Annotated in this window: 47 protein-coding genes and 1 pseudogene (2 of these 48 running past the window's edge); 15 read left to right on the top strand and 33 right to left on the bottom strand. The window is 40.0% G+C overall.

Annotated features, from left to right (window positions below; all coding sequences use genetic code 11):
• The 4 genes from J1G40_RS12350 to J1G40_RS12365 form a co-directional block, all read right to left on the bottom strand.
• Positions 1-224, bottom strand: partial view of a DUF2268 domain-containing protein gene (locus J1G40_RS12350; protein ID WP_265242952.1) — the beginning only. It extends 1,084 nt beyond the left edge of the window; the window shows 224 of its 1,308 coding nt (coding positions 1-224); the start codon lies at positions 222-224; the stop codon falls past the left edge of the window.
• An 11-nt stretch (positions 225-235) separates the two neighbouring features.
• Positions 236-1,570, bottom strand: coding sequence for a M28 family metallopeptidase (locus tag J1G40_RS12355; RefSeq protein WP_265242953.1), 1,335 nt, complete (start codon positions 1,568-1,570; stop codon positions 236-238).
• A 221-nt stretch (positions 1,571-1,791) separates the two neighbouring features.
• Positions 1,792-3,309 (bottom strand): nuclear transport factor 2 family protein, encoded by a 1,518-nt coding sequence (locus J1G40_RS12360; RefSeq protein WP_265242954.1) that lies wholly within the window; start codon positions 3,307-3,309, stop codon positions 1,792-1,794.
• 19 nt (positions 3,310-3,328) lie between these two features.
• The gene (locus tag J1G40_RS12365; RefSeq protein WP_265242955.1) at positions 3,329-5,536 is read right to left on the bottom strand and encodes a bifunctional alpha,alpha-trehalose-phosphate synthase (UDP-forming)/trehalose-phosphatase; all 2,208 of its coding nucleotides are present in this window, start codon (positions 5,534-5,536) and stop codon (positions 3,329-3,331) included.
• A gap of 101 nt (positions 5,537-5,637) precedes the next feature.
• On the opposite strand from J1G40_RS12365, the gene J1G40_RS12370 reads away from it, so the two are divergent.
• The 3 genes from J1G40_RS12370 to J1G40_RS12380 all read left to right on the top strand — a co-directional run bounded on the left by J1G40_RS12370 (position 5,638) and on the right by J1G40_RS12380 (position 9,027).
• Entirely contained in the window at positions 5,638-7,437 is a 1,800-nt protein-coding gene (locus J1G40_RS12370) for a glycoside hydrolase family 15 protein (RefSeq protein ID WP_265242956.1), read from the top strand.
• Between the two features lie 62 nt (positions 7,438-7,499).
• A complete protein-coding gene (locus J1G40_RS12375; RefSeq protein ID WP_265242957.1) occupies positions 7,500-8,015 on the top strand; it encodes a hypothetical protein in 516 nt (171 codons plus the stop codon).
• Positions 7,966-9,027 (top strand): hypothetical protein, encoded by a 1,062-nt coding sequence (locus J1G40_RS12380; RefSeq protein WP_265242958.1) that lies wholly within the window; start codon positions 7,966-7,968, stop codon positions 9,025-9,027. Before J1G40_RS12375 ends, J1G40_RS12380 begins: the two co-directional genes overlap by 50 nt.
• 15 nt (positions 9,028-9,042) lie before the next feature.
• Here the strand turns inward: J1G40_RS12380 and J1G40_RS12385 are convergent, their stop codons facing one another.
• The 9 genes from J1G40_RS12385 to J1G40_RS12425 all read right to left on the bottom strand — a co-directional run bounded on the left by J1G40_RS12385 (position 9,043) and on the right by J1G40_RS12425 (position 25,298).
• Positions 9,043-10,467 carry a pyridoxal phosphate-dependent decarboxylase family protein gene (locus J1G40_RS12385; RefSeq protein WP_265242959.1) on the bottom strand — a complete coding sequence of 475 codons (1,425 nt, stop codon included), beginning with the start codon at positions 10,465-10,467 and terminating at the stop codon, positions 9,043-9,045.
• 101 nt (positions 10,468-10,568) lie between these two features.
• Complete coding sequence (locus J1G40_RS12390) at positions 10,569-12,380, bottom strand: acyl-CoA dehydrogenase family protein (protein ID WP_265242960.1); 1,812 nt, start codon at positions 12,378-12,380, stop codon at positions 10,569-10,571.
• Between the two features lie 79 nt (positions 12,381-12,459).
• On the bottom strand, positions 12,460-13,650 hold the full coding sequence (locus tag J1G40_RS12395) for an acetyl-CoA C-acyltransferase (RefSeq protein ID WP_265242961.1): 1,191 nt from the start codon (positions 13,648-13,650) through the stop codon (positions 12,460-12,462).
• 5 nt (positions 13,651-13,655) lie between these two features.
• Positions 13,656-16,061 (bottom strand): 3-hydroxyacyl-CoA dehydrogenase/enoyl-CoA hydratase family protein, encoded by a 2,406-nt coding sequence (locus J1G40_RS12400; RefSeq protein ID WP_265242962.1) that lies wholly within the window; start codon positions 16,059-16,061, stop codon positions 13,656-13,658.
• A gap of 4 nt (positions 16,062-16,065) precedes the next feature.
• Positions 16,066-16,518, bottom strand: a complete 453-nt coding sequence (locus J1G40_RS12405) for a MarR family winged helix-turn-helix transcriptional regulator (protein ID WP_265242963.1) — start codon at positions 16,516-16,518, stop codon at positions 16,066-16,068.
• Positions 16,519-16,626: 108 nt separating this feature from the next.
• Entirely contained in the window at positions 16,627-18,399 is a 1,773-nt protein-coding gene (locus tag J1G40_RS12410) for an AMP-dependent synthetase/ligase (protein WP_265242964.1), read from the bottom strand.
• A 148-nt stretch (positions 18,400-18,547) separates the two neighbouring features.
• Positions 18,548-20,185 carry a beta-N-acetylhexosaminidase gene (locus J1G40_RS12415; RefSeq protein WP_321160199.1) on the bottom strand — a complete coding sequence of 546 codons (1,638 nt, stop codon included), beginning with the start codon at positions 20,183-20,185 and terminating at the stop codon, positions 18,548-18,550.
• Between the two features lie 145 nt (positions 20,186-20,330).
• A complete protein-coding gene (gene purL, locus J1G40_RS12420) occupies positions 20,331-23,987 on the bottom strand; it encodes a phosphoribosylformylglycinamidine synthase (RefSeq protein WP_265242965.1) in 3,657 nt (1,218 codons plus the stop codon).
• 99 nt (positions 23,988-24,086) lie between these two features.
• Positions 24,087-25,298 carry an RsmB/NOP family class I SAM-dependent RNA methyltransferase gene (locus J1G40_RS12425; RefSeq protein WP_265242966.1) on the bottom strand — a complete coding sequence of 404 codons (1,212 nt, stop codon included), beginning with the start codon at positions 25,296-25,298 and terminating at the stop codon, positions 24,087-24,089.
• 68 nt (positions 25,299-25,366) lie between these two features.
• Here J1G40_RS12425 and J1G40_RS12430 point away from each other — a divergent pair, with 68 nt between their 5' ends.
• The gene (locus J1G40_RS12430) at positions 25,367-26,392 is read left to right on the top strand and encodes a WD40/YVTN/BNR-like repeat-containing protein (RefSeq protein WP_265242967.1); all 1,026 of its coding nucleotides are present in this window, start codon (positions 25,367-25,369) and stop codon (positions 26,390-26,392) included.
• Positions 26,393-26,621: 229 nt separating this feature from the next.
• Here the strand turns inward: J1G40_RS12430 and J1G40_RS12435 are convergent, their stop codons facing one another.
• The 7 genes from J1G40_RS12435 to J1G40_RS12465 form a co-directional block, all read right to left on the bottom strand.
• Positions 26,622-27,074: a hypothetical protein gene (locus J1G40_RS12435; protein ID WP_265242968.1), complete on the bottom strand. Its 453-nt coding sequence runs from the start codon at positions 27,072-27,074 to the stop codon at positions 26,622-26,624.
• The gene (locus tag J1G40_RS12440; RefSeq protein WP_265242969.1) at positions 27,067-27,582 is read right to left on the bottom strand and encodes a hypothetical protein; all 516 of its coding nucleotides are present in this window, start codon (positions 27,580-27,582) and stop codon (positions 27,067-27,069) included. Before J1G40_RS12440 ends, J1G40_RS12435 begins: the two co-directional genes overlap by 8 nt.
• Before the next feature lie 104 nt (positions 27,583-27,686).
• On the bottom strand, positions 27,687-28,232 hold the full coding sequence (locus J1G40_RS12445) for an RNA polymerase sigma factor (protein ID WP_265242970.1): 546 nt from the start codon (positions 28,230-28,232) through the stop codon (positions 27,687-27,689).
• 77 nt (positions 28,233-28,309) lie between these two features.
• Positions 28,310-30,136, bottom strand: coding sequence for an ABC transporter ATP-binding protein (locus J1G40_RS12450; protein ID WP_265242971.1), 1,827 nt, complete (start codon positions 30,134-30,136; stop codon positions 28,310-28,312).
• Positions 30,136-31,845 carry a phospho-sugar mutase gene (locus tag J1G40_RS12455; RefSeq protein WP_265242972.1) on the bottom strand — a complete coding sequence of 570 codons (1,710 nt, stop codon included), beginning with the start codon at positions 31,843-31,845 and terminating at the stop codon, positions 30,136-30,138. Before J1G40_RS12455 ends, J1G40_RS12450 begins: the two co-directional genes overlap by 1 nt.
• A gap of 27 nt (positions 31,846-31,872) precedes the next feature.
• Entirely contained in the window at positions 31,873-32,862 is a 990-nt protein-coding gene (locus J1G40_RS12460; protein ID WP_265242973.1) for a glycosyltransferase family 2 protein, read from the bottom strand.
• Between the two features lie 40 nt (positions 32,863-32,902).
• Complete coding sequence (locus J1G40_RS12465) at positions 32,903-33,424, bottom strand: DUF4199 domain-containing protein (RefSeq protein ID WP_265242974.1); 522 nt, start codon at positions 33,422-33,424, stop codon at positions 32,903-32,905.
• Positions 33,425-33,593: 169 nt separating this feature from the next.
• On the opposite strand from J1G40_RS12465, the pseudogene J1G40_RS12470 reads away from it, so the two are divergent.
• The 3 genes and pseudogenes from J1G40_RS12470 to mtaB form a co-directional block, all read left to right on the top strand.
• A pseudogene (locus J1G40_RS12470) lies at positions 33,594-33,842 on the top strand (type B 50S ribosomal protein L31); the annotation flags it as partial.
• 175 nt (positions 33,843-34,017) lie between these two features.
• Positions 34,018-35,193: a GlmU family protein gene (locus J1G40_RS12475; RefSeq protein WP_265242975.1), complete on the top strand. Its 1,176-nt coding sequence runs from the start codon at positions 34,018-34,020 to the stop codon at positions 35,191-35,193.
• A gap of 207 nt (positions 35,194-35,400) precedes the next feature.
• A complete protein-coding gene (gene mtaB / locus J1G40_RS12480) occupies positions 35,401-36,747 on the top strand; it encodes a tRNA (N(6)-L-threonylcarbamoyladenosine(37)-C(2))-methylthiotransferase MtaB (protein WP_265242976.1) in 1,347 nt (448 codons plus the stop codon).
• A gap of 69 nt (positions 36,748-36,816) precedes the next feature.
• Here mtaB and J1G40_RS12485 read toward each other — a convergent pair whose 3' ends face one another.
• Positions 36,817-37,110, bottom strand: coding sequence for a GNAT family N-acetyltransferase (locus tag J1G40_RS12485; RefSeq protein WP_265242977.1), 294 nt, complete (start codon positions 37,108-37,110; stop codon positions 36,817-36,819).
• Positions 37,111-37,286: 176 nt separating this feature from the next.
• Here J1G40_RS12485 and J1G40_RS12490 point away from each other — a divergent pair, with 176 nt between their 5' ends.
• Together J1G40_RS12490 and J1G40_RS12495 are read left to right on the top strand one after the other, a co-directional pair.
• The gene (locus J1G40_RS12490) at positions 37,287-37,949 is read left to right on the top strand and encodes an alpha/beta hydrolase (protein WP_265242978.1); all 663 of its coding nucleotides are present in this window, start codon (positions 37,287-37,289) and stop codon (positions 37,947-37,949) included.
• A gap of 44 nt (positions 37,950-37,993) precedes the next feature.
• Complete coding sequence (locus J1G40_RS12495) at positions 37,994-38,953, top strand: lytic transglycosylase domain-containing protein (protein WP_265242979.1); 960 nt, start codon at positions 37,994-37,996, stop codon at positions 38,951-38,953.
• Between the two features lie 53 nt (positions 38,954-39,006).
• Here the strand turns inward: J1G40_RS12495 and J1G40_RS12500 are convergent, their stop codons facing one another.
• Together J1G40_RS12500 and J1G40_RS12505 are read right to left on the bottom strand one after the other, a co-directional pair.
• Complete coding sequence (locus tag J1G40_RS12500) at positions 39,007-39,522, bottom strand: DUF2892 domain-containing protein (RefSeq protein ID WP_265242980.1); 516 nt, start codon at positions 39,520-39,522, stop codon at positions 39,007-39,009.
• Between the two features lie 2 nt (positions 39,523-39,524).
• Positions 39,525-40,433, bottom strand: coding sequence for a DUF6263 family protein (locus tag J1G40_RS12505; RefSeq protein WP_265242981.1), 909 nt, complete (start codon positions 40,431-40,433; stop codon positions 39,525-39,527).
• Between the two features lie 153 nt (positions 40,434-40,586).
• Here J1G40_RS12505 and rpmH point away from each other — a divergent pair, with 153 nt between their 5' ends.
• Together rpmH and carB are read left to right on the top strand one after the other, a co-directional pair.
• Complete coding sequence (gene rpmH, locus J1G40_RS12510; RefSeq protein ID WP_265242982.1) at positions 40,587-40,745, top strand: 50S ribosomal protein L34; 159 nt, start codon at positions 40,587-40,589, stop codon at positions 40,743-40,745.
• Positions 40,746-40,861: 116 nt separating this feature from the next.
• Positions 40,862-43,714 (top strand): carbamoyl-phosphate synthase large subunit, encoded by a 2,853-nt coding sequence (carB, locus tag J1G40_RS12515; RefSeq protein ID WP_265242983.1) that lies wholly within the window; start codon positions 40,862-40,864, stop codon positions 43,712-43,714.
• Between the two features lie 45 nt (positions 43,715-43,759).
• Here carB and J1G40_RS12520 read toward each other — a convergent pair whose 3' ends face one another.
• Both J1G40_RS12520 and J1G40_RS12525 read right to left on the bottom strand, forming a co-directional pair.
• Entirely contained in the window at positions 43,760-44,305 is a 546-nt protein-coding gene (locus tag J1G40_RS12520; RefSeq protein WP_265242984.1) for a YceI family protein, read from the bottom strand.
• A gap of 6 nt (positions 44,306-44,311) precedes the next feature.
• Entirely contained in the window at positions 44,312-44,689 is a 378-nt protein-coding gene (locus J1G40_RS12525; protein WP_265242985.1) for a hypothetical protein, read from the bottom strand.
• Positions 44,690-44,837: 148 nt separating this feature from the next.
• Here J1G40_RS12525 and J1G40_RS12530 point away from each other — a divergent pair, with 148 nt between their 5' ends.
• Positions 44,838-45,506, top strand: coding sequence for an RNA polymerase sigma factor (locus J1G40_RS12530; RefSeq protein ID WP_265242986.1), 669 nt, complete (start codon positions 44,838-44,840; stop codon positions 45,504-45,506).
• Positions 45,507-45,594: 88 nt separating this feature from the next.
• Positions 45,595-46,458 carry a DUF5777 family beta-barrel protein gene (locus tag J1G40_RS12535; RefSeq protein ID WP_265242987.1) on the top strand — a complete coding sequence of 288 codons (864 nt, stop codon included), beginning with the start codon at positions 45,595-45,597 and terminating at the stop codon, positions 46,456-46,458.
• Here J1G40_RS12535 and J1G40_RS12540 read toward each other — a convergent pair.
• The 4 genes from J1G40_RS12540 to gndA form a co-directional block, all read right to left on the bottom strand.
• Positions 46,455-46,817, bottom strand: a complete 363-nt coding sequence (locus J1G40_RS12540; RefSeq protein WP_265242988.1) for a hypothetical protein — start codon at positions 46,815-46,817, stop codon at positions 46,455-46,457. The two genes, J1G40_RS12535 and J1G40_RS12540, sit on opposite strands and share 4 nt — an antisense overlap.
• Before the next feature lie 82 nt (positions 46,818-46,899).
• The gene (locus J1G40_RS12545) at positions 46,900-48,942 is read right to left on the bottom strand and encodes a S9 family peptidase (RefSeq protein WP_265242989.1); all 2,043 of its coding nucleotides are present in this window, start codon (positions 48,940-48,942) and stop codon (positions 46,900-46,902) included.
• 40 nt (positions 48,943-48,982) lie between these two features.
• On the bottom strand, positions 48,983-49,354 hold the full coding sequence (locus tag J1G40_RS12550) for a VOC family protein (RefSeq protein WP_265242990.1): 372 nt from the start codon (positions 49,352-49,354) through the stop codon (positions 48,983-48,985).
• Between the two features lie 25 nt (positions 49,355-49,379).
• Positions 49,380-50,792, bottom strand: a complete 1,413-nt coding sequence (gene gndA / locus J1G40_RS12555) for an NADP-dependent phosphogluconate dehydrogenase (RefSeq protein ID WP_265242991.1) — start codon at positions 50,790-50,792, stop codon at positions 49,380-49,382.
• Positions 50,793-51,028: 236 nt separating this feature from the next.
• On the opposite strand from gndA, the gene zwf reads away from it, so the two are divergent.
• Together zwf and pgl are read left to right on the top strand one after the other, a co-directional pair.
• A complete protein-coding gene (zwf, locus tag J1G40_RS12560; RefSeq protein ID WP_265242992.1) occupies positions 51,029-52,561 on the top strand; it encodes a glucose-6-phosphate dehydrogenase in 1,533 nt (510 codons plus the stop codon).
• 50 nt (positions 52,562-52,611) lie between these two features.
• Complete coding sequence (pgl, locus tag J1G40_RS12565) at positions 52,612-53,298, top strand: 6-phosphogluconolactonase (RefSeq protein ID WP_265242993.1); 687 nt, start codon at positions 52,612-52,614, stop codon at positions 53,296-53,298.
• Between the two features lie 18 nt (positions 53,299-53,316).
• Here the strand turns inward: pgl and rmuC are convergent, their stop codons facing one another.
• The 4 genes from rmuC to J1G40_RS12585 all read right to left on the bottom strand — a co-directional run.
• A complete protein-coding gene (gene rmuC, locus J1G40_RS12570) occupies positions 53,317-54,660 on the bottom strand; it encodes a DNA recombination protein RmuC (protein ID WP_265242994.1) in 1,344 nt (447 codons plus the stop codon).
• Positions 54,661-54,721: 61 nt separating this feature from the next.
• Positions 54,722-55,522 carry an ABC transporter ATP-binding protein gene (locus J1G40_RS12575; RefSeq protein WP_321160200.1) on the bottom strand — a complete coding sequence of 267 codons (801 nt, stop codon included), beginning with the start codon at positions 55,520-55,522 and terminating at the stop codon, positions 54,722-54,724.
• 18 nt (positions 55,523-55,540) lie between these two features.
• A complete protein-coding gene (locus J1G40_RS12580; RefSeq protein WP_265243035.1) occupies positions 55,541-56,518 on the bottom strand; it encodes a FecCD family ABC transporter permease in 978 nt (325 codons plus the stop codon).
• 53 nt (positions 56,519-56,571) lie between these two features.
• Positions 56,572-57,671, bottom strand: partial view of an ABC transporter substrate-binding protein gene (locus J1G40_RS12585; protein WP_265242995.1) — the 3' portion only. The gene runs 46 nt beyond the window's last position; only the last 1,100 of its 1,146 coding nucleotides appear in the window; its start codon lies off the right edge, out of view; the stop codon is at positions 56,572-56,574.

Raw genomic sequence — 57,671 nt, forward strand, 5'->3', positions numbered from 1 at the left:
CTTATTTCTGAAGATTTTAAGTCCCTATTGGCCGCTACCAATTTTTCAGCAAAACTGGCATAAGCTTCTGTTTGTTCTAATTGCTCATAGCCTTCAAAAAGCGTATTTAAATCTGGTAAATAAAGATCTTCAACGGCAGTTTCTTCTTCTTTGCACGAAAATATTAATAAAGTTAGTGCAAAGACTAAAATTATGGCTGCAAGGGATCTTCTGTTATTAAACATGTTCTGCTGATTTAATCTCTGAATATTCCATTGGGAAAAACAACTAAACTTTCGTGCCCATCAGGGCCAACAGCGGCTATTCCAAAGAAAAAATTATCTATTACTATGCCATCAAGTGTATATGAAGTGACATCTCCTACATATCTGCTATTATCCCATGTTGGGGAGGTGGTATCTCTCCAGTAAATTTTATATCCCTTAGCACCTTCTACGGCACTCCAAAGAAGTTTTGCAGCGGGTTGTACTATGCCTCCAATCTTAACCGACTCAGGAGCAGGTGGGCTCCAGGCAATTGACGCCAGATTTATGGCATTTACACTGGTTAACTTTTTAGCATAATCAAAATTTACATGTTTCAGTACATCACCATAGGCAATACCATCTTCAACCCGGATGTCCTGATGTTGTTGGGTATAATTCTCATGGGCTTCCATGATTCTAATCCCGGCAAATCCGGCATCATTAAAGGGTCTGTGATGACCTCCACGTCCAAACCGGTCGAGCCTGTATATCATCATAGGATTCATTTCGGGCATATAATTTTTAGTGGTTTTATGTACATACCTGGCCAGTTGTCTGGAAATGCCATCAACTTCTCCACCATAAAACCTGCGAGATCTGCGCTGATTTTCTGTTTCTGTCGGTGGTACCGGTTCTGAGAAAATTCTAAAGTCCTTATTACTCACTACTCCATCTACACCTGTAATATTGCCAATCATATCGTTATTGAGAATCCCGATTATTTCCCATCTCTGTTCTTTGGCGTATGCCGCCAAACCTTTTCCCCCGAAAAGGCCCTGTTCTTCACCAGACAGACCAACGTAAATTATACTATTATCAAATTGGTAATTGGAAAGAACCCTGGCGGCCTCAAGCGTACCGGCCATTCCGCTTGCATTATCGTTGGCTCCCGGGGAATCTGATGTGAAATCTGTAGGGTCACTAACCCTAGAATCTATATCTCCACTCATAATTATAAACCGATTGGGGTACTTGGTTCCTCTTTGAATGGCAACTACATTAACTACCCAAACATCATGTACAATTCTTTGGTTTTCGCCTTTTTTGACCAGGTCTTTCTGGTAGAAAACTTCCAGGCAACCGTCGCATGCGCCTGAAGTCTTTTCAAATTCACTTTTTATCCACCTTCTGGCAGCACCTATTCCGCGGGTTAGCGATACAGTATCACTCAGCGTATGCCTCGTACCAAAATTAGCCAGAGTTGTGATGTCTGCCTCAATTCTTTCTGCCGAGACGGCATTTATAATGTCGTAAAGTCGGGTGTCGGCCTGTGAATATATCTGAGTGGCAATAAGGCAAAAAAGCAGCGAGTATATTTTTTTCATTCTTTAATAATTTTAAATTTTCGTTGAAAATGTCCCCCTTGTATATAACAGAGAGGGTCCATGAGGGCACAAATAATCCCTGGAAGGGCAATTTTTAATCCGATCTGGAATTTAGCCAGGAATTCGGAAGTTATGTCGAGGAGCACATAAATTGCAAAATGCCTGGTATATAATAATAGGTCAAACCAATTGATATTATGCTTTAGTTTCATCGAAGAAAGTTATCTCAAAAAAGTGACTTTGGCAATTTTACCATTTTCCACTTCATAAATGGCAACAGCACTAAAATTAGTGTTATTCATTGTTATGAACTCCTCATCTATTACCATGTTTCCGATAATAATCCTGTTTTTTATTTCACAATTCAGATCAGGAGTAGATTCAAAAAATGATTTATAACTTTCATACATTTTGTCTTTCCCTTCAGAAATTAATTCATTAGGGAAATTCAAGAGCTGTACTTCTTTTGTATAAGTTTCCATAAAACTATCAATGTCTCTTGCATTATAGGCATCCAGTTGCTGTTGCACTATATCCTCGACCTGGTTATTATCTGTATTTTGATGAATAAAAGTCATACTGGAAATACTGCCGTTGTTTACTTCATAAATGGCTACTTGCTTATTAATTTGTCCTGATTTTGTACCGGTTTCGGCATCAATCACCTTATTGCCAATGATGATCCTCTTAGTTACCTCTACTTTTGCATCAGGATTATTATCCATAAAGCGTCGGTAGCTATCGGTCATTCTTTTGCTACCTACATATAAAGTATCAGTTGGATAATTCCTGACCAACACATCTTCTGAAAAACAAATAACGAAGGCCTCCAGATCTGCGGCGTTAAATGAAGTTACCTGCTTTTCTACAATTAAATCCGGCGCTGCGTCAGAAACGAGTGCAAGGAATTGTTGATTTGGACTAATGGCCATTCTGGTTAAATTGTTAATCTCTTTTTCTTGAAAACTGTGGAAAAGCTCCCATTGTCCGGTATTTTCAGGATTAGAGCGTGCAATTGCACTCCCTTTTGCCACCAATGCAGTATTATCTTGCAACCATACCATGTCTTCAATACCTGGCGGTAGAGCCATCAAGTCTTTGGTTGTTCCATTTACAGGATCTAGCGATTTAATCTGCCATGTTTCATTTTGTTTACTTATATAACTAACCAGATTAGAGTTGGGTATTTTATGTAACGACCTGCCTACATTTTTTTGATATACTCTGGTAGTCATATCACTGGTATTAATTACAACGAGATCCATTCTGTTATCAACAAGGACGGTAGCAACGAGAATATTGGCGCTATGCCATACATGATAACCTATTTTTTTTTGTGCTATCAATACTTCCGATTTCCCTGTGGACAAGTCATAACTATACAAAAGTTGTTTCCCATCCTTGTCCAGGCGTATAGCTGAAACAGCGTTTTGCGATGGTATTTTCAAGGGGGAATATTCACTTCCATCAGGAGTGTTTGACAGCCATTTTTTTTCTCCTGTTTGTAGGTTGTAATTTAAAATATCTGTTTGTCCATTTCTTGTTGCCGCATATAGGAGCGTGTTATTATCAAGAAAGGAAGGTTGGTTATCATATCCTTCATTCTGAGATATATTTTTCAGATCAGATAAAACTATTGTGGTTTCCTGGCCTTTTAAGTTGGCAAGATAAACTTCGGTATTTGGTTGTGCAGCTAGTTGAAGCGAACATACTAACAGCAGAAATAAGTAATTTTTCATGGATTGGACCCTGCTTGGATTACTCAACAAATTTAGACAAAAGGTCTCTCACTTTATTTACGTTGTCTACATAATATTTCGCCTGAGTTTTCTGACTTCCCACCTTAACGGTTATTGCCTCGGGGGGTAATTCCTGAAACATAAATTCGTCTGTCCAATCATCTCCAATGGCAAAGACAAAATCATAATCATCTTCTCCAAAAATCCTCATAGATGCCCTCCCCTTGTTTACATTACTACTTTTAATTTCCATTACTTTATTGCCCGAGAGCAGGCTAAGATCATCCGTACCAATTAAACTAGTAAGCACAGTAGCGAGTTCTGTTGCCCTTAAATTTCCAAAATCCGGGTCCGTTTTGCGGTAATGCCAGGCCAGAGAATAGTTTTTTTCTTCAATAAAGGACCCCGGGGTTCTATCAACAAACGACTCTAAAACAGGGCGTATTTTTTCCATCCAATCGTTCTTTACATTTTCGAGCATTCGAAAATCTTCACCATTTTCAGATAACCACACTCCATGTTCAACAATCATATTGTATTTCCTTGGCAGGAACCATCTTGTGAATGTATCCTTATCTCTGCCACTAATTAAATAAATTGAAGTATTGGGTTCATTACTAAGTGCATCCAGAAGTTTGTAGAGTCCTTCATCTGGCCCTGCCTTTTGCGGATCTGTATGGAAACCGGCAAGGGTGCCATCGTAGTCCAGAAAAAGCAATCTTTTCTTTGCTTTTTTATAGTTGTCTATAATGCCATTAAGTCTGATTTCGGTAATCCGACGAGAAACATTGGCCGCATCCCTGGCTTTCTGATCCTGGAGAGAATTCATGAAATCATTCGCCCATTTTTCCACATTGTAACGTTCAAGACGTTTTTGTAGTACGGCGTTTCTGGATTGCTGTTCTTCAATGGGCATGTTCAGCGCTTTATAAAGAGTGTCGGCAATTTGTTCAAAGTTATTTGGATTAATAAGTAAAGACTCGTTCATTTCATTTGCGGAACCAGCCATTTCACTCAAAATAAGTACCCCGGTTTTATCGGTTCTGGTAGCGATATATTCTTTTGCAACCAAATTCATGCCATCCCGTATGGGAGTCAGCCATGCAATATCACTGGAAGTATACAGATCTATTAAGTTTTCAAAAGGAACAGATCTGTAAAAGTACCAGATGGGTGTCCAGCTGACAGTGGCAAAATCGCCATTGATCCTTCCAACTAATTCATCCACTTCTTTTTTTAATAGTTGGTATTGAGGCACATTGGAACGCGAAGGGACAGCCAGAATTATTAACCTGACTTTTTCTTTATATTGAGGAAATTTATTGAGGAAATATTCAAAAGCATTTAATCTTTTGGCTATGCCTTTAGTATAATCTAATCTGTCTATTGAAAGGATGAGCTTGGCATCTGGGGTGGACTCTTTATGACTATTGAGGCGTTGTTGCAGATCTGTGAGGTCTTCAGAGGTACTTTTTTCATGTTTTTCTGCAGCTTCACTGAATTTTTTGTAATCTATTCCCATTGGAAAGGAATCTACTTTTACCGTCCTGCTGTCAATTTCTATATCATTAAAACTCACTTCCAATCCAAGCAATCTGCGAACCGAGCTTAAAAAATGACGTTCGTAATCGTAGGTATGAAACCCAATTAGATCTGCTCCAAGCAGACCTTCTAAAACTTCCTCCCGCCATGGTAATGTCCTGAATATCTCATACGAAGGGAAGGGAATGTGAAGGAAAAAGCCAATTGCAATTTTAGGTTTTTTTGCCCTAACCATCTGTGGTACCAGCATTAACTGATAATCATGTACCCAAATTGTATCGTCATCATCAGCCTTTTCCAGGATGGCATCAGCAAATTTTTGATTTACTGCCTTATAGGTATTCCAACTATTAAGTTCAAATTCAGAATATTCCAGGAAATAATGGAATAAAGGCCAAATGGTCCTATTGCTAAATCCGAAATAAAAACCGTCTACTTCTTCCTTACTCAAATTAACTTTTGAAGAACCGTGCTTGGCCAATGCTTTATCAATATCAGATACAAGTTGCTCCGGAATTTCTTCGTCTGTTAATCCACTCCATCCAATCCAAAGACTATCTCCTCCCGCATGAACAGATTTCATGCCGGTTGCGAGACCTCCGACACTTGGTATTGCCGTTATAGATCCGTTGCCAATTTGCAATTGAACAGGCAGTCTGTTTGAGATTATGATAGTTTTACCCATAAAACGGTTGATTTTAGCGTGAATTCATCCTTATTTCTCTAAATTTCGTCAAATTGCACCGCAAAACCAACTTATCGAAAGTATTTACAGAATTATTGGAAATGGACAATCTTGATTACGGAATTATAGGAAATTGCAGGAGCGCAGCATTAATATCGAAAACAGCCTCGCTGGATTGGTGCTGTTTGCCAGAATTTGACTCTTCCTCAGTATTTGCAAAGCTCCTGGATGAAGAAATTGGCGGAAGTTTTGAGATTTTTGCGGAAGAAAACTACAAAATAACCCAGCGTTATAAGAAACACACGGCCCTTTTGATTACTAAGTTTTCGGATGGTGAAAATGCTTTTGAAGTAAGAGATTTTATGCCTAGATATTACAAGGAAGATGGCGGTTACCATGCACCACCGGAAATAATCAGGTATATAAGACATATCTCAGGAAAGCCAAAATTTAGAGTGCGCTATAACCCTAAACTGGAATATGCCATAGGCAAAACCGAGACTTATGTAAAACATAATTTTATTGCAAGTCTTACTCATGGAGAAAAATTCGACACTGTTTTTCTATACACCTCTTTTAACAAGAATGCGGTTATAGAAGGGCGTGAAATTGAAGTAACCAAAGACGGTTATTTTCTCTTGGGTTATAATGAAAAGATATTTCAGCCGAGCACCAGAAAGATGTATCTGGAGCAAGAGCGAACGAAGGTGTATTGGCTCAACTGGAGTGCTGCAACTCCTAATTATAAAAAGTACAATCCTGCCATTAGCAGGAGCGCAATTACGCTAAAGCTTTTAAGCTATGATAAAACCGGAGCGGTATTGGCGGCGGCAACGACTTCTATCCCTGAGACAATTGGTGAGGTAAGAAATTGGGATTATCGTTTTTGCTGGATTAGAGATGCATCTATGGTGGTAAAGGTGATGTCTCAATTAGGGCACAAGAATGTGGCAAGGAAATACCTGCAGTTTATAGTGGACCTAATTCCGGATAAAGACGAGAAACTCCAGATCATGTACGGTATTAACAAGGAAAAGAAATTAAGTGAGGATACACTAGATCACTTAAGTGGATATAAAGGATCAAAACCCGTGCGTGTTGGTAATGCCGCTTACGAACAAAGGCAGAATGATATTTATGGGATTCTTATGGATGTCATCCATGAGCAATTGATAAAATTCAGCACAGACATTGAGAATGCGGAGGAAATATGGAGCCTTACCAAAGGTATTGTTTGGATTGTTGAAAAACACTGGAAAGAACCAGACAAAGGGATATGGGAATTCCGGGAGGAAGACCGCCACTTTACCTTTTCAAAAGTCCTTTGTTGGGTAGCAGTTGACCGGGCGGTAAAAATTGCCAGAATTTTGCGAAAAACACGCAAAATTGAAAAATGGGCACCTCTCGAAAATGAAATTAAAAACGACATTCATCAAAATGCCTGGAATCCATCTGTAAAGGCCTTTGTACAATCTTATGGATCAAAACATTTAGATGCATCTATTTTACTTATGGAATCTTATGGTTTTATTGAAGCCAAAGACCCTAAATTTATTGGTACGGTAAAAGCAATTGAAAAAAACCTGAGTAATGATGGGCTGTTATACAGGTATAAGAACAAAGATGATTTTGGGTTACCTTCATCTTCCTTTACCATATGCACCTTCTGGTTTATCAATAGTCTGTTTAAAATTGGAGAGGAAGAGAAGGCAGAAAAACTTTTTAATAAAGTATTGGGGTATAGCAATCACCTGGGCTTATTTAGCGAGGATATCGATTTTAAATCCAAGAGGTTACTGGGTAATTTTCCGCAAGCCTATTCCCATCTGGCGTTGATAGAATGTGCAGTGAATTTTTCTAACAAAGCAAGTGAGGATAAAATGTTGGAAACCATAAATTAATGATAGATAGGTTATGGGCCTGAAGTCTGGTTATTAGTTCCTGATCCTTATAAAATCTTTCTATGAAGCAAAAGTTAAATGCTGGCATATACAAGTGGATTGTTTACCTCTTAGTACTTGCTCCAAATATTTTTGCGAGCATTGTGGGGGTCGAAAGTTTTCCCTTTACTTCTGCTCCCATGTTTGGGCATTACGTAGGGGAGGAGACAGGGCTGTATCTTCTAAAATTTGAGGCCTTATCAGGCGGGGAATACATAGACCTTGAACCCTATTACGATAGACCTGAATCTTATTTTATTCGTCATTTCTTTAGTAAAGTATATGGGGGAACGGGAAATATTTCTGCTTTTAACGGTCGCTTATCCGAGAATCCCGAAAAGTTTCAGGCTAGAATGAATACTTTCTTTGACGATTTTACCAACTATGCACTCCATCATCATGAGTTGCAGATTCAGAAGATTAATCTTAAAGCCATTAAAGTAGATAAAGAAAGGAAGCCTCTCGCGGAACCGCTGCTAATAGGGTATTATGATATCCAGACCAACGAATACAAATCATTATATGGAGCGGATAAATAACATAATTATACGTCTGTTTAACAATCCGCTAAGCGTATTGCGTTTTGCTTTGCCCTGGCTTGTGGCTAAGGTGATCTACGATCAGTTGAATATAATTTATTATAATTCTTATGATCATGTTCCTGCCTTTTCCAAGACCTGGTTTTTACATTTAATGCCAGACTCCTGGCTTAGTTTTGGTCCTGAATCCAAATTTTTGTTTATTCTGTTAGTCGTTTGTGCAGTGGGAGCTGCACTTGGTATTGCAGGGCGTCTTTGTCTTCTGATCCTTGCTTTCCTGGAATTTCTTGTTGGAGGCACTTTTGAATCCCTTGGTATATTTGATCATAATAGTTCGCTATCTAGCCAGGTATTGCTGATATTGGCATTGGTTCCGGGGACCATGCGAATTTCGGTCGACTATTTTGTTTACAAGCATTTTATCAATAAGAAATTAGTAAAGAAACCAAATGGCCCTCCACCTAAATGGGGGCTAAACTTAATACTAATAGTACTGGTATTGACATATTTTACCGCTGGGGTATCTAAAATTCGCCATGGTGGTATAAAGTGGCTAGACGGCGCTACACTTGGATTCTATTTAGAGAATTATGTTGCTGACTATGCCTCTGGAGAACAACAGTTACTTATCGCTAATGATGCCATAAATTCCGGAGAACATTGGAAAGATAATATTGGTTTTGAAGCACATACCTATGGCAATTACCAGTACCGTACTGGCTTTAAAAAACTTGCCAATTGGGTAGCGGAGAGACCGGCATGGGTGATAGCCATTTCTGTAATTACCATTTTATTTGAATTTACCTGGTTTATCGTGTTTATCAATAGCAAGTATAGGAATATATATCTCATAGCTGCTTTTATAACCCACACAATGATTGGGGTACTCATGGGGCTTTATTTTCTGCACTATCGTATTATATGCCTTTGCCTACTAGACTGGAATCTGATGTTGAAAACATTTGGAGGTAAGTATGGTAAGAGGTTGGCTGCGAGGGTACAGTCGTTGTAAAGGCTATTTTTTTTACTAGATTTTAGCTAACCCCTTTATTTTAGCCAGTAATTTTTCCATTATTTCTGGAGTTGTAAACGGATTCATTATGGTTACCCTTAGGTAATGAAGCTCCCTGAGCTTTGTTTCCACAATATAGAATTCACCCTCTTCCAAAATTTGCTGGCGGATCTTTTTATTCCGGAGATTTTGTTCTGAAGCACTATCAATATTACCAATAAATCTGAAACAAACAATATTGGACATTGGTTTTGCAGCGAGTTCAAAATCTGGATCCTTTTGTATCAAACCGGCAAATTTTTCACCCGAATCATAGAGCGTGGTTACAAATTCATCAAATAGCGCAAATCCATAAGATTTAATTAACGTATACCAATGTAAACTCATCATGTATTTGGTGCACTCAAAAGTTCGTTTCGCCAGGTTGTACCAATCTTGTTCGGCAGACTCTTGCAAAAGATAATCGGCTTTCTGGCTAAAAGTGCTGTGCGAGTTGTTTCCGTCTTTAAATAGCAGGGCAGTAGTTATGCCTGGCATCATCATCATTTTATGGCCATCTATTACAACAGAATCTGCATGTTGAATACCTCTGACTGTTTTGCTGTACTTTTTTGAAAATATGGCGGCTCCTCCATGAGCACCATCAACATGCAACCAAATATTTTTTTCAGAAGCAAATTTTGCTAGCGCTTTCAGATTGTCGTAGATCCCTGTCGCCGTAGCCGGGGCACTGCCTACAATAGCGAATATTTCCAGTCCTTTTTCAGCGGCCTTTTTGTAGCAATTTTCCAGAAGATCTACCCTGATATTGAAATTCTTATCAACCGGGATCTTTACAATGCCATCATCACCCAGGCCCATTATTCTGGCCGCCCTGTCTATACAGTAATGGGCTTCTTCTGACACCATTATCGCAAGCTTTCCACTATATCCCTCTTGCCAGACATTCTGCTTCACCACTTTTTTCCTGGCACTTAATAGAGCAGTTAAATTTGCTAGTGTTCCACCGGAAGTCAGAAAGCCATTAGCCTTAGCAGTATAGCCAATTTGAGAACAGATGAGGTCTGTGACAATACGCTCCATGGCCGTACCTGCGGCACCCATTTCATATATTCCCATTCCATTATTGAGCTGGGCACCTAAAATACTGGTCAATGCCGTTATGGGTACAGCCGGACTAATTTGATGGCCTAAATATTTCGGGTGATGAATATGGATACTCTTTTGGATGATTTCATCAAAGAGGGTTGTTTCTTCCCCATTTTCCAGAAAGTTGATCCAGTAATTCCTCTCATCATCCGGGGAGGACCAGTTTATCACTTTCGGCGAGCGGCCGTTTAAACTGGCATTCAGATGATCTGCCAGTTTATCAATTAGTTGGTGTCCCCGTAATCTGAAATCCTCGGGAGAATAGGCTGCCTTCAGGAGTTTAGTACTCATCCTGTAAATTTAAGCGCAATTTGTCAATTCACAAACCAAAAAACCGCCCACCAAATGGTGGACGGTTTTTGCTTCTGTCTCAACAAAAGATCTAATCTGAATTAGTCAAAGGTATATCCTTTATCTGTTGCTACTCTATCTGCGATGGTGGTCCGCAGGGCAGCTACATTGGGTTGATTTGTATATTTCGTAAAACGCTTTAATCCCATGAGCATCATTCGTTGCTCATCACCTTCGGCAAAGGAAACGATAGCTTCTTTACCCTTACTGATAACGGTGTCAACGGCATCGTATAAATATAACCGGGACATGGCGATTTCAACACTTTGGGTGTCTTCTCCAAATCGTTTTGCATTTTTTTCGGTTCTTAGCAGAGCAGATTCGGCCATATATATCTCTATCAGGATATCCGAAGCTGCCAGTAAAATTTGTTGGTGTTGTTCCAGATCGGGACCAAATTTTTGAACTGCACTTCCAGCAATCATCAGGAACACCTTTTTCAGTCTGGCCACCAGGTCTTTTTCTTCGGCAAATAATTCAGAAAAATCAGGTGTTTCAAAAGAAGGTATACCCATTAGTTCTTCTCCTACTTTGGTTGCAGGTCCAAGCAGGTCTACATGCCCTTTCATCGCTTTCTTAACTAACATGCCTACAGCGAGCATTCTGTTTATTTCATTTGTTCCTTCATAAATTCTCGAAATTCTGGCATCTCTCCAGGCTTTTTCCATGGGAGTTTCCGCACTAAATCCCATACCTCCAAAAATCTGGACACCCTCATCGGCAGTGAACTGAATATCCTCGGATACGGCAACCTTAAGAATAGAACATTCAATTGCATATTCCTCAACACCTTTCAACTCCGCTTCCTGATGAGAATTTCCTTGAGCCACTCTTATTGCGATTCTGTCTTCTATGTCTTTGGCAGCCCTATAACAAGCAGCTTCGCCAGCATAAGCGTTGGTTGCCATTTGGGCAACTTTAGACTTAATTGCCCCAAAATTTATAATTGGGGTTTTAAACTGCATTCGCTCATTAGCATACCCAACCGCCTCATTGATTACCCTGCGCTGAGCTTCTAAACACGCTGCCGCTAATTTTATACGTCCGATATTAAGTGCATTCATGGCTATCTTAAATCCATTACCCCGTTCGGACAACATGTTCTCTACCGGCACTTTTGTGTTACTAAAAAATACCTGTCGGGTAGAGGAGGAGTGGATACCTAGTTTTTTCTCCTCATCTCCCATACTTATTCCGTTTTCCGGATCGTTTTCTACGATAAAGCCAGTAATGTTCTTATCGTCCTCAATTCTTGCGAAGACTATAAAAAGATTACAGAAACCAGCATTTGAGATCCACATCTTCTGTCCGGAGATACTGTAATGCTTACCGTCTTTGGAAAGTACGGCTTTAGTTTTTCCAGAATTTGCATCCGAACCAGCGCCTGGTTCTGTAAGGCAGTATGCTCCAAACCATTCACCAGATGCTAACTTCGGGACATATTTTTGTTTCTGCTCTTCTGTTCCATATAAGGTGATAGGCATGGTGCCAATCCCGGTATGAGCTCCAAAGGCTGTACTAAACGATCCTGTGGCGCCAGAAATATAATCGCAAACTAACATGGTAGATACAAATCCCATTCCCAATCCGCCGTAGGCTTCAGGAACTGCAACACTTAATAGTCCAAGTTGTCCGGCTTTGGCCATACATTCCCTGGTATATTCATAGTCTTTATTTTCGAACCGTTCCCAATTTGCCCAAAGTTCGCGGTCTACAAATTCCTTAGTGCTATCGCGCATCATCTTTTGCTCCTCAGAGAGATCTTCCAGGGTAAATATATCCTCGCATTTAGTTTCTTTTACAAGGAATTGCCCACCTCTTAACAGGTCTTTATTAATAGTTTCTGTACTCATTTTTTTTAAGATTAAAGGGTGTGACAACAAGAATCAAGGGCGAATAAAATTCCAGATATCTCGCTGTCTTTATATTTTATCAGTTTAAAAATTCATAGATGCCCGCGGCACCTTGTCCAGTTCCAACACACATGGTAACCATGCCGTATTTCCCCTGTTGCTTTCTTCTTCTCATCTCATCAAACAATTGCACGGATAATTTGGCGCCAGTACAACCCAGGGGATGTCCAAGTGCAATTGCCCCGCCATTTACATTTACCAGATCATTATTCAGGTCTAGTTCCCTGATTACTGCCAGAGATTGTGAAGCAAAGGCCTCATTCAATTCTATCAGTTCAATATCTTGCTGTTTTAAACCGGCTTGTTTTAGGGCTTTTGGAACCGCCTTCACTGGGCCTATCCCCATAATTCTGGGTTCCACACCAGCTGCTGCATAGCTAACAAGTCGTGCAATGGGTTCAAGGTTTAGTTCTTTAACCATTTCTTCACTCATGACCATCACAAAAGCTGCACCATCACTCATCTGAGAGGAATTCCCGGCAGTAACACTTCCCCCGGCCGCAAAGACGGGGCGCAATTTATTCAAAACCGCTATTGAAGTTCCTTTTCGTGGGCCTTCATCTTTGGTTACCGTATACTTTTTGGTAGCTTTTTTTCCGTTATTATCTAAATACGTTTGCTCTACTTCAATAGGGGCAATCTGGGATTGAAAACGATCTTCAGCCTGTGCTTTTAAGGCTTTCATATGAGAATTGTATGCAAACTCATCCTGATCTTCCCGCGATACCTTAAACTGATTGGCAACGGCTTCTGCCGTATTTCCCATGCCCCAATAATAGTCCTCATGACCTTCACTTACCAGATCGTAGTTTAGTTCGGTTTTATAACCTGTCATAGGAACGGCACTCATGCTTTCAGCTCCACCTGCAATTATACAATCTGCCATACCGGATTGTATTTTTGCTGTAGCAATACCAATAGTTTCAATTCCTGAAGAACAGAATCTGTTAACTGTTACTCCCGGTACATCCACAATATCCAGACCCATCAGGGAAATTAATCTGGCCATATTAAGGCCCTGAGATCCTTCAGGCATGGCATTACCGACAATCACATCGTCTATTCTTTTTTTATCGAGTTCTGGCAATTCCTTCATCATGAACTCAATTGTTTCCGCGGCGAGCTCGTCTGTTCGTTTAAACCGAAATACCCCTTTTGGGGCCTTACCCACAGCAGTTCTATATCCTTTTACTATATAAGCAGTTTTCATGTTCTTTAGTTTCTTAATGGTTTGCCTGTTTTAAGCATATGTTGAATTCTCTCCAGCGTTTTTCTTTCTGTACAAAGCGATAAAAATGCTTCCCGTTCCAAATCCAACAAATATTGCTCATCTACTAAGGTAGGTTCGGATAAATCGCCCCCGGCCATTACATAGGCCAGTTTGTTGGCTATTTTCTTGTCATGTTCACTAATATAGTGGCTGGCCTCCATTGCATCGGTACCCACCAGGAACATGCCCAGGGCTTGTTTCCCCAGTACTTTTATATCTTTTCGCTTTGGAGGCTTGGTGTAGCCGGCTTCGGCCATTAATTTGGCATAAGCCTTGGCTGTGGCAATTTGCCTGTCCTTATTTACTATGACAATGTCTTTTCCTTTTTGTAAGAGTCCCAGATCATAGGCTTCATAAGCAGAGGTAGAGACTTTAGCCATCCCTATGGTTAAGAAATATTCCTGTAATACGTTAAGCTCAACGTCATTCTTCTTAAAAGTATCCTGGGCCCGCAATGCCATCTCTTTAGAACCACCTCCACCAGGGATTACGCCCACACCAAATTCTACCAGTCCCATATAAGTTTCTGCAGCTGCCACCACCTTGTCTGCATGCAGACATATTTCACAACCTCCTCCAAGGCTCATCCCATGTGGAGCCGCAACAGTAGGGATAGATGAATATCGCAATCGCATCACAATGTCCTGAAACATCTTTATCGCTGCATTTAATTCGTCGTATTCCTGTTCTACAGCCATCATAAAGATCATGCCAATATTGGCTCCGACTGAAAAGTTGGCGGCCTGGTTGCCCACTACCAGACCCTGATAGTTTTTCTCTGCCAAATCAATGGCTTTGTTTAGTCCGGCCAATACGTCCCCGCCAATGGTGTTCATTTTGGACTGGAATTCCAAATTGAGAATTCCGTCTCCGAGGTCCTCAATTACCACCCCATTATTTTTAAACACTTCGTTAGATTGGCGGATATTATCTAAAATGATAAAGGCATCCTGACCGGGAACACTTTCCATGCCTTTGGCTGGAATATTATAATACTGTGTTGCACCTTCTTTTACACTATAGAAAGCATTTACGCCTGAAGCTTTCATTTCATTTACCCATGCTGCAGGAGTCTGGCCTTCAGCAGCAATTAATTCCAGACCTTTGTCTAGCCCGATGGCATCCCAGATTTGAAAAGGTCCGTGTTCCCATCCAAAACCTGCTTTCATAGCATCGTCTATCTTGTATAATTCGTCTGTGATTTCGGGGATTCTGTGGGAGACATATGCAAACAAAGCACCAAAACTCTTGCGATAAAAATCACCGTCCTTGTCTTTGCCATTCACCAGAATCTTAAACCTGTCTATTACATTGTCTATTGGTTTTGTAAGTTCCAGAGTAGCGAAACGGGCGCTTTTTTTGGATCGAAAATCCATGGTGTCCAGATCTAATGTGAGAATCTCACTTTTGCCCCCTTCTCCTTTTACTTTCTTGTAGAAACCCTGGCCGGTTTTACTTCCCAGCCAATTATTATCTACCATGGTTTGAATAAAATCCGGAAGTTCAAACAGCGCATGCCTTTCATCCTCCTTGCAGTTATCATGGATGCCCCTGGCTACATGAACCAAGGTATCCAAACCGACGACATCTACTGTACGAAATGTTGCAGACTTAGGTCTGCCGATTACAGGTCCGGTAAGTTTATCTACCTCTTCCACGGTCATCCCCATTTCCCTGACCATATGAAAGAGGCTTTGGATACTGAAAATACCAATTCTGTTACCGATAAAAGCCGGCGTATCTTTTGCAACCACAGAGGTTTTTCCCAGAAATTGTTCCCCGTATCCATTAAGAAAATCTAATACTTCCGAGGAGGTCTCAGGCCCCGGAATTATTTCAAATAGTTTCAGGTACCTCGCCGGGTTAAAGAAGTGTGTACCACAAAAGTGCTTTTGAAAATCTTCACTTCTTCCTTCACTCATGAATTTAATGGGAATTCCGGAAGTATTTGAAGTAATCAATGTACCTGGTTTCCGGTATTTTTCCAGCTGATCAAAAACCTGTTTTTTTATGTCAAGGCGTTCTACAACAACTTCAATTATCCAATCTACATCGGCAACTTTATTAATATCATCCTCAAGATTTCCTGTTCTTATACGGCTAGCAAATTTGGAATGATAAATTGGTGAAGGCTTGGATTTGAGCGCTGCGGTGAGCGAATTATTTACCAATCGGTTTCTAACTACTTTATCCTCTAAGGAAAGTTTCTTGGCCTTCTCCTGTTCCGTAAGTTCTCTGGGGATAATGTCTAATAAAAGTACTTCTACCCCGATGTTGGCAAAATGACAGGCTATTCCGCTTCCCATTATTCCGGAACCTATTACGGCAACTTTGTTTATATGCTTGTTCATGGATTTAGTTCGTTGTGGTGTCTTTTATGAATACTTTTTTTTCTGCAATAAGCTGATCAATGGTTTCCATTACTTCAAAGAAACAATCCAGTTTTTCAGGGGAAATATTTGCTTTGACGGAATCATTAAATTTTATAACAGCATTTTTAGAGTCCTCCCTCTTTGAAATGCCAAATTCTGTAAGATGAATAAGTACGCCCCTCCCGTCTTTTGGATTGGGTTTGCGCTGGATGAGTCCCTTTTCCTCCATACTTTTAAGTATTCTGGAGAGGCTGGTGGCCTCCATTCCCATTTTAGGACCAAGCGCGGTAGACGGAGTTCCTGTTTTGGGATCTATGCTCAACAATGTAAAGCCTACGGCCATGGTGGAACCAAAATTTTTGGCTTCTTCGTTGTACATTCTGGCTACCGCCTGCCATGTTGCGCGTAGTGCATAATCTATTGTAATTTCCTTCATAGGCCATCAAAGATACAAATAATATATTATGCATGCATAATATATTTATGGAATTTTGTTAGATATCAAATCTGGTGTGCGGCAAGAAACGAACAGTAAAAGGGAAGCTTAGTTATGCCCGTAAATATCATTATATAAATTGATATATTTCTCTTTGATAATTTTTCTTCGCAATTTCATAGTAGGGGTAAGGTGACCATCATCAACGGTCCAAACTTCTGGTGTAAGGCGGAATTGCTTTACTTTCTCCCATTTGGCAAATTTTTCATTTGCCTTGTCAACCTCTTCCTGAATTCTTTGGAGTACTTTGTCATTTAGGACAATATCCGAATTTGCTCCCAGGGTAATTTTATGTCTATCTGCCCAGTCAAAAAGAAATTCATAGTTCGGCTGTATCAGTGCGGCCGGCATTTTTTCTCCTTCACCCACCACCATAACTTGTTCTATAAACCTGGACTGTTTAAAACTGTTTTCTAAAATTTGAGGCGCCACATATTTCCCTCCGGACGTTTTGAACATTTCCTTTTTGCGATCTGTTATCCTAAGAAATCCGTCGGAATCAATTTCGCCTATATCTCCTGTATGAAAATATCCATCCTTAATTACCTCATTGGTCTTTTCCGGATCTTTGTAATATCCCATCATGACGTTGGGCCCTTTACATAAAATCTCCCCATCTTCGGCAATTTTAACTTCAACATCATCAATAACTCTTCCAACACTACCAATTCGCCATCCGCCATTGCGCTCGTCATTCACCGAAATTACAGGTGAGGTCTCCGTAAGGCCATAACCTTCCATGACCGGGATTCCGGCGGCACCAAAAACTCTACTGAGACGTTGCTGTAATGCTGCACTCCCCGAAACCATAGTTGTAAGATTTCCACCAAGACCTTCCTGCCATTTGCTAAAAATTAGTTTTCTGGCGAGTTTAAGATTTGCCTCATACCACCAACCATTTGCTCCATAGGGTTCATATCTTAACCCCAATTTAACCGCCCAGAAAAACAGGGTTTTTTTAAGCCCGCTAAGGCCCGAGCCTTTGGCAATAATTTTATCGTAAACTTTCTCTAACAAACGTGGAACAACGGTCATTACATTAGGCTGTATTTCTTTTAGATTTTCACTGATCTTATCCAGGCCTTCGGCAAAATAAACAGTTATACCACAGTATTGATATAGGTACAATATCATTCGTTCAAAAATGTGGCAAACAGGTAGAAAACTCAATGCGCTTGCCCCATGTTCAAAAGGGACACGTTTTTGACTGGAAAGTACATTAGAAACAATATTGCTATGGGATAGCATTACCCCTTTTGGCCTTCCGGTAGTTCCCGAGGTATAAATTAAGGTAGCTAAATCTTCTCCTTTGACACCATCTTTTCGTTGTTCTACTTCCTCCTGATTGCCCGGGTCTTTTCCCAGTTCAAGGACCTCGGACCAATTCTTACATTCCTCCAGGGTATCAAAAGAATAAACGTCTTTCAGATGTGGTACCTGGTCCTTAATAGCGTTGATTTTTTCCAGAACTTCTCCGCAGGAAACAAAACAATAGGATGCCCCGGAATGATTAAGGACATAGGCATAATCTTCCTCTGAAATGGTAGGATAGATAGGCACATTCTGGGCGCCTAATTGTAAAATCCCAATGTCCATTATATTCCATTCCGTGCGGTTGGTCATAGATATCAGAGCTATCTTATCATTGGGAGCAACTCCTAATCTCAGAAGACCCCGGCTGATGGCATTGGCTTTATCAAGGTATTCTTTTGTAGAAATGGCGGTCCATTCACCATTGGTTTTTGAAACAAATGCTTTCTCTAAACTGTAAGTTTTCTGTTGGTGGTACGGAAAGTCAAATAACCTGGTAATATTTTGCATACTTGGTATCTAAATGGTAATTGCAAAATAGGAAAACTTAACGGAATTCTAAAATACCTTGGGGTATTGACATGCTTTTTATCCATTACACAGGCACCTTTTTACAGCAACCTATAATGGCTTAACTAAGGCACAAATTGAAAAGTTTTTAATTGTCTGCGTTGTCCAGGACTTTTGCATAATTAATACCCAATGCATCCCAGTGGTACTGTAATTTCTTAAGGGCCGCCTGAAAGGTATCAAAATCCTTATTTTCGATTGTGGTCCAACCTACTTCGGCATAGGCGGCTATTCTGGGAAATGTTTGGTAGGCAACATCTTGGTATGTAGGGGTCCATTCGCTCCACATTTGGCAGCCTAATCCATAAATATTTTTATGGAATCTTTTGTCTAGGCCTTCAGGAACAGGATCAAAGCTATAGGCTTTTTCGAGACTTATACTCTCATAGGTATAGTCCAAATACGTTTCACTATGCAAGGAGTTAACTATACCATATCCCTTTTCTGCAGCCTCTGTTGCCAGATCCACATTACCTTTCCAAAAGTGAACAATCACATTCTTGGCAAGCTGGGTTTCAGCGTCCACATCATTTTTTTTCTCTTCAAAATCCTGATGAACATTTATGCCCATGATTTCGTTCCAGCCCATCATTCTTCTTCCATTTTCGGCAATAAACTTTGAGATTTTATTTGTAAAACCTACTTGCAGATCTGCAGATGTTTTAATGTTATTTTCTTTCATATACTTTTGAACATGTGCAGCGTTATCCCAAACCTCATAACCTACTTCGTCCCCGCCAATATGGATCACTTCTGATGGGAATAGTTCGAATAACTCTAACAAAACGTCTTTCACAAATTGTTCAACCTCTGGTTTTGTAATGTCATAATTATCATAATGTCTTCCAAATATAACCGGCACCTCAATATCTCTCCCAGCGGTACCTAGCCAGGTGTAGGCCGCTATGGCGGCACTTGCATGTCCCGGCATCTCAAACTCTGGTACTATTGTAATATTCCTATCGGCGGCATATGCCACTATTTCTTTGATTTGTTCCTGGGTATAGAAGCCACTATGAGACTTTCCAGATAGTTTGCCGCTTTTCCAGGTTTCTATTTCGGAATTTGCCCTATGCGAACCAATTTCTGTTAGTAACGGATATTTCTTTATTTCTATGCGCCATCCAGCGTCATCTGTCAAATGCCAATGAAACACATTCATCTTCATCAAGGCCATTTGATCCAATAGGAGCTTTACAAAATCTTCACCGTGAAAATACCGCGACTCATCTAACATATAAGCTCTCCATTTAAATCGAGGAGCATCCTCAATTGAAAGACATGGGACTAACCATTTTGTTTCTTCAGTAGCGGCAATTGTATTTTGTAACAGTAAATATTTCAAGGATTGGACACCGTAAAAGTACCCTCCGGCATCGCTCGCCTTAATTATTATTTTTTTCGGTTTTATGTGTAATTGATACCCCTCCTTGGGCAGTCCGTCTACCTGGGAAAATACAATGGATGCTTTGTCGTTGTTAACCAATTCTGGTGTGTATCCTGTGGTATTTATGAGTAAGTTGACCAAATGGTCTGCCGCCATAATTTGATCATCAGCTCCAGTTGAAATGTCAATAGTTTTATCAAAAACGAAGGATTGCTTTTCCACTACCAATTTTAACGGTTTTGGCAGCATAGAAACCTCAGAGGGTAAAAATGTTTTGCTGCTATTAGTACAACTACACATTAAGAATAATAGTACAACTGTGAATATGGGATATCGCATGGCATTATTTCTGATTATAAACTAAATGATTCAATACAGCTAAGTTAAAACTATTAAACTGTAGTTTGGTAATCAAAAAACCAAAGTTACGGCTATCAAAGCTTTTGAGACTTATCCCGGTTAACATCTCATTTGTCAGTAAAGATTAGCTCCTTTGCTCTAACCAGTTTCTTGCATTGACAAAAGCCTGCAGCCATGGTGATACCTCATCTTCTCTATTACCTGGGTAATATGCCCAATTCCAGGGAAATATAGACCTTTCAATGTGGGGCATGGTAACCAAATGCCGGCCCGTTTTATCGGCCATCATCGCGGTATTGAAATCACTGCCATTTGGATTTGCCGGGTAGCCCTCGTAACCGTATTTTGCAACAATCTGGTACTTGTCTTCCGAATAGGGGAGGCTGAATTTTCCTTCTCCGTGCGAGATCCAAACGCCCAAAGTTGCCCCGGCCAAATTAGACAGCATTACAGAATTGTTCTCGGCAATCTTAACTGAAGTGAAATTACTTTCATGTTTTCCAGAATCATTGTAAGTCATTCTACCGTGCTCCCCATGATCAGGATTAATTAAATCAAGTTCCATAAATAACTGACAACCATTGCAAATTCCAATCGATAAGGTATCTGGTCTGGCAAAGAAATTAAGCAATGCTTTTCTGGCTCTTTCATTGTATTTAAATGCCCCTGCCCAGCCTTTGGCACTGCCCAACACATCCGAGTTAGAAAAACCACCAACTGCACCTATAAACTGAACATCTTCAAGAGTTTCCCGCCCTGAAATCAGATCTGTCATATGTACATCTCTTACCTCAAAACCAGCAAGGAACATAGCATTAGCCATTTCACGTTCCGAATTGCTCCCTTTTTCACGTAAAATTGCAGCAATGGGCCTTTTTGCTTTATCTGAAACTAACTTGCCATTAAAGTCATCTGGGAATACGTACTTAAGCGGCTGTTTCTTGTAATTGTCGAACCGGACTTTTGCCAGGCCTTTAGCTGTCTGTTTATCATCTAACAAATAGGACGTATTAAACCAGGTATCTCGTAAGGAGTGTATATTGAGTCCAATTTGTACGCCTCCATTATTAATTCTTAATATCGGTTCGTTGACAGTTACACCTATTTTCTTTACGTCGATTCCGGCACTCAATAGTTTATTTTCCACGTTGTCATCCGCAGCCTGGAATACCAATCCCGCATTTTCCGAGAATAATACTTTAAGAGTATCTTCCTCGTTTAAGGGAGTTAGATCAATTTCCGCCCCCAAATTATTATCTGCGAAACACATTTCTAATATAGTGGTTACCAATCCTCCTGAAGCCACATCGTGCCCGGCCGTAATTTTATTTTCAGTTATGAGTTCCTGAATGACGTTAAATACGTCTTTGACATATTCAGCGTTTGTGACATTTGGCGTCTCAACACCAATTTTATTTACTATTTGGGCAAAGGAAGATCCACCCAGTTTATAGTTGTCCTTTGATAGATTAATGTAATATATGGCACCGCCGTCTTGTCTAAGAACAGGTTCAACTACCCTGGTAATATCATTGCAATGGGCTGCTGCGGAAATGATCACCGTGCCAGGGGCGATAACCTCGGCATCCTTATACTTTTGCTTCATGGAGAGTGAATCTTTTCCCGTAGGGACATTGATTCCCAATGCTATAGCATATTCGGAGACTGCTTCTACCGCTGCATATAAACGCGCATCTTCTCCCGGGTTTTTACAGGGCCACATCCAATTGGCCGATAAGGAGACAGATTTTAGTCCGTCTTGTAAAGGGGCCCAGATAATATTGGTCAACGCTTCTGTAATACTATTTCTACTGCCTGCAACCGGATCTATAAGTCCGGATATGGGCGAATGCCCGATAGAGGTGGCTATTCCCTCTTTCCCTTTGTAGTCTAACGCCATTACCCCACAATTGTTTAATGGTAATTGCAGCGCACCAGCACATTGTTGTTTGGCCACTCTGCCGCCAACGCAGCGATCAACTTTATTGGTCAGCCAATCTTTACAACCAACTGCTTCGAGCTGCAGCAGCTGCTCCAAATAGTCGTGAAAATGCTCCAGGGAGTATGTAATAGAATTATAGTCTCTTGTGATAGTACTGTCTTTCATAACAGTTTTCGGGGAACTTCCGAACATATCTTCAAGGGCCAGATCCATTGGTTTTTGGCCATTGGCTGCTTCAAAAGTAAAATTATGATCTCCGGTAACGTCGCCAACCTGATACATTGGTGAACGCTCTCTTTCAGCAATTCTTTGTAGCAGGTCAATGTTTTCCTTACCTATTACCAATCCCATTCTTTCCTGAGACTCATTCCCGATAATTTCTTTGGCAGATAAGGTAGGATCCCCAACTGGCAAATGGTCTAATGATATCTTTCCACCGGTGTCCTCTACCAGTTCCGAGAGGCAATTAAGATGACCTCCTGCGCCGTGATCGTGAATAGAAACAATAAGATTTTCTTTGCTTTCTACCATGCCTCTGATGGCATTGGCTGCCCTTTTCTGCATTTCGGGATTAGATCGCTGTACGGCATTTAGTTCTATGGCCGCACTAAACTCACCGGTATCAGCGCTGGACACTGCAGCGCCTCCCATTCCAATTCGATAATTATCTCCACCGAGAATAACAATTTTGTCGCCAGTTTTTGGGCTGTCCTTCAAGGCTTGATCGGCTTTGGCATAACCAATACCACCTGCTTGCATTATTACCTTATCATAGCCCAAGGTCCTGGCATCTTCCTTATGTTCAAAAGTGAGAACAGAACCGGCAATTAGCGGTTGTCCAAATTTATTGCCAAAATCTGAAGCTCCGTTGGAGGCTTTTATAAGGATGTCCATCGGAGTTTGATACAACCAGTTGCGTTCACGGACGCCCTTTTCCCAAGCACGATTTTCTGCTAACCTGGAGTAGGCGGTCATATACACCGCTGTTCCTGCCAGGGGTAAAGATCCCTTACCGCCGGCTAGCCTGTCGCGTATTTCACCACCCGAACCAGTTGCAGCACCGTTAAATGGTTCAACCGTTGTTGGAAAGTTGTGAGTTTCTGCCTTTAATGAAAGAACCGACTCAAATTCCTCTTCCTTGTAATAATCTGGCTTGTCAGCAGATTCCGGGGCAAACTGTGTAACTACCGGTCCTTTAACAAAAGCAACATTATCTTTATAGGCAGAAACGATATTATTTGGATGTTCCTGCGAGGTTTTTTTGATTAGTTTAAAAAGCGATGAGGGCTTTTCTTCGCCGTCTATGACAAAAGTTCCATTAAATATCTTATGACGGCAATGTTCAGAATTTACCTGGCTGAAACCGAATACCTCGGAATCTGTTAATTTGCGACCCAGTTTATTGGCCAGTTCCACTAAATAGTCTACCTCGTCATCACTTAGTGCAAGCCCTTCCTGTTTATTATAAGCAGCAATATCACTTACTTCCAAAATAGGTTCCGGCACTATATCTATTGCGAAGAGTTCCTGACTCAGATGGGCATATTTCTCTGATAACATGGGATCATAATCCTTATAATCTTTTGCTACAGCAAAATATTGTTCAATTCTAATGATTCCTGTTATACCCATATTCTGGGTAATTTCCGTGGCATTTGTGCTCCAGGGGGTTATCATGGCAGCTCTGGGCCCAACAAAAAAGGCGTCTATAGACGCCGAGTTTATTTTGGGACGGTTGCCAAACAACCATATTAGTTTATCAATATCTTCTTGCGAAAGCTCTGCCGAAGTTTGAACAGCAAAAACTTTATTGGATACATCCCCGAAAAAGTGAATCATTTAATTGCCCGTATTTTGCGATTAAGAAAGCACAAATTTACAGCTTTTTCCAAGAAATATTTGGAGTTCAAACGAACAGTTTTCAAGGGGCATTGTTAATTACTTTCTGACCAGTCGTGCCATGAAAAAGCCGTCAAATCCACTTTTTGAGGCATAAATATTCCGGTCCTTTTCCAACTCAAAGTCCTTACCTTCCTCTGAAGCCAGGAAGATATTTACCTGATCCATATTTTCCTGAGGAAGAATAGAACAGGTAGCATAAACAAGCTTGCCTCCCGGTTTAACCATTTTACTATAAGTTTTCAGAATTTCTTGTTGAGTTTTGGTTACCCTTTGTAAAAATTCTGGGTTTAATTTCCATTTGGCATCCGGGTTTCTTCGTAAAACACCTAAGCCCGTGCAAGGTGCATCTATTAATACCCTGTCGGCACTGCCGTAAAGTTTTTTAATGATTTTGTTAGAAGTTATGACTCTCGTCTCAATATTGTGTGCGCTATTGCGCCTTGCTCTTCGTTTAAGTTCTTTTAATTTGTTAGCATAGATATCAAGTGCAATGAGTTGTCCTTTATTCTCCATTAGTGCGGCAAGGTGCAAGGTTTTTCCACCCGCCCCGGCGCAGGCATCAACTACCCTCTGGCCAGGCATTACCTCTAAAAAAGGAGCTACCAACTGCGAGGAAGCATCCTGAACTTCAAAATGCCCGTTTTTAAATGCATCAGTAATAAAAACATTGGATCTTTCTTTTAACTGCAGCGCATCCGGATATCCTTTGATAGTGGTTGTCGCAATTTGCTCAGTTTCCAAAAATGCTGATAGCTGTTCTTTGGTTGTTTTTAGTCTGTTAGCTCTCAGAATAACCGGGGCCTGCTGATTTAAGGCAGCGATTTCTTTGGTCCATAACTGTTCTCCCAGGGCCTCACTACCCAATTCATCTAGCCAATCGGGAATAGATTCGCGGTATTTCCGGATTTTAGATAGTTCGTCAAATTTTCCCTTGATTCGCCTGCTGGGGGTAGGTTCAATTTGCTTCCAGTCTGGTAAGGCGATTCCTCTTAAGACCGCCCAAACGGCGAATATTCTAAATAGATTAGGTCTGGTCAGTGGTGCTTTAACTTCAGCAATTTCCGAATAAAGCCTTTTCCATCTAACTATATCATAGGTGGTTTCCGCGATAAACCCCCGGTCCCTGGAACCCCATCGCTTATCTCTTTTCAGTAATTTCTCCACCACCTTATCGGCATATTCATTTTCATTGAAAATAAGATGTAATCCGTCTATTACCGCAAACACCAGGTTTCTATGTAATCGCATTGGAAAATTTTAGGAGGCAAAGGTATGTTATTCATGAGTAATCCCTTTATTTTTGAAAAAAAATCAATATGCGTATCCTTTGTTTATTGCTTGTCGTTTTTACTTTCTCTTGTCGTGATATAGAGGTACACCAACCATTTACCAGTGTTGAGATAACTGCGGTATTGGAAGACTCTTTGAGCATAAGGGCTATTGAGATAATGGATGGCAGTCTGGCTTTTGCAGCGAATAAGGGGGTTTTTGGTTCGATAGACATGAAAACCCATACCATTAGGAAAGGGGTTCAGGCCTATGATTCGATTCTTCCGGAATTTAGGGCAGTGGGGCATACCTCAACCGACTTTTTTATGCTTTCGGTTGCAAACCCCGCCTTATTGTATAAGACCGGTGAAGAAGGGCGAATGGAACTGGTTTATACTGAAAGCGATTCACTGGTTTTCTATGATGCGATGAAGTTTTGGAATGATCAGGAAGGGCTGGCTGTTGGAGACAGCATGAAGGGTTGCATGTCTGTTATTATCACCAGAGACGGTGGCAATTCCTGGTCCAAATTAGATTGCCAAAGTTTTCCCGAAAGCGAAGATGGGGAAGGGGCATTTGCAGCAAGTAATACAAACATTGCTATCGTTGGAGAACACTGTTGGGTGGCAAGTACTGCAAGCAGGGTGTATTATTCTCCGGATAAAGGAAGAAGTTGGGAGGTTTACCAAACACCTATTGTGAAGGAAGCACCCACCCAGGGCATATATTCCATAGATTTTTATGATGAAAATATTGGGATTGCTATTGGCGGGGATTATACTTCTCCTGATAATAATCTTTCCAATAAAGCAATAACTTCAGATGGTGGTCATAGTTGGCAATTGGTTGCAGACGGGCAGGATCCGGAGTATAAAAGTTGTGTGCAATTTGTTCCGGGAACCGGGGGTCAGGGGATAGTGGCTATTGGTTTTACAGGAATTTCCTATTCGGCCGACGGTGGTAACAATTGGACAGCTCTTTCCGAGGAATCATTTTATACCCTCAGGTTTTTAAACGATTCTATCGCATATGCCGCGGGTAGAAATCGTATTTCCAGACTGTCCTTTAAATAAGAAGGAGGAGCTTAAAGCTCCTCCCTTGCTAACATAACGATTATCTTATCGACAATCTACCCAAACCAACCTAAAAACTATCTGTACGATCTTAAAGTTTTTTAATAAGGTTACTAATAGGACACCAGGAAATTAAAAAGGTTTAACTCAATGAGTGTTTTTTGTCTTTGCGGGTATAAAAAAAGGGAGTAAATATTACTCCCCTTATTCTAAATATTAATTTTTGAAATTAACGACCCCCGGCCTTTTTTCTTTGTTGTATTTGACGGAGTAATCTCTTTTTAAAATCTTCTTCCGCTTTTATTAACTGAAATGTCTTCTTTGGTGAGATTACTTCACTCATTCTTTCGATAAAAGCAATATGTAATTCTTGCTTTTTCTTTTCAATCGCAATCATTTGGTTCAGCAAAGAAGCGGCTTCTGCTTCTGAGAGCGATTCAAAATCCATTAATTTGGCCCTGATCTCTACCCGTTCCCGGCGTTTCATTTTTTCAATATTTTCTTCATGATCATTGTAGATGGGCCAGAATACTTGCGCTTCCTTACTCGATAAATCTAAACGCTCGGTAATAAATGCCACTTTGAGCGTCTTTATTTTTTCCCTTCCTGGTCGCTGACCATAGGTTGTAATGCATGTTAACATCAGTAACACCATTACCCCAATTTTGCTAAAATTATTCATCTAATTCTAAATTTAATTCGTCAAAATCATCAACATTCTCATCCAAATAATCTATGATGCTTTCTTCAATTAGTTCATGTTCTAAAATATTGTCAATGGCTATATCATCAAGGGCCACCACCTCTGCAATTTCATAAGAACTAAGGCCAAGGTCTGTATTATCCAGATAATTTTCTATATCCGAATTTGCCAAACTATCAAAGGTCAACTCCTTGTCTCCGAATTGCTGAATCCCCAATACCAGAATAAATAAAGCGGCAATTGCAGCAGCGGCCAGGTAATACTTTCTATGAGGATACAGCTTTACTACCTTGGTTGACGTAGTCTGTTGCAGCTTGTCGGTTATTTGTTCATTTAAGGAATCAAAATACCCTTCAGGCACTTTTAACCCAGCATTTTCAGGAAGTGTACTTTCATCCTCCTTCAGACGCTCTGAAAGCCTGTCATTGAACCCTTCAAAGTAATTTTCAGGGGTCTTAAAACCACTATTTTTATGTTCTTCATTCATGTGTCTTAATTAAGACTAATAAAACCAAAAATGGTTTAAAATACTTTTGTTAAAGAGCTGTTATCCATCATTTTCTTATCATTTACTCAGTTCTAGGCTTAAATTTATTGCTCTTCTTTTAAAAAATGTTCAATTTTTTTTACTGCCAGGTGATAAGATGCTTTTAATCCACCTACCGAAGTTTCCAGTATTTCAGAAATTTCTTCATATTTCAATTCATCAAAATACTTCATATTGAAAACCAATTTTTGTTTTTCCGGCAAGATAGCGATCGCTTTTTGTAATTTTAATTGAATTTCATCTCCTTCAAAATATACATCAGCCTCCAAATTGTTTACCATTCTCTCTTGCATTTCTTCATTACTAACCCCCAGTTTTCTTGTTTTTGCCTTTAAAAAGCTAAGGGCTTCATTGGTTCCTATACGGTACATCCAGGAATAGAGTTTGCTATCGCCCTTAAAGCCTTCAATATTTCTAAAAACCTTGATAAAGGTATTCTGCAGCACATCATCAGCATCATCATGGTTCAGGACGATCCGCCTTATATGCCAATACAGGCGTTCTTTGTAGGTATTAATAAGTACCTCAAAGGCCTGAGACTGGCTATCTTTTTCCTTTAATTGTTGAACTAAGGTTTCTTCCGCAATCAATGTCAGCTTGTTAGATGATACTTAGACAACGGTTTTGGACAAAGGTTTAGTCTTGCAAGAATAATTTAATTGGTGTTTTAAGTAGCAAGAGATTGCATATTCACCAATTTCTTATAGGTTCCGTCTTTCATTAAAAGTTCTTCATGAGATCCCTGTTCAACAATTTCCCCCTGTTTTAAGACTACAATGGTATTTGCCTTTTGTATGGTTGAAAGGCGGTGTGCAATAACAATAGAGGTGCGATTGAGCATCATTTTCTCCAGGGCATCCTGTACAAGTTGTTCGCTCTCCGTGTCTAATGCCGAGGTAGCTTCGTCCAGTATCATGATCGGCGGATTTTTAAGCACTGCTCTTGCAATAGAAAGGCGTTGTTTCTGTCCACCACTCAATTTATTCCCGCTATCACCAATGTTAGTATCATACCCATTGGGTAGTTCCATTATAAAATCGTGGGCATTCGCAATTTTTGCTGCGGCTATAATTTCATCATCTGTAGCACTTTCTTTTCCTAAACTGATATTGTTTTTTACCGATTCGTTAAACAAAATAGAGTCTTGTGTAACCAGGCCCATGAGGTTCCTAAGTGATTTTTTACTGATATCTTTAATATCGATGCCATCAATATTGATTTTACCTTTATCCACATCATAAAACCTGGTAACCAGATTGGCAATAGTACTTTTACCACTACCGGATTGGCCTACTAAAGCAACGGTATGTCCTTTAGGAACATGCAGATTGAATTTTTTTAAGACATATTCGTCTTCGTATTTGAAGGAAATATTCTCAAGGCTTACCCCCTTGTCAAAAGACAACTTCTCAATAGCATCTGGTTTATCTTTGATAGGATTTTCTGTTTCAAGTATTTCCAGTACCCGTTCAGCAGCTGCATTACCTTTTTTTAAGCCATATGAAGCCTTACTAATTGCTTTGGCCGGCGTTAAAATATTATATGCAAGGCCCATGTATGCAATAAAAGAGGGGGCATCCAGGGTGCCATCAACCAATACCATTTTACCACCAAACCAGAGTAGTACCCCTATTACCAGGATTCCCAGAAATTCACCAGTAGGTGAAGCAAGGTTTTGTCTGTTTAGAAGTTTATTGGAAAATCTGAAAAATCGGGTGGTAGAATGTTTAAAGGTCCTGAAAAACCTGCCTTCCGAATTGAAAGCCTTAATAACTCGAAGACCGCCCAGTGTTTCTTCTACAATGGAGAGCAATTCTCCCTGTTCTTTTTGTACGCGATCCGATTTCTTTTTTAAGGATTTTCCAATACGCGAAATGATCATCCCGGCCAGGGGAATAAACAGGAAGACAAATATCGTGAGTTTCACGCTTATTAAAAACATGATGATAATAGTGAATAGGATCGTCAGTGGTTCTCTAACAACAAGTTCGAGCACGGAAAGGAAAGAATGTTGAATTTCCAATACGTCTGAAGTGATCCTGGCAATTACATCCCCTTTTCTTTTTTCTGAATAATAGGAAACGGGCAGAGCTGTTATTTTTTGATACATTTTGTTTCTAATGTCCTTTAGTACTCCATTCCTAAGGAAGGTTATAAAGTACATGGCGAGGTAATTAAAAATGTTCTTTAACAAAAAGAGTATCAATACCAGTCCAATAACCAGTACTAGTCCGTTCATAGGGTCGTCCCCGGAATATTGGGTAACCTTGTAATTCATATAATCCAGATAATAGTCTTTTAGCTTTCCAAGACCCTGGTAGCTTGGGAGGGCCGTTACTTGTTTGTTCTTATCAAAGAGCACCTCCAGCATCGGAATTAAAGCTGCAAATGAGAGGGCGCTAAACAGCGCATAGAGAATGTTGAATAGTATATTGAGAAAACCAAATTTCTTATAAGGCTTCGCAAAGCGAAGTATTTTTCTGAAATATTCCATTAATCCAAATTGAGTTCAACGAGGATTCTTTCTATCTTTTTTTCCAACTCCTGACCTACCTTTTGGAAATCTTCGGGTTTTTCAAGGGCGGCATTGATACTGAAATAAAATTTAATTTTTGGTTCGGTTCCACTGGGTCTGGCGGCCATTCTGGTTCCGTCTTCGGTGGTATAAATCAGTACGTTAGATGTCGGGATAGCTATTGGGGTAACTGCCCCTGTGATCATATTTTTAGAAGTTGCAGTGTTGTAGTCATCTACAATGATCACCTTAGACCCGTCTAATGATGCTATGGGATTTTCCTTGTAATTGATCATCATTTGCTTAATTTCTTCTGCCCCGCTCATCCCTTTTTTGGTAAGAGAAATAAGCTTTTCCTTATAAAAGCCATAATCTACATAACACTGGATAAGGTCTTTGTAGAACGAACTGCCCCTGGCCTTGGCACTGGCAGCAATTTCGCAGGCAAGTAAAGTAGCGGTAACAGCATCTTTGTCTCTGACAAAATCACCTACCATAAATCCAAAACTCTCTTCGCCGCCTCCAACAAAATGTTGATCGGGATAATCCTTGATCATTTTTGCAATCCATTTAAAGCCGGTAAGAGACGTTTTGCATTCCACCCCATAGGCTTCGGCAAGTTGGTTCATCATTGGGGTAGATACGATGGTTGAGGCTATAAATTCGTTCCCTGTGAATCCTTTTTTCTTGCGCTGCTCCAGAAGAAATTTGGTCATTAATAGCATGGTCTGGTTCCCATTTAATAATTCCAAATCTCCGTTGAGGTTTTTTACTGCAATCCCAAGCCGGTCGCTGTCAGGGTCTGTACCAACTACCATATCGGCATTTATTTCTTTTGCTTTTTCCATGGCCATGGCCAATGCCTCCGGCTCTTCCGGGTTTGGAGATTTTACTGTGGGGAAATTGCCATCGGGTTTGGCTTGCTCCTCTATAATGGTTACGTTATTATAACCTGCCCGTTTAAGGACTTCAGGGATGGCTGTAATAGAAGTACCGTGCAGGGAGGTAAAAACAATCTTAAAATCGTCTTTGCCATCAGCGTTAAAATTGCCATTTTCAACAGATGCAGATATAAAAGCTTCGTCTACTGCTTCATCAATAAGTGCTATAAGATCCTCCTTGGCTTTGAAGTTAATCTCATCAAATCCTATACTGTTTATTTCCGCAATAATTTCCGCATCCTGGGGGGGCACTATCTGCCCGCCATCTGTCCAATACACTTTATAGCCATTATATTCCGGGGGATTGTGAGAAGCGGTTAAGACAATTCCTGCATGACAATTCAGATGCCTTACTGCAAATGATAATTCAGGAGTTGTTCTCAATTCTGAAAACAAAAATACCTTAATATTGTTCGCTGATAGCACTTCCGCCACGGTTCTGGCCAGCGTATCGCTATTATGTCTGCAATCGTAGGCAATGACTACTTTCAGTGCATCATCCGGGTATGTTTTTATCAGGTAATTACTTAATCCCTGTGTACTTTTGCCAAGGGTGTATTTATTAATCCTATTGGTGCCCACCCCCATGATACCGCGCATACCTCCGGTGCCAAACTCCATATCCTTGTAAAAGCGATCCTGAAGTTCTTCAGTATCATTTTCGATAAGAAATTCAATTTCCTTTCTTACCTCATCATCAAAATTATCTGAAAGCCAGGATTTGGCAGTGGTTAAAATATCATTCATAAGTTAACTTAAAATTATACCCCAAAATTACGAAGAATATTGGTCGCTGTGACTTTTGGATAAGGTCCTGGAAAGATTTAGTTCCTCCGACACTTTATACCGCTTTTCTTTTTTTCTGGAACGCACCATGATCTCTCCCAGGAACCCTGCCAGGAACAATTGTGTTCCTATAACCATGGCAATAAGTGAGACAAAGAATTGTGGACGGTCTGTTAGAAGTCTCCCGGCCGGGTTTATGAATAGTTTGTCTATTCCAAGGTAAAGTGCAAAACCAAAGCCAATAAGAAACATTACTACCCCAAGGGCCCCAAACAGGTGCATGGGCCTTTTCCCAAATTTTGAAACGAACCAAATAGTGATTAGGTCTAAAAAGCCGTTTATAAATCGTTCCATTCCAAATTTCGTCTTCCCGTATTTTCTGGCCTGATGTTTTACAACTTTTTCACCTATCCTGGAAAATCCGGCACTTTTAGCGAGTACGGGAATATATCGGTGCATTTCTCCGTGCACTTCAATAGATTTAACTACTTCCTTGCGAAAGGCTTTCAGGCCGCAATTAAAATCGTGTAACTTAACCCCAGAAGTTTTGCGGGCCGCCCAGTTAAAGAGTTTGGAGGGAATGTTTTTTGTAATTAAGGAATCGTAGCGTTTCTTTTTCCAACCGGAAATCAGGTCGTACTTTTCCTCGGTAATCAGCTGATACAATTCTGGAATTTCTTCAGGATTGTCCTGAAGGTCGGCATCCATTGTTATGATCACATCACCTTTAGCTGCTTTAAAACCAGCATGCAGCGCCTGGGATTTCCCAAAATTCTTTTGGAAACGTATTCCCCCTACATTATTATTTTCTTCTGCAAGTTGGGAGATAACGCTCCAGGATCTGTCATTACTGCCATCGTCAATAAAGAGGATTTCATACAAAAAATGATTGGATTGCATAACATTTACAATCCAATCATGGAGTTCTCTTAAAGATTCTTCTTCGTTGAGTAAAGGAATTATGATAGAGATATTCATATAGCGCTATGGACAATTCCTTTCAAAAGTACAAATAATACTATTCGGGCTGAGATTTTTTAAGAACCAATGCCGGAATTAAAGTGAGTACGAAGCCAAAAAACAAACTAAACAACAGTCCAAAAGCTATTTGCATTACCGGTGTTGAGAATTTTTGCTGCATTTCTAACTGTGCATCAATCTGATCAGAACTCAGATTCGTAGTCTCCTGCATAGTGGCCCTGGCATAATCCATTGCCTTGGTCATAGTGTCCGGATCTATTACATTTACCAGTATTTGATTAAACAGGATACTTACTATACCTCCAATAAGACATATCCCAACCCCAATTTTCAGGGCTTGTCCAAAAGTCATAAACCCATTATTGGCCTTTTTAAATTGGGTTAATCCTAGGATAATTGCAGCAAGGCTTAATATTAAACTTACTACCAGCACAGGTATTCCGCCCTGATAATGCATATCCATAGTATAAAGAATAAAGGTAAAGATGACGCTAATACCCCCAAGTAATAGACCAAAGTTTAAAGCGAACTTTCCTGTTTTCGGTTGATTTTCTTCCATTTTATTTAAATTTTTAGTTGAATAATTGATTAGTTAGTGGAAATTAAGTTTTGTTACATTTACAAGGTACAATTTTTACAATCTTTTTTGGAGATTAAAATTGTTGTTTCTTGAAAAAAAACCTAAATTTGCAGCCTGAAAAAATCAGAAGGTATCTAAGCATTAAACGATGAGAAAAGACATACACCCGGAAAATTATAGACTTGTAGCCTTTAAGGACATGTCTAATGACGAAGTGTTCATTACAAAGTCAACAGCAGAAACTAAGGAGACTTTAGAAGTAGAGGGCGTGGAGTATCCCTTAATAAAATTGGAGATTTCAAGGACTTCTCATCCTTTCTACACAGGAAAAGCTAAATTGGTAGATACGGCAGGACGTATTGATAAGTTCAAGAGCAAGTACGATAAATTTAAGAAACCTGCGGCAGCTAAATCGGCTCCTGAAGCTGAAGCTCCGGTTAAGGAAGCTCCAAAAGCTAAAGTTGAAGAAACTAAGGCGAGCGCTGAAGAAGAATAGGCACTTTCCTAGATATAATAGAATTAAAAGTCACGCCAATGCGTGACTTTTTTTATTTTTACTCAAAATTCCATTCATGAATTATATTCTTTTTGACGGGGAGGTAAGAAACTCATTATTACCATTTACATTCACAAGGCCGGTAGCTGATATTCGAATCGGAATTTTAACGATAAGGGAAAAATGGGAAAAATTTCTGGCTACATCTACTTCGACCAAAACGGAAGAATATTTGTCTGAAAAATACCCCCTTGTAAAAAGTGCTGAAAATATTATGATTAATGGGGCTGTAGTACCCAACAAGGCGCTTGTTGAAATCATCGGGTCATTAAAAGAAAATGAGGTAGTTTATTATGAAGATGAAGTTGTGGCTTATTATACAACCGATCCGTTTGAGGCTGAAAACCTTGACGGCTTCAGGAAGATCCAATTTAATGAAGCCCTTCTGATAGTAAAAAATACCTGGGATATTTTTTCAAAGAACGGCGAGGCACTTCAGGCAGATTTTGATTTAATCACGGAAGGGAGAGAAAGCGCCCCTTTGTCTAACACAAATAGCCTTATTAACCCTGGGAATATATTTGCAGAGCAAGGCGCTAAGGTAGAGTATAGCATACTGAATGCCACCGAGGGGCCTATTTATCTCGGGAAAGATTCAGAAATATTAGAAGGGAATCTTATTCGGGGTGGTTTTGCACTCTGTGAAAAAGCAGTGGTTAAGATGGGGGCTAAAATCTATGGCCCAACCACCGTTGGCCCATGGGCAAAAGTGTGTGGAGAGATCAATAATTCTGTTATTTTCGGATATTCCAGTAAGGGACATGATGGTTATCTCGGGAATTCGGTCTTAGGGGAATGGTGTAATATTGGTGCGGATTCTAACAACTCTAATCTAAAGAACAACTATGCCCAGGTACGTCTTTGGAACTATGCCACCGAAAAATTTGAACATACAGGATTACAGTTTTGTGGACTGATGATGGGTGATCATAGTAAAACAGCTATTAATACCATGTTCAATACCGGGACGATTATTGGGGTAAATTGTAATATTTATGTCCCTGGTTTTCCAAGAAATTTTGTTCCTAGTTTCAGCTGGGGAGGGGCCTCAGGTTTCAGTACATACTTGCCCAGAAAGGCTTTTGAAGCTGCTAAGGTTATGATGGCCCGAAGGCATGTTGACTTTGACCAGAAGGAAGCCGATATTCTTAACCATGTATTTGAACTTACCAAGAAGTGGAGGAACTATTAGTTCACTGTGCAGTTAACTGTAAACAATTAGCAATAAACAATTAGCAATAAACAATTAGCAATAAACAATTAGCAATAAGAATTGAGCTGTGGCCGGGAGGTTCTTATCTGTAATATGTTCTTCTTACTTCCTCCTTCGTATTTCATACCCCGTATTTCGTACCTCGTAATTCCTCCCTATCTTTGCCGTCCGTTTATTAATATTGGGATGAAGAAAAAAGTTGCGTTTTATACACTTGGCTGCAAGCTTAACTTTTCTGAGACCTCTACTATTGCCAGAGGTTTTGTAGATGAAGGTTTTGAGCGGGTAGATTTTTCTCAGCAGGCAGATATGTACGTAATTAATACTTGTTCTGTAACAGAAAATGCAGACAAGCGCTTTAAAACTGTGGTCAGACAAGCACATAAGGCGAATCCGGATGCTTTTGTTGCTGCAATTGGTTGTTATGCCCAATTAAAACCTGAAGAATTAGCTGCTGTTGACGGTGTAGACCTGGTATTGGGGGCGACAGAAAAATTCAAGATCACCGATTATGTCAATGATTTATTTGGCCGTCCTAAAACTGCACTCAGGATGACCGAGATTCATTCATGTGAAATTAAGGAGGCCGATTTCTATGTCGGTTCCTATGCAATCGGGGATAGGACCAGGGCATTTTTGAAAGTACAGGATGGTTGTGATTACAAATGCACTTATTGTACTATTCCACTGGCCAGAGGAATATCGCGCAGTGATACTCTGGAGAACGTGCTGAACAATGCCAAAGAAATTTCGGCTAAAGGCATTAAGGAGATTGTCTTGACTGGAGTTAATATTGGTGACTATGGAAAGGGAGAGTTTGGGAATAAAAAGCACGAGCATACCTTTTTAGATCTGGTAGAAGCACTGGATAGGGTAGAAGGGATCAGCAGGTTGAGAATTTCATCAATAGAACCCAACCTCCTAAAAAATGAAACTATAGATTTTGTAGCTCATAGTAAACGTTTTGTGCCACATTTCCATATTCCCCTGCAAAGTGGTTCGGATGAATTATTAAAGTTGATGCGGCGCAGATATATGAGTAATTTGTATACGGACCGCGTTAAGAAAATTAAAGAGGTAATGCCTAATGCCTGTATTGGAGTAGACGTAATTGTTGGCTTTCCTGGTGAGACAGAGGAACATTTCTTAACCACCTACAACTTTCTGAGCCAGTTAGATATATCCTATCTGCATGTATTTACCTATTCTGAACGAGACAATACCCCTGCGGCCACTATGGAAGGGGTAGTTCCTAAAGCGGTTAGAAATAAGCGCAGTAAAATGCTTCGAGGTTTATCTGTGAAGAAACGAAGGGCCTTCTACGAAAGTCAGCTTGGTTCTGAAAGGACCGTCTTATTTGAAGGGGAAAATAAAGAGGGCTACATTCATGGATTTACAGAAAACTATATAAAGGTTAAGGCGCCATGGGATCCTGCCCTGGTCAACACAGTTCATGAAATACAACTAAGAGAGATTGATGCAGATGGTCTTGTACGCTTTGATTTTAGTTCAAAAGATGTATTTGTACAGTAAATAATTTCGCGTATATCCATAAAAAAACCCGCTTCAACGAGCGGGTATATTTTTAGTATTAAGCGAAAATCATATTCTTATCCCAACGGGAAGCATTTCCTTATACTGTCTGTTCTTTCTAAGAAAACCTGCTATTTGAGGGCTTGTAGGAACAACTCTGAGATTTTGTTCCTGTATATGATGCAAAACAGACTTTATAAAATCCTCTTTGAAACCGCCGTTCGATATTTCTTCTGGAATTACCAGTTTTGTTAAAAAAACTTTCCTTTCCTGGGAGGAGTACTCAATTTTGGCTAAATGTCCGTCAACTCTTGTTTCAAATTGACGTAGAAAACTATTGTCCTTAATTGCTACTTCATTCATATAGTTTGATTTAATTTTGGTTTCAGATAAAAAAATTACGATGTTCTCGAGATCGTAATTTACTGGATTCAAATCGCCTAATTTTTGTAATCTAAAGTTGGGGCAAAATTATAGCGCGATGACAAAAGTAACTAAAATAATGCTAATTTCCTAGTTAAATTAAGAGTTAAGGACCTATGACTGTATCAAAAATACATGTTTACCTGATGCCGGGAATGGCTGCAAATTCTAGTATATTTAAAAACATAATTCTCCCCGAAGACCGGTTTGAACAACATTTATTAGATTGGTTTGTTCCGGAGACCGGAATGACACTTTCGGAATATGCACAGCAGATGTGTAAAAAGGTGCTTCATAAGAATGCAGTGATCATCGGAGTGTCTTTTGGTGGCATGTTGGCCCAGGAGATGGCAAAGTGGATGTTATTTAGACGGGTCATCATTATTTCCAGTGTTAAAACAAAAGAGGAATTACCCAGGAGATTAATTTTTGCCAGATATACCAAAATTCACAAACTCTTACCTACCGGGATGGTAAACAATATAGAATTAGTTTCTAAATATGCTTTTGGTGAAATTGTAACCAAAAGGTTGGCGCTGTATGAACAATACCTATCTATTCGAGATAAGTATTACCTGGATTGGTCCATAGATCAGATTGTCAACTGGTCTCAATCTGCCTATCATCCTGATATTGTGCATATTCACGGTGAAAAAGACGCTGTATTTCCCATTCAGAACATAAAAAATTGTATTACTGTGGAAAATGGCACTCACACTATGATCATTCATAGATATAAATGGTTTAATGAACGATTGCCTACAATTATTTTGGATTAAGGGAGTTCTATTTAATACCTTTGATAGACAAACAAACTATTATTATGAAGTTTTTAAAGAACATTCTGATGCTTTTGGGAGTAATGGTGGTAATCAGTACCCTGATTTTTGCTGCCCAACAGAGCAATCCATTTACCAAGGTAGAACTTCCATCTGTTAATGAAACAGAGAGCGATAAAAATGTCGCCAATGAGTATAGAATATCTGCGATTGATATTCCCGAAGACTTGAACTTTGCCGGTGAAAGTGTTCCCCAGAATGACCCTGAAATTATGGAAAGGGTAGATAGGGAATTTCTGGTCAATACCTATTGGCAATCCAACGCCTTGCTTTTAATGAAAAGGGCACATAAGTATTTCCCGATTATTGAACCCATCCTTGCAAAAAATGGTATCCCAGACGATTTTAAATATCTGGCCGTTGCAGAGAGCGGGCTTCAAAATGTAGTGTCCCATGCCGGGGCAACAGGGTTCTGGCAAATTATGAAAGGAACTGGACGGGAATACGGATTAGAGATAAATGCTAATGTTGATGAGCGTTATCATCTTGAAAAGTCTACACAGGTCGCGTGCAATTACCTTAATAAATGGAAAGATAAGTATGGCAGCTGGACACTCACGGCAGCTGCATATAATGCTGGCCCTGGAGCAATTAATAAATATATGGGAATTCAGCAGGTAGAGGATTATTACGACCTCTTACTCGGACAGGAGACAGGGCGTTATGTGTTCAGGATTATGGCAATAAAGGAGATATTATCCAATCCAGACAAATATGGCTTTGAGATTCATAAGGAAGACATGTACTCCTCTGTTCCTACTTTTCAGGTTGAGGTTGATGAACCAGTATCTAGCTTTGCAAACTTTGCTCAGGAATACGAAATAAATTATAAGATCCTTAAAAGACATAATCCATGGCTTAGGGAACCACATCTTAATAATGCTTCCAAAAAGAAGTATACTATAGAAATACCTAATAAAGGGTACTACAAAGTAGGGAAGTAGTCCATAGCCGTTTTATACAGCTCTTTTAAATAATTGGCATCAAATGATCAACACTAGATTTTTTTCATCTGTTGTTGCATCATTTTGATCTGCTCTGTAAGCATGTTGTTCTTGTCCAGTTTTTTGGCCTCCTGAAGCAACATGGTAGCTTCTCTTTTCCGCCTTTTCTGCATGGCAATTCCGGCCAGGCTCAATTTGGCCATAGCAACGTCATAATCCATATTCAGGCCAAATTTCAATGCTTTCTTAAAGTATTTTTCCGCCTGGGTAAGGTTTCTTTGAGAAAATATTATCCCGTACAAATAATTGTAATACCCCTGTTGTTTCTTTGTGAGGGCGGCAGCCGGGTTTTTTATTTTGGAAAGCCATTTCTCTGTGCCGACCATGTCTTGCTTCCTCATTCTAAGGAACGACAAAAGAATTAACTCGTTTCGGAAATAAAGAAAAACGAATATCAACGACAAAAAGATCAGCGCAATTCCGTTTCCTATATACCCCTCGATAAATTGATATACGGCCAGGCCCATGACAATTCCGGCCAGTACCATTTTAATATTTTTGTTAAACATAATTAATACTTTATTGGTTCGGTTACCTGGTTTGAAATTAGCTCGTACAATACTGTCGACTTTATTGAAGTCGGAATTTCCTGATCCCCCAGCTGTGCCATGGTAGATGCCCCTTCAAAATTACCTTCTACACTCATCTGTTGTATAAAGCCAGTATTTATATCTGTTGAAATTGTCGTTTTCTGTGAGCCTGATAATCTCATAGTTGTTGCTGGTTCTGCGATATCCATTTCTACCAGAGCATTACCAATGATATCAGCGGAATCTGCTGTTAGTTCCTCCAATGTCCATATGTTCTTAGCGGTCAGTTTTCCAAAATACTCGTTCTCCCACTCATCACCTACTGCAACTTTCTTATCAGGATAAATAAAAGTCATTTGCTTGTAGCTATTGGAAAGTGCTTCTGAACCAAATTCCTTTTCCAAAGATTTTTTCATCATATTTAAGGAAAATTCATCTTGTAAGCCCGAAGAATTTGCCATTTTAGTTACCAAACTATCCCCGCCAGTAACCTCCAGAATATCCCCGTTTCTGGCCAGGACAATATAAATGGGTTCGTTTAGCAGACTGTTAAAAATCTTTGATTGAATATCTTCCTCGTTTACGACACTGGCGTTTACATTTAGCAACTCGCCCTGAATGCTGGAAGACATATTTAAATTTAAGTCGGTAAAAGTGACTTTAATTTGATAGTTGTCCGCATTTTCGGTCATTACCAGAAACTGCATTACCCCATCCAGATTGTTGGTTATTTCGTGTGCAGCACCGTCCAACTCTTGTGTAATCACCTGTACCGCCTTTTGTTTAATGGTGAAGGTATCTCCTTCGGATAATCTATATTGCAGGCTGGTCTGCCCAAATAATATGGAACAGCAGCATGTGAGAACCAGAAAAGAAAGGACTTTTTTCATGTCTGAAGGGGAATGTTTTTTTGTTGCGGCAAAAGTAGTAAAAACAATTCGAAATATTTTATAAATCCATTTGGCAAAGCAAAAACTCTTCGTATATTTGCGCCCAGATTTTGCAGAGGTAATAGCAGAATATTAAAGACAAATTTTTTTCTAATGAAAAGAACATATCAGCCATCCAAAAGGAAGAGAAGAAACAAACATGGTTTTAGAGAGCGCATGGCATCTGCCAATGGCAGAAAAGTTCTTGCCAGAAGAAGAGCCAAGGGAAGAAAGAAATTAAGTGTATCCTCAGAGCCGAGACACAAAAAATAATGATAATATTAAATTATATAAACTGGTGTTACTTTCTTTAAGTAGCACCTTTTTTTTGTCCTGTAAATACGAAAACCGAATTATTAACATAGATAGAAGATTAAAATCACCTTAATATGCCCAAAAGAAAAGATATCAAATCCATTTTAATTATCGGATCCGGACCAATTGTTATAGGTCAGGCTTGTGAGTTTGACTATTCAGGGTCGCAGGCGCTGAGGTCCTTAACTGAAGATGGTATTAAAACGGTACTCATCAATAGCAACCCGGCCACGATAATGACAGATCCAACCATGGCCGATCATGTATATCTTTTACCACTTACCACCAAATCTATTATTAAGATACTAAAAGAACATCCGGAGATAGATGCAGTATTACCAACAATGGGTGGGCAAACAGCACTGAATTTGTGTATTGAAGCAGATGAAAAAGGCATTTGGCAAGATTTTGGAATTGAGATAATTGGTGTTGACATCAATGCCATTAATATAACTGAGGATCGGGAGAAGTTTCGTGAACTTATGCTAAAGATTGGTATTGGTATGGCGCCTCAATCTACCGCGACATCCTTCTTAAAAGGAAAGGAAATTGCCCAGGAATTTGGATTTCCTCTTGTAATCAGGGCTTCTTATACCCTGGGTGGAGCAGGTGCATCTATAGTTTACAAACCGGAGGATTTTGATGAATTATTGAGTAGGGGGCTGGAAGTGTCTCCCATACATGAAGTGATGATAGACAAGGCCCTGATGGGTTGGAAGGAATATGAATTAGAATTGCTTCGTGATAAAAATGACAACGTGGTCATCATTTGTACCATTGAAAATATGGATCCCATGGGGATACATACAGGAGATTCTATTACAGTTGCCCCTGCTATGACCCTATCCGATGCTACTTTTCAACGCATGCGTGATATGGCCATAAAAATGATGCGAAGTATTGGTGACTTTGCAGGGGGTTGCAATGTGCAATTTGCAGTGAGTCCGGACGAGAAGGAAGACATCATTGCAATTGAGATAAACCCAAGGGTGTCCAGATCTTCTGCTCTGGCATCTAAGGCAACAGGGTATCCTATTGCTAAAATCGCAGCTAAACTGGCCATTGGCTATCACCTTGATGAATTGGATAACCAGATCACTAAATCTACCTCGGCCTTATTTGAACCTACACTCGATTATGTGATTGTTAAAATTCCACGATGGAATTTTGATAAGTTCGAAGGATCTGATAGGACACTTGGCCTGCAAATGAAAGCCGTGGGTGAGGTGATGGGCATTGGAAGGTCTTTTCAGGAAGCACTTCACAAAGCCACACAATCTTTGGAGATTAAGAGAAACGGACTTGGGGCAGATGGCAAAGGCTACAAAAATTATGACCAGATCATTAGTAAATTAACCATTCCCAGCTGGGACAGGGTTTTTGTAATCTATGACGCCATCCAACTTGGAATTCCTTTAAGCAGGATACATGAGATAACCAAGATAGATATGTGGTTCTTAAAAGAATATGAAGAATTGCATTTTCTTGAAAAGGAAATTTCAAAATATACTATTGCCAGCCTTCCCAGAGAGCTATTGTTAGAAGCAAAACAAAAAGGTTTCGCCGACAGGCAAATTGCACATATGCTGGATTGTTATGAAAGTGAAGTGCATAAGAAAAGAATGGCAGAAGATATCAATAGAGTATTTAAATTAGTTGATACCTGTGCGGCAGAATTTAAGGCAATGACGCCATATTATTATTCCACTTTTGAAGAGGAGATCCAACCGCCTGACGGGGATAAATATGTTGCGAATGACAGTGAGGTAACGGCCCGTAAAAAAATTGTGGTACTGGGATCTGGTCCTAACAGGATTGGCCAGGGGATAGAGTTTGATTATTGTTGTGTTCATGGGGTATTGGCTGCGGCTGAGTGCGATTATGAGACCATAATGATCAATTGTAATCCGGAAACAGTTTCAACAGATTTTGACACAGCAGACAAACTGTATTTTGAACCTGTATTCTGGGAGCATATATACGATATCATTCTTCATGAAAAACCGGAAGGGGTTATTGTACAGCTGGGAGGGCAGACGGCCCTGAAGCTTGCAGAAAAATTGGATAAATACGGAATAAAAATAATGGGGACAAGTTTCCAATCTCTGGATCTGGCTGAGGACAGAGGTAGTTTTTCCAAACTTCTGAAAGAGAATAACATCCCTTATCCAGAATTTGGTGTAGCCGAAAGTGCTGATGAAGCTCTGGAACTTGCAGATAAATTAAATTTTCCACTACTGGTAAGGCCTTCATACGTTTTAGGAGGACAAGGAATGAAAATTGTTATTAACAAGGAAGAATTAGAAGAGCATGTGGTAGATCTTCTTAGGAAAATACCCAATAACAAATTGTTATTAGACCATTATTTGGATGGGGCCATTGAGGCAGAAGCAGATGCCATTTGTGATGGAGAAGAAGTCTACATTATTGGAATAATGGAACATATTGAACCCTGTGGAATTCATTCAGGGGACTCTAATGCTACGCTTCCGCCATTTAATCTGGGAGAATTTGTGATGCAGCAAATTAAGGATCATACCAAAAAAATAGCCCTGGCATTAAATACAGTCGGACTCATAAATATCCAATTTGCCATCAAAGACGATATGGTTTATATCATTGAAGCCAACCCGAGAGCTTCACGTACTGTGCCTTTTATTGCAAAGGCCTATGGTGAGCCCTATGTTAATTATGCTACTAAAGTGATGATAGGTGATAAAAAGGTGAAGGACTTTGAATTTAATCCTGAACTGGAAGGATTTGCCATAAAACAGCCAGTATTCTCTTTCAATAAGTTTCCAAATGTCAACAAGAATTTAGGGCCGGAAATGAAAAGTACAGGGGAAAGTATCTTGTTTATAGACAGCCTGAAAGATGATGAGTTCTATGAATTGTACACAAGGCGAAAAATGTACCTTTCCAAATAAGGCGTTTTTTAAGTCTTATTAGCGGACATCCATACCTGCTTTTACTTACTGGGTATTCAATAAAAAATGGACTTCGACCAGAACCTCCTGCGCTATTTTTTTGAATAACAGCTTTGGTACTTTAATATTGAATTCTTCTGGTTTGATCATAAAAACAGATTTCATTTCAATACCATCGGTATGCTTCTTTAAAGTGTTTTTAGTCGTTAAACTTCTGGTCAAACCATGAATGGTTAATTTACCTTCTATTGTAAATTCCTTTTCAGAGTAAGGGACTTCTTCTATATTGAAATCTATAATTCTACCCGTAAAATAGGCTTTTGGATAGCGTTCAGATTCTACATAGTTTTCATTAAAGTGCTCCTGCATTAACGCCCGCTTAAACCTAAAATCTTTCATTAGCAAGACAGCAGCAAATTGGCCATTTTCCAATTGGAGTATGGCGTTCACCTCATTATTTACAGCGTAAATATCCTCAAGAGGAGTTGAGGCATTAAATGTAATAGCCCCTTCGGATGTTTTCAGATTGGTCTGTCCGATTATCAGATTGCCAAATAGAAGTAAAATAGCGGCTGATATTGAATTTTTCAATTCCATTTAGTTTTCCGGGAGCCCCTGGTCTATCCAGTCTTCAATAATCTGTCTGGTGTTAGCTGGTAGTCGTCCCTGTGGAGGCATTGGGTTTGATGAACTGTTGATTCTGGCCAACAGCGATCTGGTTTCCACTGCGTTTTTTACATCGTCATAGGTCTCCAGGGACATTGGAGCATTGTTGACGGGTGGATTAGAATGACAAGACAAACAATTACTTTCAATTATGGCTTTAATATCTGCCTCGTAGTTCCGTGGCATGGGCATAGCCATAGGATCGTCATCAGACACAGGGTCTGGCATCTCTTCGGGATCGCTGCTTTTAGAACAACTACTTAAGATCAACATTAAGGTGAGCATAGCACCTGAGAGTAACTTTTTCATAGCGATTAATAGATTTATACCTGGCTAAATACAATTATATAATAACCAGGCAGTTAAAGTTTTTATTATTTAGATGTAGCAAACTAAAAAAGGTTACAAAATTTTGTAACCTTTTTACAATTCAAGCATCTAAGGTAAAAGCACACTTATGAATTCTCTGCCTTTTCGCGAACACCAAAGATGGAAAATTTCGGATGAGGAAGTCATAAGAAAAGTGCTTGCTGGTGAAAAAGCCTTCTTCGAATTACTGATGCGCCGGTATAATCAAAAACTTTTCAGGGTAGTTGCAGGGTACCTAAGCAATAAGGAAGATGTTGCAGATGTAATGCAGGAAACTTATTTAAAGGCATATCAAAAATTAGATCAGTATAAATTCAAGGCAACTTTTTCTACCTGGTTAATAAGAATTGCGATAAATGAGGCCCTTGGGAAGAACAGAAAGGACAGTAAATATGTTAAGTTTAATAGTGATACGGATGAATTTCAATCAAAAATTATTGAATTGCCCACGGCGGTAAATCAAAATCCGGAACACCAGCTTATCCATGCAGAAACCAAAATCATGCTCGAAAAAGCCATTTTAAACCTATCTGCCAAGTATAGGATTGTTTATATGCTGAGGGAAGTTGAAGGGATGTCTATCACCGAGATAGGTGAATGCCTGAATTTGTCTTCCGTAAATGTCAAAGTTAGATTATTCAGGTCGAGGAAAATGATCAGGGAAGAATTGTATCGGCTCTCGGCCACTTCGGACCCATTTGAATTTGGATTTAAACATTGCGATGCACTGGTAAACAAGGTGCTCAAAGCTATTTGACACTTATGAGATAATTCAAAATTATAAAAACATAGTGCTTATTTCTGATGATAAGCTTATTCTATAATCATTTTAAAAATCTCCTGCTATGAAAAAGATTTTTTTGATCTACATCCTGTTTTTTCTTCCCTTGAATGTCATTTCCCAGGATGATTTAATTTTAGAAATTGATAAACAGGACAGTATTCCATATGCCAGCGCTGTATTTAAAGGCTTGAAAATTATCAATCTGGAATCAACTAAACTGGCACCAAGACGAAGTTTGTATTTTGTAGTATCGCACCGTTTTGGTTCCGTAAAAGATGGGCTACGAGAGTTTTTTGGCTTGGACCAGGCAGTAACGCGCCTGCATCTTATTTATGGCCTAAGCGATGCATGGAACGTTGGTTTTTCCAGGAGTTCCTATCAAAAAACGTATGACCTCAATACCAAATACCGTATTATTCGACAGAGAAAAGGAGGTTTCCCGATGACCCTGGTTGGATTTAACGGCATAATTCTCAATGGAAATCTGGATGAAGCATTACTGCCGGGCCTTGAATTTAAAGACCGCCTGGGATTTATTTCCCAATTGTTGATTTCAAGAAAATTCACTGAAAGCTTATCGTTAGAGTTAGCTCCTTCTTTTTTCTATGACAACTATCTGCCAGAAACTTCTGGAGATCAGGACGAGATGAAAGCACAGTTTTCAATAGGAGTAGGGGGGCGTTATAAAATTTCCAAAAGACTATCTCTGAATATTGATTATGCCGCCCATTTGAATCGTGCCGACAATAACCCTTTTAATGATCCTTTGTCTATTGGTGTTGATATAGAAACCGGAGGTCATGTTTTTCAACTCCATTTCACTAATGCACAGCCCTCTTTCGAAAATGGATTCCTGGGCCAGGCTAATGGTAGCTGGAAAGACGGAGTAATCTTTTTTGGCTTTAACCTGAGCAGGACTTTTTAGTTTTCCTTTAAGCCTTGTGTTACCCAGGCATCGAAGATACGCCTGGTCTCCTTTGGCATTAAGCCGTCTGGCGGCATGGGATTGGTAGCACTATTGATCTTTTGGATCAAATCCCTGCTCTCAACGGCATTTTTAACGGCCTCATAGGTCGTAAGTGGGATAGAAGCACCATTGTTTGGCGGGTCTGTGTGGCAGGCGATACAATTGGTTTGTACAATTGGTTTGATATTACCTTCATAACTGATATCGGTAAAGAGCAATTCGTCTTCTTCAGCAGAAGGTTCATCCTGGCTAGTTGTATCATCAGAACAGCCTAGCATCAAAATAGAGAGAAAAATAATATAAATCCTCAATTGCACTTTTCAAATCTTTAGCAACCCGTTTTTTTCACAGGAATTGACAATGAAGTGATCTTGTATTAAAATTGGGTCAGCGAGCAATTTACTCCTTTTCCGGGATGGCTATTTCCTCTTCCCAGATATACCTGCCAAACCATTGCCAGTTATGCCAGGTTGCTGCAAGTCGCTCTTTCGGTTTGTTAATTCCATGACCGAAACCCTTATAAATAATCAATTTGGTCGGCGCCCCTATATCCTGCAAGCCTTGAAATAATTCGTAGGCATTAGCTGTCGGTACTCGCTTATCAAATTCCCCATGCTGGATAAGTGTAGGGGTGACGGCCTTATTGATATTGGTCATAGGAGACGTCTTTTCGTAAATCTCTTTATCCGACCAGGGAGTGGCTTTTAAGTACTGCCGCGTAAACGGATGGATATCGGTATTCACGTAATAAGTCATCCAATTAGAAATTCCGGCACCGACGGATATTGCACTAAATTTATCCGAATTGGTTGTGAGAAAGGCCGAGATATAGCCCCCCTGACTCCAACCCATGGCACCAATTTTTTCGCTATCAATCATCCCGCGATCTTCCAGATATTTAACCCCAGAAAGCACATCCCAGGCATCCCCAACTCCGAGATTTTTAACATTCAGGGATCTGAATTTTTCTCCATAACCTGCCGAACCGCGATAATTGGGCCTTAAAACCAGCGCCCCTTTATTTACCCATTGCGTGACAGGGTACACATAAGAGGGGACAGCCGAAGGCGTAGAAATCCCAGTGGGTCCTCCATGAATTATAACCAGTAAGGGATATTTTTTTGCGGGACTGTAATCCCTGGGTTTGTGCAAAACGCCTTCAATTTCGGCCCCGTCTTCGCTTTTCCAGGAAATCACTTCGCTTTTAGCATACTTCCAATTTTTTATTTGACTGCTGGCATTGGTCAAGGCCTTAAGCTGTTTCATCCGAACATCAGTGCTATAAACCTCTGTTAAGTCTTCATTATTTGCCGCTGTAAAAGCCAGTTGCTCGCCATCAGCAGAAAAGGAAAAGCCCCAAATACGTTCCGGAATTTCGGATATTATTGTGGCTTTCCCACTTTTGGGATCTATTTTGACTAGCGGGCGAATCGTTTTTTGCCAGGCCACTCCAAATATTCCCTTCGAATTCCATTCCAGACCGTAAATATTCTCGTCAAAATCCTGGGCTAATTGTCGGTCATTTGTGCCGTCAATATCTATTCTGAAGAGCTTGTTATTCTTGTAATAGTTAGAGGTGCTGTCTGCAAGACTACTGCCGTAAAGAATACTCTTACTATCTGGTGACCAAGCCCTTAAGCCATCAAAACTGGGATTGTTGATCAAGGTTTTAATCGCTCCGGACTCAAGGGTAAGCAGTGAAATATCGGCTTTAAAAAAGCTATTTCTCAACGGGTCTGGTTGATGTTCAATGGCCATTTTATGACCATCAGGAGACCATAGAAAATTGTTTATTGAAAATGTAAGAGAATCTATTACTTTCTCTGGTTTCAAAGTAGCTTTATAGAGAGAATCGTTCAATTGGTTGGGTAGTGGCATCGCATTTAACTTGGCCGGATTAAAATTGATCAGCCAAAGTTCATTGAGCCCGTACTCCTGGTCTTCCACGGCAAAACCGCCGTAAAGAGCTTCGCGTTGCTTTTCCTTTTCCGACCTGTCTTCTGCTTGTAAATAAGCAATTTTCTTACTATCGGGGCTCCAATGGTAAGCCGATACGCTTCCCTCTGCATTACTAATCTGGAAGGCTTCCCCGCCTGCTAATCTCAGAGCGTATAACTGCGTTTTGTTCCCTCTATCGGACCTAAAGGCGATCCATTGGCCATCAGGAGACCATTTTGGATTATTACTGCTACCTTTTTTGTTGTTCGTAATTTGAAAAGGTGGCGCACCATCTTTACTCAACCAAAGTTCGGTATCGTATCTGTTTTCTTCCCAATCCACCACAGAAGATTGATATACCACATGCTTGCCGTTTGGAGAAATCACTGCACCCGAAACTGAACGCAAGGAAATTATTTCTTCAAACGATGGCTCGTGTAAACTTTGGGCGTGGCTATAATTCATAACAACCAACAATACCAGTAACCGAAATATTTTTTTCATAGCAATTTTTAGTGTTAAAAGGGCGATGAGATTCTTCGTTTTATACATGCTGATCTATAAGCAAAGGGTTTCCATCGGGGTCTGTAATCATGAAACTTGCCGGGCCAGATCCGCTTTCATCCGCTTCGCTCATCAAAGAAACCCCTTCTTTTTTCAGATGTTTCTGTATTTCTCTAACATCGTCAAAAGAGCTTAGTTTTGAAGCATTTTCGTCCCAACCGGGGTTAAATGTTAGGATGTTTTGTTCAAACATGCCCTGGAACAAACCAATAAGGGCGTTTTCATTTTTCATAATAAGATAATTCCGCTCTAGCTCCCCGGCAAATACAGTGAAACCAAGGGTTTCGTAAAACTGTTTCGAGACCACTAAATCTTTTACTGCCAAACTGATTGAAAAAGCTCCTAGTTTCATTTTAAATAGATATTGGTTTTTTATTCTAATCTTCCCACTCGGTATGAAAGATACCGTCCCGGTCTAACCTTTCGTATGTATGCGAACCAAAGTGATCTCTTTGTGCCTGTATCAGGTTTAGGGGTAATCGTCCGGAGGTATAGGCGTCAAAATAAGTCAGGGAATTAGAAAGTCCTGGTAGAGGAACTCCATTTTTGGCCCCGTAAGCCACTAATTCTCTTGCCGAAGCTACAGTAGCATTCACTTTTTCAACAAATGCGGGTGCCAATAGTAAATTAGACAATGCATTATTTGCTTCAAACGCTTTTGATATATCATCTAAAAGGGCCGCTCTGATAATGCAACCAGCTCTCCATATTCTGGCAATTGTGGTAATGTTCAGTTCATACCCATATTCTTTAGAGGCATCTGCCAATTGATGAAGTCCTTGTGCATAGCTCATTATAAATGAAAAATAAAGCGCTTCTTCCGCCATTCTTACCAAATCTCCTTTCTCCAGCGGTTCTGGCTCTGGTCTGCCGTAGATGTCATCGGCCATAATTCTTTCATCTTTGAGCGCCGAAAGCTCTCTCATGCTCACAGCAATATCTATAGATGGAATTGGAATCCCCAGGTCCATGGCATTTTGGGAGGTCCATTTTCCGGTCCCTTTTTGCTTAGCCTTGTCAAGGATCTGGTCTACCAGCCTTCCGTCGCCAAACTCATCTTCCTGTTTAAATATTTGTGAGGTGATCTCAACCAGGAAGGATTGTAACCTGCCCTCATTCCACTCCGCATAGGTTTGGTGCAATTCATCATTACTTAGACCTCCGGCCTTTTTCAATAAATCGTATATCTCAGAGGTAAGTTGCATAAGGCCATACTCTATGCCGTTATGAACCATTTTCACATAATTTCCGGCAGATTTAGGCCCTAAATAAGCCACACAGGGTTCTCCCTTGAACTTAGCGGATACGGCCTCGAAAATAGGTTGGACATAACTATACGCTTCTTTGGAACCTCCCGGCATAATACTTGGCCCTTTTCTTGCACCCTTTGCGCCACCGGAAACCCCTGCTCCAAAGAAATGAATTCCTTTATTCGCTAAATAGGCTTCGCGCCTGTCCGTATCTGTGAAAAATGAATTTCCGCCATCAATTATAATATCATCCTTATCTAAAAGGGGTATTAAACCCTCTATTACACTGTCAACAATTTTACCGGCAGGAACTAGTAACATGATTTTTCTCGGTTTGGAAAGAGCATTGACAAATGTTTCCACATCTCTTGAAGCTGTTACCTTATTTTCATCACCGCCCTCCTGGATCAATGCGTTCACTTTTTCATCATCAAGGTCGTGTCCGAATGCAGAAAAACCATTATCTGCAACATTCAAAATAAAATTACGGCCCATTACTCCAAGGCCTATCAATCCAAAATCGTAATTGTTTTGTTCCATATGTTTTGTGTTGTAGCTTTTTCTAAGGTAAGAAGTCTGTAGTTATTTGTTTTGTTAACAGAGGATAAAATCAAAAATAAATTAAAATAACCACTTTTGTTCTCAATATCCTTGCAAACTCAAAGGGGATAACTATATTTAAAAACAGAACCGTCTAATAGGCCTATGGTACAGACAATGGCGGGCTATAAAAGGGACTGTGAATATTTAGACTAATTAACCACACTTTTAATATTATGAAGCATACAGCTGATCAAATGCTGATAATTTTTGGTGCATCGGGCGACCTTACTGCAAGAAAATTGGTTCCTGCGCTGTTTAATCTTTTTAAAGGACGGCATGCCCCTAAGAATTTCGTTGTTTTAGGTGCCAGCAGGAGTAATTTGACAGATGAGGACTTTAGAAAGAAAGTTATTTTTGAAAGCGGTTATCTGGAAAATGAGCGTAATGACAATGGGGTAGAATTCATGAAAGAATTCGCGGACAAGATATTTTATGAAGATCTGGGTAGCAACTATGATACAGATTATGCCGGGTTAAAATCCAGGATAGAAGATCTTAATACTGCGCATAACACCAAGCATAATTTTATCTTTTACCTCTCAACGCCACCTAACCTATATGAAATCATTTCAAAAAATCTGAGCGATCAGGGATTGACCATAGAAAAGAAAGGTTGGAAAAGACTTATCGTTGAAAAGCCGTTTGGATATAATCTTGAAACGGCAAAGAAGTTGAATAATGCATTACATGAATATTTCCGGGAGTCTCAAATCTATCGTATAGACCATTATCTGGGAAAAGAAACTGTACAGAATCTGCTGGTTACCAGGTTTGCCAACAGCATTTTTGAACCGCTTTGGAACCGCAACTACATTCATCATGTTGAAATAACGAATGCGGAGCGTGTGGGTGTAGAAAAACGGGGTGGCTATTATGATAAATCCGGAGCCTTGCGCGACATGTTCCAGAATCATTTACTCCAGATTATTTCATTAGTGGTCATGGAACCACCTATTGGTGACAATGCAGAGGAGATCAGAAATGAAAAAGTTAAAGCCCTGAAATCACTTCGCATTATGCGCGATGAAGAAACCCTTTTTTCTCACACGATAAGAGGGCAGTATCTTGCAGCAGAAATAGATGGAGAAGAAGTTAAAGGTTACCGGGAAGAGGAGGGTGTGGATCCGGAATCCACAACTGAAACCTATGCCGCGATCAAGTTTTTTGTGGATAACTGGCGCTGGGCAGATGTCCCTTTTTATGTAAGAACGGCCAAAAGGATGCCAACAAAAGTAACCGAGGTGGTGATCCACTTCAAGTCTTCACATCATCATATATTTAAAGACTCAGGAATAAATAACAAAGACAATAAACTCATTATACGTATCCAGCCTGATGAAGGTGTACTTATTAAGTTTGGAGTGAAGGTACCCGGACAAGGATTTAAGGTAGAGCGGGCCAATCTGGATTTTTACTATTCCAGTCTTGCAGAAACCCGTTTAATGACGGCATATGAGCGCTTATTATTAGACGCAATGCAGGGTGATGCTACACTATATGCCAGGGCAGATGAGGTAGAGGCGGCATGGGAATTTGTAGACCCAATTCTGGAGTATTGGAAAAATGGCAGTAATGTCATCACTTATGGATATTCCGCCGGGATGTGGGGCCCTAGCAATGCCGATGATCTGATTGGGGGGTATTATATGTGGAGGAATCCCGGTGAGCAACTGGCCGATGATCCTGGATTCTGCGTTTTAAGTTAATTTTTTATCATTATTCTACTAGCATGACAACTAAGGTGTATACATCCAAAATGGATTTAGCGAGAGAATTTGCCAAATGGATGTCCAAATTTATCGATGATTCCCAGAATGAGGTCAACATTGCACTTTCCGGGGGAAGTACCCCTAAATTAATTTTTGAGGAGCTGGCTTCAGAATATAAGGATAAGATAGATTGGTCCAGAGTACATTTCTATTGGGGTGACGAGAGGTGTGTACCTCCTACAGATATGGATAGTAATTTTGGTATGACCGCCGAATTGCTGCTTTCCAAGATCAGTATTCCATCTGAAAATGTACATCGAATTAAAGGAGAGAATACCCCAGGAGAAGAAGCAGTTAACTACAGTAAGTTGCTGCAGCATAGATTAACCGTAAAAGACAACATACCCTGTTTTGACCTTGTGATTCTTGGAATGGGAGATGATGGGCATACCGCCTCGATATTTCCACACCAAATTGAGTTGTGGGATGCTGATAACAACTGCGAAGTGGCCACACATCCCGAAACCGGGCAGAACCGAATTACTCTTACTGGTAAACTGATCAATAATGCCAAAATGGTGACTTTCCTTGTTACCGGGGCCAATAAGGCCGATAAAGTAAGAGAAATTATAAAGAGAGAAGGGCATTTTGAAGACTATCCTGCTTCTTTGGTTGCGCCAATTTCAGGAGACTTGAACTGGTTTCTGGACAGTGAAGCGGCGGCAGAATTATAGTCTATTCTCAGCGCATGGTTACAGCTCAAGTTTTGGTTCTTCAAAATCATCTTCCTCTGCCCTTTTTAAAATAGGTTCCGGAATAGACTTTTTAGCTTTTGCTCCCATTTTTTTCAATTTTTCGATACGTGTGATGATATTACCTTTACCTTCCACCAATTTATTCATCGCTCCTTTATATTCCGTTTTGGCTTCATCCATCTTTTTCCCTACCCGGGTTAAGTCGGACACAAATCCTTCAAACTTATCATACAACGCCCCGGCCTGACGTGCAATTTCTATGGCATTTTTCTGTTGCTTCTCATTGTTCCACATCGTATCAATAGTTCTGAGCGTTGCCAGAAGGGTAGAGGGGGTTACAATTACAATATTTTGTTCAAAAGCTTTATTGTATAGGGTACTCTCGTTGTTGACTGCTATAGAAAATGCAGTTTCTATGGGTACGAACATCAGTACAAAATCCGGGCTTTCCATTTCATAAAGATCCTCATACTTTTTGGCGGATAACTGGTCAACATGTTTCTTAAGGGAGTTGATATGGTCTTTTAGAAACCGCTCTTTCATATCTTCCTCCGAATTTATATAGCGCTCATAGTCTGTCAGGGAAACTTTGGAATCCACTATCATTTTCTTGCCGTCAGGTAGGTTTATTATAACATCGGGGAGTACCCGGGTACCATCTTCCCTGGTAAAACTTTGTTGCACACTGTATTCCCTGTCTTTTTCGAGACCAGATTTTTCTAACACCCTTTCCAAGACCAACTCTCCCCAGTTCCCCTGCATTTTGCTATCTCCTTTCAGGGCCTTGGTAAGATTTTCTGCTTCCTGGGTAATTTTTAGATTTTGATTCTGCAAATTCATCAGTTGCTCCTTTAGCGCCTGATGAATACCATAGTTCTCCTTTCTACTTTCCTCGACCTTCTTTTCGAACAATTGAATCTTTTCCTGCAAAGGATGAAGGATGTTTTTTATGTTCTTTTGATTTTGTTCCGTAAACTTTATACTTTTTTCATCCAGGATCTTATTTGCCAGATTTTCAAATTCCTTAGTGAATTTTTCCTGCAATTTTTCTACTTCATCTTTTTGTTCCTTGTTCTTGTTTTGAAGATTTTGTATTTCGGCTTCATGCCTGATTAACTGACTGTTTAATTGCTCTTTATGCAACCTCAATTCATTTTTTTCTTCTACAGAATTTGCCAGTTGATCATTTAAATGAGTAAGGTTATTTTTTAATTGTTGCTCTCTTTCCAGGAGGGTGCTCTGGCTAGATTTGGTCTTAAGTTGCTGAATGTAGATACCAATGAAATAGCCAGCGACTATAAAAACAATTGCGAGGATAATGTAGATAAGAAATTCGTTCATTGGGTAATTATTTCTTTAGAGTAAAGATAGGGGTTTGCTATTAAATTTGGCACCAAATAATTTAGTTCTGAATCCGGAAAGAACCGGTATTGGGATCAAACAAAATAGTTTCGGCCGGGAAGAGCGCTTCAAAACTTTTTTGTTCAATCAGATCACAGGGAGCTCCAAAAGTACTTTTTCCCTGTTCCATTATAAGCATTTTATCACATAGCTGTATGGCCAGCTCTATTTCATGGGTGGTGTAAAGAATTGTTTTCCCGGTTTCATGTGCGATACTTCGCAACAATTTGATGATCTGAACTTTATGAAACAGGTCCAGATGGGTGGTGGGTTCATCCAGAAACATCACTGCCGTATCTTGTGCAAGTGCCCTGGCTACCATAACTTTTTGTAATTGTCCATCGCTTAGTTCATAGCATTTTTTTGAGGCAATATTTTCCAGGCCTACCCTTTGGATGGCATTTGTAATGATTTTTTGATCCTTAGTTGACAGCGTGCCAATCCAGTTGGTATAAGGTTGTCTTCCAAGACCAATCAGTTCTCTTACCGTAAGATTTTTAGAGGCTACTGATTCTGTCAGGACCAAACTAAGTTCTTCAGCCAGTTGGGTGGAAGAATAAGATTCTAGGGCCTTGTCATGAATACGGATATCCCCCGATATTCTTGGCTGCACCGCTCCCAGGGTGCGCAATAGCGTACTTTTTCCAATACCATTTATTCCTACAATGGCTGCCAATTGCCCCCTGGCCAGATCAAAATGAATATCCTCTGCTATAAGCGTATTTTTGTTTTTAGCTTGATACCCAATATTCAGGTTCCTTACCTTTAGTGTAATATGTTCTTCAGTAGCACTAATACCTATATAATTTTATTCATAATATTAAAAAATCATCTTTTTCTTTCTCAACAATAACCAAATCACTATTGGGGCTCCAATAATTGAAGTTACGGCATTAATAGGCAAAATATAAGCCGAGCCAGGAAGCTGCGCCAGGGTATCGCAAAGCAACAACAATATAGCCCCATATACCAGAACTGCAGGTACTAAAGTTTTGTGATTGGTGGTGTCAAAAATTTGCCTGCTAAGATGGGGTACTGCCAGGCCGATAAAAGCAATAGGTCCGGCGAAGGCTGTAACACTCCCTGCTAACAATGCTGTGGATAAAATAATAAGAAACCTTGCTTTTTTTAGAGGAACTCCCATACTCCTGGCGTAATTTTCTCCCAATAGCAGAGCGTTTAAGGATTTAATAGAAAAAATGCTCAATACAATTCCCAATAATATTATTGCCAAAAGCAGCCCCAGTTGCTGCCATGATAAGTTGCCTACACTACCAAAGGACCAATATATAAATAACTGCAATTTTTCTGCGCTGGTGAAATAAGACAATACGGTTACCACAGCTGCCGTGATGCTTCCAAACATCAGGCCGATAATCAACAAGGCCATAGTGTCTTTAATTCTTGTGGCTACAGCCATTACTGCGAACAAGACCAGTAAGCCTCCAAGGCTTGCAGCCACAGCTAAAGAAAAATCATTAACAAAAGAAATAGAGAACCAACCGGCAATAAGTGAGGCGCCCATAATGAGTATTGCGGCTCCCAGACTGGCACCCGAACTAATCCCCAGCACAAAGGGGCCTGCCAAAGGATTTCTAAATAGCGTTTGCATCAAAAGTCCGCTGAGAGAAAGTGCACTTCCTACTAAAATGGCCGTTAAGGCCTTAGGTATCCGATAATTTCTGATGATGTAAGCGTAACTTTCATCTGTAAGGTCTCCACCCAGCAGCGCAATAAAGGTATCTTTTAGCGGGATATTTATGGACCCCAGACTTATGTTCAATACAAAACAAAACATCAGTATTAGCAGCAAGGCTAAGAAGGCAATCCGATTTTTGTTTGATGTTGGCACTATTTCAAAGGTTTAAAGAAAAAAGGATTATGTTCCGGTAATAATTCCGGATGAAAAATATGTATCAGGTCTTTTAGAATAAGATCAGGTCTGTGTGGCCCTAACTCATAATATAGCAATCCGCCTGTTTCTCCTTGCGTAGCAGCAAAGGTAAATACCTTCTGTTCCCTATATGCCTTAAATTGCGAATAATGTCTGTTGGCCAGCTCAAGCTGATCATAGGTAGTGAATTGTGAAGGTGAAATCCAGAAATCTGCATCCCTGGCTTGTTGCAGTACACTTTCCAGACTTAGAGATACACTTCCGGTGTCAGGATTATTTTGCCAGAGATAGCGAGTATTTGCATCTTTTAAAAACTGGGCTGCCCAGCTTTTACCACCTGGTAGGTACCAAACATCTTTATAAAGAGCGCCACTTAGAATAGTGGGTTGTTTTTTGGCTTTAGCAGCTATATTTTTTGCGACTTTGTAAGAGGAGGAAATATCATTGAAGATGCTATCTGCTTGATCCTCTAGTTCAAAAAAGGGGGCAAAAAATTTGATCCACTCCGCCCTTCCCAGAGGGGTTTCTTCTGTCCATTCACCGTTATATACCACAGGAATTCCGGCACGCTCCAGAGTATTATACGCCTTGTTTTGGTTATTTATACTAAATCCGATCACCACATCAGGCCGCAGTGCAATAACCATTTCACCGTTCATAGATTCGTTATTCCCCAATTCTAAAATTTCCCCCTTCGCTATCCTTTTTCTTGCGGCCTTCGATGATATGTATTTTGAATCAGGAAACCCGACGAGTTTGTCTATCACTCCAAGCGCCTCCAAAGCGGGAATATGGGTGGTTGAAGTAGCAACAAGACTTTCTACAGGAGTAAATACGATAGCATCGTAGTCGTTTTTATTCACGGTGATATTTGCGGCATTTTTTTTGGGTACCAATGCGTAGGTAAAATCAGCCGTGGCATTTGGCCAGGGAGAACTGACCGATATGGTAGTAATCCCCGATACTGATTTAGAAATTGAAAAGCCTTTGGCATAATCTACTTTTATCACATTGCCCTGGATCTCGTCCGATATTGCCCCCTTTTTATTCTCTACAC

Origin of the sequence: Muriicola sp. Z0-33 (assembly GCF_026126425.1) — a bacterium.
Classification (GTDB): Bacteria; Bacteroidota; Bacteroidia; order Flavobacteriales; family Flavobacteriaceae; genus JAFMPW01.

Excerpts from the sequence above, each read along its gene's own strand:
- J1G40_RS12405 (WP_265242963.1), bottom strand. The coding sequence starts at position 16,518 with ATGAAGGAAATTACAATAGATTATGCACTACGCGCAACATGGCAGGCG.
- J1G40_RS12380 (WP_265242958.1), top strand. The coding sequence starts at position 7,966 with ATGATATCCAGACCAACGAATACAAATCATTATATGGAGCGGATAAAT.
- J1G40_RS12430 (WP_265242967.1), top strand. The coding sequence starts at position 25,367 with ATGCGTATCCTTTGTTTATTGCTTGTCGTTTTTACTTTCTCTTGTCGT.
- J1G40_RS12580 (WP_265243035.1), bottom strand. The coding sequence starts at position 56,518 with ATGTTTTGTTTTGTATTGAACATAAGTCTGGGGTCCATAAATATCCCG.
- J1G40_RS12545 (WP_265242989.1), bottom strand. The coding sequence starts at position 48,942 with ATGAAAAAAATATTTCGGTTACTGGTATTGTTGGTTGTTATGAATTAT.
- rmuC (WP_265242994.1), bottom strand. The coding sequence starts at position 54,660 with ATGAACGAATTTCTTATCTACATTATCCTCGCAATTGTTTTTATAGTC.
- J1G40_RS12375 (WP_265242957.1), top strand. The coding sequence starts at position 7,500 with ATGAAGCAAAAGTTAAATGCTGGCATATACAAGTGGATTGTTTACCTC.
- J1G40_RS12370 (WP_265242956.1), top strand. The coding sequence starts at position 5,638 with ATGGACAATCTTGATTACGGAATTATAGGAAATTGCAGGAGCGCAGCA.
- J1G40_RS12395 (WP_265242961.1), bottom strand. The coding sequence starts at position 13,650 with ATGAAAACTGCTTATATAGTAAAAGGATATAGAACTGCTGTGGGTAAG.
- J1G40_RS12475 (WP_265242975.1), top strand. The coding sequence starts at position 34,018 with ATGAATTATATTCTTTTTGACGGGGAGGTAAGAAACTCATTATTACCA.
- gndA (WP_265242991.1), bottom strand. The coding sequence starts at position 50,792 with ATGGAACAAAACAATTACGATTTTGGATTGATAGGCCTTGGAGTAATG.
- J1G40_RS12425 (WP_265242966.1), bottom strand. The coding sequence starts at position 25,298 with ATGCGATTACATAGAAACCTGGTGTTTGCGGTAATAGACGGATTACAT.
- J1G40_RS12400 (WP_265242962.1), bottom strand. The coding sequence starts at position 16,061 with ATGAACAAGCATATAAACAAAGTTGCCGTAATAGGTTCCGGAATAATG.
- J1G40_RS12455 (WP_265242972.1), bottom strand. The coding sequence starts at position 31,845 with ATGAATGATATTTTAACCACTGCCAAATCCTGGCTTTCAGATAATTTT.
- J1G40_RS12525 (WP_265242985.1), bottom strand. The coding sequence starts at position 44,689 with ATGAAAAAGTTACTCTCAGGTGCTATGCTCACCTTAATGTTGATCTTA.
- J1G40_RS12505 (WP_265242981.1), bottom strand. The coding sequence starts at position 40,433 with ATGAAAAAAGTCCTTTCTTTTCTGGTTCTCACATGCTGCTGTTCCATA.
- J1G40_RS12360 (WP_265242954.1), bottom strand. The coding sequence starts at position 3,309 with ATGAAAAATTACTTATTTCTGCTGTTAGTATGTTCGCTTCAACTAGCT.
- mtaB (WP_265242976.1), top strand. The coding sequence starts at position 35,401 with ATGAAGAAAAAAGTTGCGTTTTATACACTTGGCTGCAAGCTTAACTTT.
- J1G40_RS12390 (WP_265242960.1), bottom strand. The coding sequence starts at position 12,380 with ATGAGTACAGAAACTATTAATAAAGACCTGTTAAGAGGTGGGCAATTC.
- rpmH (WP_265242982.1), top strand. The coding sequence starts at position 40,587 with ATGAAAAGAACATATCAGCCATCCAAAAGGAAGAGAAGAAACAAACAT.
- J1G40_RS12440 (WP_265242969.1), bottom strand. The coding sequence starts at position 27,582 with ATGAATGAAGAACATAAAAATAGTGGTTTTAAGACCCCTGAAAATTAC.
- J1G40_RS12490 (WP_265242978.1), top strand. The coding sequence starts at position 37,287 with ATGACTGTATCAAAAATACATGTTTACCTGATGCCGGGAATGGCTGCA.
- J1G40_RS12535 (WP_265242987.1), top strand. The coding sequence starts at position 45,595 with ATGAAAAAGATTTTTTTGATCTACATCCTGTTTTTTCTTCCCTTGAAT.
- J1G40_RS12495 (WP_265242979.1), top strand. The coding sequence starts at position 37,994 with ATGAAGTTTTTAAAGAACATTCTGATGCTTTTGGGAGTAATGGTGGTA.
- J1G40_RS12500 (WP_265242980.1), bottom strand. The coding sequence starts at position 39,522 with ATGTTTAACAAAAATATTAAAATGGTACTGGCCGGAATTGTCATGGGC.
- J1G40_RS12435 (WP_265242968.1), bottom strand. The coding sequence starts at position 27,074 with ATGAATAATTTTAGCAAAATTGGGGTAATGGTGTTACTGATGTTAACA.
- pgl (WP_265242993.1), top strand. The coding sequence starts at position 52,612 with ATGGATTTAGCGAGAGAATTTGCCAAATGGATGTCCAAATTTATCGAT.
- carB (WP_265242983.1), top strand. The coding sequence starts at position 40,862 with ATGCCCAAAAGAAAAGATATCAAATCCATTTTAATTATCGGATCCGGA.
- J1G40_RS12550 (WP_265242990.1), bottom strand. The coding sequence starts at position 49,354 with ATGAAACTAGGAGCTTTTTCAATCAGTTTGGCAGTAAAAGATTTAGTG.
- J1G40_RS12415 (WP_321160199.1), bottom strand. The coding sequence starts at position 20,185 with ATGCGATATCCCATATTCACAGTTGTACTATTATTCTTAATGTGTAGT.
- J1G40_RS12485 (WP_265242977.1), bottom strand. The coding sequence starts at position 37,110 with ATGAATGAAGTAGCAATTAAGGACAATAGTTTTCTACGTCAATTTGAA.
- J1G40_RS12410 (WP_265242964.1), bottom strand. The coding sequence starts at position 18,399 with ATGCAAAATATTACCAGGTTATTTGACTTTCCGTACCACCAACAGAAA.
- J1G40_RS12530 (WP_265242986.1), top strand. The coding sequence starts at position 44,838 with ATGAATTCTCTGCCTTTTCGCGAACACCAAAGATGGAAAATTTCGGAT.
- J1G40_RS12465 (WP_265242974.1), bottom strand. The coding sequence starts at position 33,424 with ATGGAAGAAAATCAACCGAAAACAGGAAAGTTCGCTTTAAACTTTGGT.
- J1G40_RS12355 (WP_265242953.1), bottom strand. The coding sequence starts at position 1,570 with ATGAAAAAAATATACTCGCTGCTTTTTTGCCTTATTGCCACTCAGATA.
- purL (WP_265242965.1), bottom strand. The coding sequence starts at position 23,987 with ATGATTCACTTTTTCGGGGATGTATCCAATAAAGTTTTTGCTGTTCAA.
- J1G40_RS12365 (WP_265242955.1), bottom strand. The coding sequence starts at position 5,536 with ATGGGTAAAACTATCATAATCTCAAACAGACTGCCTGTTCAATTGCAA.
- J1G40_RS12460 (WP_265242973.1), bottom strand. The coding sequence starts at position 32,862 with ATGAATATCTCTATCATAATTCCTTTACTCAACGAAGAAGAATCTTTA.
- J1G40_RS12450 (WP_265242971.1), bottom strand. The coding sequence starts at position 30,136 with ATGGAATATTTCAGAAAAATACTTCGCTTTGCGAAGCCTTATAAGAAA.
- zwf (WP_265242992.1), top strand. The coding sequence starts at position 51,029 with ATGAAGCATACAGCTGATCAAATGCTGATAATTTTTGGTGCATCGGGC.
- J1G40_RS12385 (WP_265242959.1), bottom strand. The coding sequence starts at position 10,467 with ATGAGTACTAAACTCCTGAAGGCAGCCTATTCTCCCGAGGATTTCAGA.